General features: G+C 70.3%; 39 protein-coding genes, 1 tRNA gene, 4 pseudogenes and 1 CRISPR repeat array (2 of these 45 running past the window's edge). Of the genes and pseudogenes, 23 read left to right on the top strand and 21 right to left on the bottom strand.

Annotation, left to right across the window (positions count from 1 at the left end):
• The 3 genes from ABD339_RS09900 to ABD339_RS09890 all read right to left on the bottom strand — a co-directional run.
• A protein-coding gene (locus ABD339_RS09900) for a DinB family protein (RefSeq protein WP_344564284.1) crosses the window boundary here: on the bottom strand, nucleotides 1-487 show its 5' portion. 86 nt of this gene lie to the left of the window's left edge; 487 of the gene's 573 nt are visible here — the first part of the coding sequence; its start codon is at nucleotides 485-487; its stop codon lies beyond the left edge, outside the window.
• Between the two features lie 137 nt (nucleotides 488-624).
• Nucleotides 625-2082 (bottom strand): aldehyde dehydrogenase family protein, encoded by a 1458-nt coding sequence (locus ABD339_RS09895; RefSeq protein WP_344564282.1) that lies wholly within the window; start codon nucleotides 2080-2082, stop codon nucleotides 625-627.
• A gap of 56 nt (nucleotides 2083-2138) precedes the next feature.
• Entirely contained in the window at nucleotides 2139-2978 is an 840-nt protein-coding gene (locus ABD339_RS09890) for a helix-turn-helix domain-containing protein (protein ID WP_344564280.1), read from the bottom strand.
• Between the two features lie 344 nt (nucleotides 2979-3322).
• On the opposite strand from ABD339_RS09890, the pseudogene ABD339_RS09885 reads away from it, so the two are divergent.
• Nucleotides 3323-3628: pseudogene (locus ABD339_RS09885) on the top strand (ATP-binding protein); the annotation flags it as partial.
• 357 nt (nucleotides 3629-3985) lie between these two features.
• Nucleotides 3986-4114: pseudogene (locus ABD339_RS09880) on the top strand (ATP-binding protein); the annotation flags it as partial.
• Nucleotides 4115-4567: 453 nt separating this feature from the next.
• On the opposite strand, the gene ABD339_RS09875 reads toward ABD339_RS09880, so the two are convergent.
• The gene (locus ABD339_RS09875; RefSeq protein ID WP_344564278.1) at nucleotides 4568-4807 is read right to left on the bottom strand and encodes a DUF397 domain-containing protein; all 240 of its coding nucleotides are present in this window, start codon (nucleotides 4805-4807) and stop codon (nucleotides 4568-4570) included.
• A gap of 364 nt (nucleotides 4808-5171) precedes the next feature.
• Here ABD339_RS09875 and ABD339_RS09870 point away from each other — a divergent pair, with 364 nt between their 5' ends.
• Together ABD339_RS09870 and ABD339_RS09865 are read left to right on the top strand one after the other, a co-directional pair.
• Nucleotides 5172-7106: an ABC transporter ATP-binding protein gene (locus ABD339_RS09870; protein ID WP_344564276.1), complete on the top strand. Its 1935-nt coding sequence runs from the start codon at nucleotides 5172-5174 to the stop codon at nucleotides 7104-7106.
• 209 nt (nucleotides 7107-7315) lie between these two features.
• Nucleotides 7316-8326, top strand: a pseudogene (locus ABD339_RS09865) (rod shape-determining protein); the annotation flags it as partial.
• 896 nt (nucleotides 8327-9222) lie between these two features.
• Here the strand turns inward: ABD339_RS09865 and ABD339_RS09860 are convergent.
• A complete protein-coding gene (locus ABD339_RS09860; RefSeq protein WP_344564274.1) occupies nucleotides 9223-9693 on the bottom strand; it encodes a Crp/Fnr family transcriptional regulator in 471 nt (156 codons plus the stop codon).
• Between the two features lie 240 nt (nucleotides 9694-9933).
• Between ABD339_RS09860 and ABD339_RS09855 the strand changes: the two genes are divergently transcribed.
• Both ABD339_RS09855 and ABD339_RS09850 read left to right on the top strand, forming a co-directional pair.
• On the top strand, nucleotides 9934-10149 hold the full coding sequence (locus ABD339_RS09855; protein WP_344564272.1) for a DUF2277 domain-containing protein: 216 nt from the start codon (nucleotides 9934-9936) through the stop codon (nucleotides 10147-10149).
• Nucleotides 10150-10232: 83 nt separating this feature from the next.
• Complete coding sequence (locus ABD339_RS09850; protein ID WP_425575942.1) at nucleotides 10233-11444, top strand: cytochrome P450 family protein; 1212 nt, start codon at nucleotides 10233-10235, stop codon at nucleotides 11442-11444.
• A gap of 246 nt (nucleotides 11445-11690) precedes the next feature.
• Here the strand turns inward: ABD339_RS09850 and ABD339_RS09845 are convergent, their stop codons facing one another.
• Nucleotides 11691-12761, bottom strand: coding sequence for an oxidoreductase (locus ABD339_RS09845; protein WP_344564270.1), 1071 nt, complete (start codon nucleotides 12759-12761; stop codon nucleotides 11691-11693).
• A 114-nt stretch (nucleotides 12762-12875) separates the two neighbouring features.
• Between ABD339_RS09845 and ABD339_RS09840 the strand changes: the two genes are divergently transcribed.
• Nucleotides 12876-13199: an ArsR/SmtB family transcription factor gene (locus tag ABD339_RS09840; protein ID WP_344564268.1), complete on the top strand. Its 324-nt coding sequence runs from the start codon at nucleotides 12876-12878 to the stop codon at nucleotides 13197-13199.
• A gap of 257 nt (nucleotides 13200-13456) precedes the next feature.
• On the opposite strand, the gene ABD339_RS09835 is transcribed toward ABD339_RS09840, so the two are convergent.
• Both ABD339_RS09835 and ABD339_RS09830 read right to left on the bottom strand, forming a co-directional pair.
• Complete coding sequence (locus ABD339_RS09835) at nucleotides 13457-13804, bottom strand: winged helix-turn-helix domain-containing protein (RefSeq protein ID WP_344564266.1); 348 nt, start codon at nucleotides 13802-13804, stop codon at nucleotides 13457-13459.
• Nucleotides 13791-14312, bottom strand: coding sequence for a hypothetical protein (locus ABD339_RS09830; protein WP_344564265.1), 522 nt, complete (start codon nucleotides 14310-14312; stop codon nucleotides 13791-13793). Before ABD339_RS09830 ends, ABD339_RS09835 begins: the two co-directional genes overlap by 14 nt.
• A gap of 523 nt (nucleotides 14313-14835) precedes the next feature.
• Here ABD339_RS09830 and ABD339_RS09825 point away from each other — a divergent pair.
• The 10 genes from ABD339_RS09825 to qcrB all read left to right on the top strand — a co-directional run bounded on the left by ABD339_RS09825 (nucleotide 14836) and on the right by qcrB (nucleotide 35866).
• Nucleotides 14836-15345 carry a pyridoxamine 5'-phosphate oxidase family protein gene (locus tag ABD339_RS09825; protein WP_344564264.1) on the top strand — a complete coding sequence of 170 codons (510 nt, stop codon included), beginning with the start codon at nucleotides 14836-14838 and terminating at the stop codon, nucleotides 15343-15345.
• 141 nt (nucleotides 15346-15486) lie between these two features.
• A complete protein-coding gene (locus tag ABD339_RS09820) occupies nucleotides 15487-18921 on the top strand; it encodes an amino acid adenylation domain-containing protein (protein ID WP_344564262.1) in 3435 nt (1144 codons plus the stop codon).
• Entirely contained in the window at nucleotides 18918-20231 is a 1314-nt protein-coding gene (locus ABD339_RS09815; RefSeq protein ID WP_344564260.1) for a cytochrome P450, read from the top strand. The genes ABD339_RS09820 and ABD339_RS09815 overlap by 4 nt, the downstream gene beginning before the upstream one ends.
• Nucleotides 20232-20301: 70 nt before the next feature.
• Nucleotides 20302-21654: a cytochrome P450 gene (locus ABD339_RS09810; RefSeq protein ID WP_344564258.1), complete on the top strand. Its 1353-nt coding sequence runs from the start codon at nucleotides 20302-20304 to the stop codon at nucleotides 21652-21654.
• 186 nt (nucleotides 21655-21840) lie between these two features.
• Complete coding sequence (locus ABD339_RS09805) at nucleotides 21841-22620, top strand: FG-GAP repeat domain-containing protein (RefSeq protein WP_344564256.1); 780 nt, start codon at nucleotides 21841-21843, stop codon at nucleotides 22618-22620.
• Nucleotides 22621-22842: 222 nt separating this feature from the next.
• Nucleotides 22843-23475: a TetR/AcrR family transcriptional regulator gene (locus ABD339_RS09800; RefSeq protein ID WP_344564254.1), complete on the top strand. Its 633-nt coding sequence runs from the start codon at nucleotides 22843-22845 to the stop codon at nucleotides 23473-23475.
• 303 nt (nucleotides 23476-23778) lie between these two features.
• Nucleotides 23779-24672, top strand: a complete 894-nt coding sequence (locus ABD339_RS09795; RefSeq protein ID WP_344564252.1) for an alpha/beta fold hydrolase — start codon at nucleotides 23779-23781, stop codon at nucleotides 24670-24672.
• 287 nt (nucleotides 24673-24959) lie between these two features.
• Complete coding sequence (locus ABD339_RS09790; protein WP_344564250.1) at nucleotides 24960-32276, top strand: SDR family NAD(P)-dependent oxidoreductase; 7317 nt, start codon at nucleotides 24960-24962, stop codon at nucleotides 32274-32276.
• Nucleotides 32273-33829, top strand: a complete 1557-nt coding sequence (locus ABD339_RS09785) for a flavin-containing monooxygenase (protein WP_344564248.1) — start codon at nucleotides 32273-32275, stop codon at nucleotides 33827-33829. The genes ABD339_RS09790 and ABD339_RS09785 overlap by 4 nt, the downstream gene beginning before the upstream one ends.
• A gap of 198 nt (nucleotides 33830-34027) precedes the next feature.
• On the top strand, nucleotides 34028-35866 hold the full coding sequence (qcrB, locus tag ABD339_RS09780; protein WP_344564246.1) for a cytochrome bc1 complex cytochrome b subunit: 1839 nt from the start codon (nucleotides 34028-34030) through the stop codon (nucleotides 35864-35866).
• Here qcrB and ctaF read toward each other — a convergent pair.
• The 4 genes from ctaF to ABD339_RS09760 form a co-directional block, all read right to left on the bottom strand.
• Nucleotides 35811-36200, bottom strand: a complete 390-nt coding sequence (ctaF, locus tag ABD339_RS09775) for an aa3-type cytochrome oxidase subunit IV (RefSeq protein WP_344564244.1) — start codon at nucleotides 36198-36200, stop codon at nucleotides 35811-35813. The two genes, qcrB and ctaF, sit on opposite strands and share 56 nt — an antisense overlap.
• The gene (ctaD, locus tag ABD339_RS09770) at nucleotides 36197-38125 is read right to left on the bottom strand and encodes an aa3-type cytochrome oxidase subunit I (RefSeq protein ID WP_344564242.1); all 1929 of its coding nucleotides are present in this window, start codon (nucleotides 38123-38125) and stop codon (nucleotides 36197-36199) included. Before ctaD ends, ctaF begins: the two co-directional genes overlap by 4 nt.
• A 163-nt stretch (nucleotides 38126-38288) precedes the next feature.
• The gene (locus ABD339_RS09765; RefSeq protein ID WP_344564454.1) at nucleotides 38289-39077 is read right to left on the bottom strand and encodes a Mut7-C RNAse domain-containing protein; all 789 of its coding nucleotides are present in this window, start codon (nucleotides 39075-39077) and stop codon (nucleotides 38289-38291) included.
• Between the two features lie 256 nt (nucleotides 39078-39333).
• On the bottom strand, nucleotides 39334-39639 hold the full coding sequence (locus tag ABD339_RS09760) for an acylphosphatase (protein ID WP_344564452.1): 306 nt from the start codon (nucleotides 39637-39639) through the stop codon (nucleotides 39334-39336).
• 2208 nt (nucleotides 39640-41847) lie between these two features.
• On the opposite strand from ABD339_RS09760, the gene ABD339_RS09755 reads away from it, so the two are divergent.
• Together ABD339_RS09755 and ABD339_RS09750 are read left to right on the top strand one after the other, a co-directional pair.
• Nucleotides 41848-43497, top strand: a complete 1650-nt coding sequence (locus ABD339_RS09755) for an Eco57I restriction-modification methylase domain-containing protein (RefSeq protein WP_344564240.1) — start codon at nucleotides 41848-41850, stop codon at nucleotides 43495-43497.
• Entirely contained in the window at nucleotides 43454-44377 is a 924-nt protein-coding gene (locus ABD339_RS09750; protein WP_344564238.1) for a XamI family restriction endonuclease, read from the top strand. The genes ABD339_RS09755 and ABD339_RS09750 overlap by 44 nt, the downstream gene beginning before the upstream one ends.
• Before the next feature lie 208 nt (nucleotides 44378-44585).
• Here the strand turns inward: ABD339_RS09750 and ABD339_RS09745 are convergent, their stop codons facing one another.
• The 3 genes from ABD339_RS09745 to ABD339_RS09735 all read right to left on the bottom strand — a co-directional run bounded on the left by ABD339_RS09745 (nucleotide 44586) and on the right by ABD339_RS09735 (nucleotide 47793).
• Nucleotides 44586-44807 carry an NUDIX hydrolase gene (locus ABD339_RS09745; RefSeq protein WP_344564235.1) on the bottom strand — a complete coding sequence of 74 codons (222 nt, stop codon included), beginning with the start codon at nucleotides 44805-44807 and terminating at the stop codon, nucleotides 44586-44588.
• Between the two features lie 595 nt (nucleotides 44808-45402).
• Complete coding sequence (locus ABD339_RS09740) at nucleotides 45403-46650, bottom strand: GDSL-type esterase/lipase family protein (RefSeq protein ID WP_344564231.1); 1248 nt, start codon at nucleotides 46648-46650, stop codon at nucleotides 45403-45405.
• A 468-nt stretch (nucleotides 46651-47118) separates the two neighbouring features.
• The gene (locus ABD339_RS09735) at nucleotides 47119-47793 is read right to left on the bottom strand and encodes a TetR/AcrR family transcriptional regulator (RefSeq protein ID WP_344564229.1); all 675 of its coding nucleotides are present in this window, start codon (nucleotides 47791-47793) and stop codon (nucleotides 47119-47121) included.
• Between the two features lie 285 nt (nucleotides 47794-48078).
• Between ABD339_RS09735 and ABD339_RS09730 the strand changes: the two genes are divergently transcribed.
• The 3 genes from ABD339_RS09730 to ABD339_RS09720 are packed head-to-tail and all read left to right on the top strand — an operon-like array spanning nucleotide 48079 to nucleotide 49519.
• Nucleotides 48079-48216: a hypothetical protein gene (locus tag ABD339_RS09730; protein ID WP_344564227.1), complete on the top strand. Its 138-nt coding sequence runs from the start codon at nucleotides 48079-48081 to the stop codon at nucleotides 48214-48216.
• A gap of 5 nt (nucleotides 48217-48221) precedes the next feature.
• Nucleotides 48222-49148: an oxidoreductase gene (locus tag ABD339_RS09725; protein ID WP_344564225.1), complete on the top strand. Its 927-nt coding sequence runs from the start codon at nucleotides 48222-48224 to the stop codon at nucleotides 49146-49148.
• A gap of 5 nt (nucleotides 49149-49153) precedes the next feature.
• Complete coding sequence (locus tag ABD339_RS09720) at nucleotides 49154-49519, top strand: transposase (RefSeq protein WP_344564223.1); 366 nt, start codon at nucleotides 49154-49156, stop codon at nucleotides 49517-49519.
• A gap of 1003 nt (nucleotides 49520-50522) precedes the next feature.
• A CRISPR array of direct repeats spans nucleotides 50523-50795; the repeat unit is 29 nt; unit sequence GTGGTCCCCGCGCATGCGGGGCTGTTCCC.
• A 98-nt stretch (nucleotides 50796-50893) separates the two neighbouring features.
• Here the strand turns inward: ABD339_RS09720 and ABD339_RS09715 are convergent.
• Both ABD339_RS09715 and ABD339_RS09710 read right to left on the bottom strand, forming a co-directional pair.
• The gene (locus tag ABD339_RS09715; RefSeq protein ID WP_344564221.1) at nucleotides 50894-51895 is read right to left on the bottom strand and encodes a DMT family transporter; all 1002 of its coding nucleotides are present in this window, start codon (nucleotides 51893-51895) and stop codon (nucleotides 50894-50896) included.
• Nucleotides 51892-52488 carry a TetR/AcrR family transcriptional regulator gene (locus tag ABD339_RS09710; RefSeq protein ID WP_344564219.1) on the bottom strand — a complete coding sequence of 199 codons (597 nt, stop codon included), beginning with the start codon at nucleotides 52486-52488 and terminating at the stop codon, nucleotides 51892-51894. The genes ABD339_RS09715 and ABD339_RS09710 overlap by 4 nt, the downstream gene beginning before the upstream one ends.
• Nucleotides 52489-52711: 223 nt before the next feature.
• Here ABD339_RS09710 and ABD339_RS09705 point away from each other — a divergent pair.
• Nucleotides 52712-54327 (top strand): annotated as a pseudogene (locus ABD339_RS09705) (tyrosine-type recombinase/integrase); the annotation flags it as partial.
• 106 nt (nucleotides 54328-54433) lie between these two features.
• On the opposite strand, the gene ABD339_RS09700 reads toward ABD339_RS09705, so the two are convergent.
• The 4 genes from ABD339_RS09700 to ABD339_RS09685 all read right to left on the bottom strand — a co-directional run.
• Nucleotides 54434-55267 (bottom strand): hypothetical protein, encoded by an 834-nt coding sequence (locus tag ABD339_RS09700; protein ID WP_344564218.1) that lies wholly within the window; start codon nucleotides 55265-55267, stop codon nucleotides 54434-54436.
• A 66-nt stretch (nucleotides 55268-55333) separates the two neighbouring features.
• Complete coding sequence (locus ABD339_RS09695) at nucleotides 55334-55984, bottom strand: hypothetical protein (RefSeq protein ID WP_344564217.1); 651 nt, start codon at nucleotides 55982-55984, stop codon at nucleotides 55334-55336.
• Nucleotides 55985-56238: 254 nt separating this feature from the next.
• Nucleotides 56239-56312: transfer RNA gene (locus ABD339_RS09690), tRNA-Thr, on the bottom strand.
• 98 nt (nucleotides 56313-56410) lie between these two features.
• Nucleotides 56411-57671, bottom strand: the 3' portion of a protein-coding gene (locus ABD339_RS09685; RefSeq protein WP_344564215.1) for an alpha/beta hydrolase. 422 nt of this gene lie beyond the right edge of the window; the window shows 1261 of its 1683 coding nt (coding positions 423-1683); its start codon lies off the right edge, out of view — the gene reads right to left on this strand; it ends in the stop codon at nucleotides 56411-56413.

Below are 57671 nucleotides of genomic sequence, written 5' to 3'. Positions count from 1 at the left end.
TCGTCTCGCGGATGACATCGGCGTGGCCGGCGTGCCGCGCCAACTCCTCGATCAGGTGCAGCAGGCCCCAGCGCAAGGAGAAGTCGCCGCCCTTGTCCCAGGGCGCCGGCGGGACGTTGAACGTCTCGTCCAACGAGGCCACGGCGCGCACGGCCCGCTCGGTCTCGGCCGCGACCCGCTCGGAGAAGGCGATCAGCTCCTCGATGGTCTCCTCCGGTGTGGGCTTGAAGCTGTTCTCCCACTCGTCCTTCTTCTCCGCGTCACCGACCTCGACGCCCTGGAAGGTGCGCAGCCATCCGCGTTCGACGACCGTCACATGCTTGAGCAGTCCGGCTACCGACAACTCGCTGGCCGCGGGCGCGCTGCGCGCCTGCTCCTCGGTGAGGTTGTGCAGGGCACGGCGGAGGCCGCCCCGCTGCGCCTCCAGATACGCCAGGAGCGCGCCGCGCTCGTCCCCGTGTGCCTCGGCCTGAACGACTACCGGCATCGCTGTGTGCCACCTCTCGGTAGGGGGCCCGTGCGGACCCCGGTGAGACGTACGTTAGACAGCCTTGCGGCCAGTTTCCGTCCTCGACTGACGGGCGCCCGCGGCCTGCCCCCACCCCGCACGGCGGCGGCCACCGCTCAGAAGGGGAACTCGGTGCGCTCCCGCTGGATGGAGACCCACTTGGTGGTGGTGAACGCCTCGACCACCTGCGGGCCGTTGAGCCTGCCCAGGCCCGAGTGCTTCTCGCCGCCGTAGGGCACTATCGGCTCGTCCGCGACCGTCGAGTCGTTCACATGCACCATGCCGGCCTCGATGCGGCGGGCCACCGCGATGCCCCGTTCGATGTCGCCGCTGTGCACGGCGCCGGCCAGGCCGTAGGGGGTGTCGTTGGCGACGCGGACGGCTTCCTCCGCTCCGTCCACGGGGATGACCAGAGCGACCGGGCCGAAGATCTCCTCGCGCAGCAGCGGGGAGTCCACCGGGATGTCGGTGAGCACGCTGGGCGAGACGACGTTGCCTTCGACCGCGCCGTGCAGCAGCGCCGTCGCCCCGCCGGCGAGGGCCTGTTCGACGATGGCGGTGAGCCGTTCGGCCTGGCGTGAGTTGATCAGCGGGCCGATATGGGTGGCCGGATCCTGCGGGTCGCCGACGACCAGTTCCCGGACGCGGGCCACGAATTTGGCGGTGAATTCCGGCTCTACGGAACGGTCCACGATAATGCGGTTGGCCGCCATGCACAGCTGGCCCTGATTGACGAAACGGCTGAATACCGCGGCGTCCACCGCGTAGTCGATATCGGCGTCGTCCAGCACCAGCAGCGCGCTGTTGGAGCCGAGTTGAAGAATGACGTGCTTGAAATTGCGGGCCGCGACGGTGGCCACATGGCGGCCGACCCGGTCGGACCCGGTGAAGGAGATCACCTTGGGCACCGGGTGCTCGATGAGGGTGTCGCCGATCTCCGCGCTGTCGGTGATCACGACATTCACCAGCCCAGGCGGGAGACCCGCCTCTTCCAGCACCTTCGCGACCAGGGTGCCCCCGCACACCGGGGTGGACTGGTGGGGCTTGAGAACAACGGCGTTGCCCAGCGCCAGCGCGGGCGCCACCGACTTGACGGCCAGCAGGAAAGGGTAATTGAAGGGGGAGATGACACCGACGACGCCGACCGGATCGCGGTAGACACGGTTTTCCTTGCCCTCGACCGACGAGGGCAGAATCTCGCCCTGGGTGTGCATCGAGAGCCGGACCGCTTCGAGGAAGAATTCCCGCACCATATGGATCTCGAAGGCCGCCTTGGCCCGGGTGCCGCCCAGTTCGGCGACGATGGCCTCGGTGATCTGGGGCTCGCTGTCCTCGATGACGCGGACCGCCCGCTCGAAAACGCGCCTTCTGGTGTACGGATTGGTGGCGGCCCACTCCCGCTGCGCGCGCTCAGCCGCACGATATGCCTGATCGACCTCGTCCAGGGTGGCGACGGTGATCGAGGCCAGTTTCTCGCCGTTGTACGGGTTGAAGTCGATGATGTCCCAGGAGCCTGTCCCGGGGCGCCATTCGCCGTCTATGCACTGGAGCGCCAGATCCGTGAAGTAGGACATGCCATTCCTTCGGGGGGTGGAAGGAGATCCTGTTGGCGGCTCATCTTACCGGCGCGTCACCTGAGTTGGCGGATTTTGTGAAGGTGATCGCGGGTGTGTGCGGGAGAAAGGCTGATATCCACCAGGCGGTCCAGGACCTGCTCGTACTGCGCCACCTCGTCGCGCTTGTCGAGGTAGAGGGCGCTGGTGAGCTGCTCCAGGTAGACCACGTCGCTGAGGTCGGACTCGGGAAAGCGCAGCAGGGTGAAGGCGCCGCTCTCCGCCGCGTGTCCACCGGATTCGAACGGGATGACCTGCAAGGTCACATTGGGGCGCTCGGAGATCTCGGCCAGGTGGGCGAGTTGCCCGTCCATGACGTCCTCGCCTCCGAAGGGGCGGCGCAGCGCCGCCTCGTCCAGGACGCAGATCAGCTCAGGAGCGTTCTCCCCGAGAAGGAGCTTCTGGCGCTCCAGGCGCAGGGCGACCCGGCGCTCGATCTCCTCCTCGGCTATGGGATTGCGGTGGCCGGCGGTGACCACCGCGCGGGCGTAGCCGTCGGTCTGGAGCAGTCCGTGGACGAACTGGACCTCGTACGTACTTATCTGTGATGCCGTGCCTTCGAGCCCCACGTACGTCTGGAACCAGCCAGGCAGTACATCGCTGTAGTTGTGCCACCAGCCGGCGATGCTGGAGTCCCGGGCGAGGGCGAGCAGGGGCTCGCGCTCCACTTCGTCGGTCACTCCGTAGAGCGTGAGGAGATCCTCGACGTCCCGGGCCTTGAAACTCACGCGGCCCAGTTCCATCCGGCTGATCTTGGACTCGGAGGCGCGGATCGAGTAACCGGCCGCTTCGCGGGTGACCCCGCGCGCCTCGCGGAGCCGCCGCAGCTGGGATCCGAGCAGGATCCGCCGGACCATGGACCCACTTGAACTACTCACCCCCTTTGCGCCCCCGCTGACGTGTTGTGCCGGTTCTGTAACCATTCTGATCAGCCCTCCGCCCCTGCTTGAAGGGAAGTGTGCCATCTCTGCGCTTCGTTGCGTGCCCGCCCGATTACACACGATCGAAAGTCGCTCGTGCACGTGCATCTGCCCTTGCATCTGCTGTGGGCATTGGGAACCATGGGGATCGCACAAGTGCACCCGGCGTCAGACGAGTTGGTGACCCCGGGAGCGCTTTGGCGCCCGCACCAGGCGGGGAAGCACAGCCGACAGGATCCGCACAGGATCACCACTGCCGCCAACGCCAGGAGTGGCCCTTCATGGGGACCGAAGGATCAACGGTGCTGGAGCCCTTATGGCAAGGGCTCGCCACCCGGGATGCCACCTCGGTCTCGGGTGCCGCCTCGTGTGCGCTGCCGTCGCACTACGAATCGGTCAAAAGCGCACGTGAGTTCACCCGCCAGACCCTCCAACGCTGGGGGCTCGCCGAAGAATTCGATGACGTGGCGCTGGTCGTCTCCGAACTGGTGACCAACGCCATGCGGCACGGCCTCGCCCCCGGCGCCGATCACGGGGCGGCGTCGGGGGACGAGGCCGATCCGCCGGTACGGCTGCATCTGATGCGCTGGTCCGCCCGGTTGGTCTGTGCCGTGCGAGACCCCAGCAACGAGCCGCCGGACACCTCGGGCGTGAGCCTGGCGAGACCGGCGCTGCCGGGGGGACCAAGAGCGGGCGCCACCGCCCACGCGATCCAGGACCAGAGGGGCCACGGGGGCCACAGGCCCCACGGAGACCCAGAGGTTCGCGACGGCAGCGGGGGCGCCGGCCGGTGTGAGGATGCCGGCGATCTCGGAGCCCACGGAGATCACGGAGACCGTCGGGGAAGAGAGACCAACGGGGGATACGGGGGATACGGGGGGACAGCCGAGGCCCCCGTCCGCGGGGAAGCGGGGGATTTCGCGGACGGGGCCGAGGCGCTGGCGTTCGCCGCCGAGTCGGGAAGAGGGCTCTGCCTCGTCGATTCCTTCAGCGACAACTGGGGATGGCACCCGCTGTCCGGATCACCGGCGGGGAAGATCGTCTGGGCACTCTTCCGGCTCGGTTCCGCCTGAGCGGCGGGCTCCGAAGCGGAGCGGGCCGCCCCCGCGGGGGTGAGCCTCGCGGCTCACTCGGTCACGTGGAATGCGGTCACGTGGAACGCGGGGCGGGAAGTCCCGCGTGCGGCCCCGGGAACAGTCCGGGTGAGGGGGAGAGTTGAGCGGGAGGGTCGGGAGAAGCCCCGTGTGAAGCCCCCGCGTGAAGTCCCGCACGAGTAGCACGAGCAGCCCGCACGAGTAGCACGAACAGTCCGCTGGTCCGCGCGGAGCGTTGCGCGCGGAGTATCACGCGCGAAGCACTGGGCCGTGCGCGGGAGTCCGGACGCGTACGTGTCGGTCCCGTACGCGTCGGCCCCCTCTATGCCGGCCCCGTACATCAACCCCGGATGCGGGTCCCGGGTAGAGGCCCCGGGTAGAGGCCCCGGGTGGACCGGCCTCGAATGCGCCGGCCCGTGGGAAATGGTCGGACTAGTCCCGTATGAGGTAGTCGAATTCGCCGTCCTTGATGCCGAGCAGCATCGCCTCCATTTCGGCGGGCGTGTAGACGAGCGCGGGTCCGTCGGGGAAGCGCGAATTGCGCACCGCGACGTCACCGTCGGGCAGCTTGGCGAACTCGACGCAGGTTCCCTGCGAGTTGCTGAAGCGGCTCTTTCGCCACACGACCCCCTGGAGGTCCCTGGCGGCCATGCCGTTGTACGCGTGAGGCACTTGGATCTCCCGGACTCATCAGGTGGGGGGTGCAGGTTGAGCAGTACGAAACTGCTCAACTGCCCGGGATCATAACCGCGTTCACTTGCGCATGCATGTGCCGATGCACGTGCACGACCCCCTGTCGTGAGACCATCACAGCCGGTCAAAGCGGGTAGCGCACTGCTTTGCCGTCGTCACGCGGGGTCCTGGATACGGGGTGGGTGCGCCGTTCCACCGCCTGGCACTCCTTCAGACGCGGAACGGCCGTTCTCTGCCTGTCTTTACTCGCCTTTACCTCTCTCGCTGTCCGCCTGCCCCCGCGCGGCCCCCTCACTCCCCGCTCCCTTGACGTGAACTTCGCTTTAAGTTCTAGGTTTCTCCCATGAGCATGGAGATGACCGCCTGGCAGGCCCTGTACAACTCGCGCCACGCGCACCAGGACCAGCACCCCTTCTCGGCGGCCACGGTCCGCCGCATCGTCCGCTTCGCCCACCGCCACCACCGAAGGCTGCTGGCCTTCTTGCTGCTCAGCAGCGTCCTGGCCGTCCTCACGGTGGCCACCCCGCTGCTCGCCGGGCAGGTCGTGGACGCGATCGTGCACCGCGACCCGGCAGCCACCGTGCTCACCCTCGCCGGGGTGATCGCCCTCATCGCCCTCGCAGAGGCCGCGGTCGGCATCCTCACCCGGTGGCTCTCCGCCCACATCGGTGAGGGCCTCATCCTCGATCTGCGTACCGCCGTCTACGACCACGTACAGCGCATGCCGGTCGCCTTCTTCACCCGCACCCGCACCGGCGCACTGGTCAGCCGCCTCAACAACGACGTCATCGGCGCCCAACGCGCCTTCAGCAGCACCCTGTCGGAGGTCTTCAGCAACCTGGTCACGCTGCTGCTCACCCTCGGCGTGATGCTCAACCTCTCCTGGCAGATCACCCTGCTCGCCCTCGCCCTGCTGCCGGTGTTCGTCCTCCCGGCACGCAGGATGGGCGCCCGGCTCGCGAAACTGGAGCGCGAACGCGCCGACCACAACGCGGCGATGAGCACGCAGATGACCGAGCGCTTCTCGGCTCCCGGCGCCACCCTCGTCAAGCTCTTCGGCAGGCCCCGCGAGGAGTCCGCCGAGTTCGCCGCGCGGGCCGGGCGCGTACGGGACATCGGGGTGCGCACCGCCATGGTGCAGGAGGTCTTCTTCACCGCCCTGACGCTCGTCGCGGCGCTCGCGCTCGCCCTCGTCTACGGGCTCGGCGGCTACTACGCGCTGCGCGGCAGCCTCGACCCTGGTGCCGTCGTCTCCCTCGCGCTGCTGCTCACCCGGCTCTACGCCCCGCTCACCGCGCTGGCCTCGGCCCGGGTGGAGGTCATGAGCGCGCTGGTCAGCTTCCAGCGGGTGTTCGAAGTGCTGGACCTCAAGCCACTGATCGAGGAGAAGGAGAACGCCCTGCCGGTGCCCGAGGGGCCGGTCTCCGTCGAGTTCGAGGACGTGCGCTTCAGCTATCCCGCCGCCGAGAAGGTCTCCCTCGCCTCCCTGGAGGAGGTCGCCACGCTCGACACCCGGGGCGGCGAGGAGGTGCTGCACGGCATCTCCTTCCGCGCCGAGCCAGGCCAGATGGTGGCGCTGGTCGGCTCCTCCGGCGCGGGCAAGTCCACCCTCGCCTCGCTCGCGCCCCGGCTCTACGACGTGGACAGCGGCGCCGTACGTCTCGGCGGCGTCGATGTGCGCGACCTGAGCGCCGCGGCCCTGCGGCAGACCCTCGGCATGGTCACCCAGGACGGCCACCTCTTCCACGACACCATCCGCGCCAACCTGCTCCTCCCCCGCCCCGGGGCCACCGACGACGAACTGTGGGCCGCGCTGCGCCGGGCGCGCCTGGACGGGCTGGTCGCCGCCCTGCCGGACGGGCTGGACACGCTGGTCGGCGAGCGCGGCTACCGGCTCTCGGGCGGCGAGCGGCAGCGGCTCACCATCGCCCGGCTGCTGCTGGCCCGGCCCCGCGTCGTCCTGCTGGACGAGGCGACCGCGCACCTGGACTCCACGTCCGAGGCGGCGGTGCAGGAGGCGCTGACCGAGGCGCTGGCGGGCCGCACATCCGTGGTGATCGCCCACCGGCTGTCCACGGTGCGGGCGGCGGATCTGATCCTGGTGCTGGAGGACGGCCGGATCGTGGAGCGGGGCACCCACACCGAACTCCTCGCGGCCGGGGGGCGCTATGAGGAGTTGCACCGTACGCAGTTCAGCGAGGGGAGCAGCGACGGTGAGGGTGCCGGCCGCAGCGGTGGCGGGGGCGGGACGGGGGACGCGGCTCCCGCCATCGCCTGACGGGGCCTCAGTACGCACCCGCGGCCGGGCTGCCTGACGGGGCCGGTCGTCCGGCGGGGGCCGGATGCCTGACGGGTCCTCAGCGGGCGGGCTCACCCGACCGGTGCAGCCCGGCGCGCGCCCGGGTGCCGTGCGCCGCACGCTGAGCAGTGGACCGTCCCGCGGACGGTCCACGCTCCGCACGCACTCTCGGGAAGGACACGAGCGCAATGGGCTGCTCCAGTCTTGAGGACCTGAACCGCTGCTCCGTCGCCGTCGATCTGGGAGCCGCCAGGACCCGCGTCCATGTGAAGGGGACCGGCCTCATCGTCGATCAGCCCTCCGTGGTCGCCGTCAACACCCACTCCGGCGCGCTGATCGCCGTCGGCGAGGCCGCCGCGCTGATGGACGGCCGCACCCCGCGCCACATCCGCGTCGACCGGCCCGTCTCCGGCGGCACCGTGACCGATATCGACATGGCCCGGCGGATGCTGCGGGCCCTGGTCGGCGAGCGGCTGCACGGGCTGCGCCGCCGCCGGGTGCTGCTGCGGGCCGCGGCGACCATCCCGCACAACGCCGACCCGCTCGCGCGCCGGGCCACCGTGGAGACGCTCACCGGGGTGGGCGCGCGGCGGGTCGAACTGGTGGACACCCCGACGGCCGCCGCGCTCGGCTGCGGGCTGCCGGTCGAGCGGCCCGAGGCGACGATGATCCTCGTCTGCGGCGCGGCCACCACCCAGGTCGCGGTGCTCTCGCTCGGCTCGATCGTGGCCGCCGGAACGGTGAGCCTGGGCGGGGAGATCATCCACCGGGCCGTGGTCCAGTACCTGCGCGACCGGCACGAACTGCTGCTGCCCAGCCAGGCGGTGCGCCCGCTGCACCTGGCGCTGAACGGCGGGGAGGGCGCCGAGCAGGTCGCCGAGGTGCAGGGCAGGGACGTGGTGACGGGCCTCGCGCGCAGCGTCATCATCGACCCGGAGGACGTGCGCCGCGCCATCCAGACGCCGCTGACCGGGCTGACCGACACCATCCGCGCCGTCCTGCACCGCTGCCCGCCCGACCTGGTCGCCGACCTGGCCGAGCGCGGCATGGTGCTCACCGGCGGCAGCGCGCTGCTGCCCGGCCTCGCCGAGCGGCTGCGCGCCGCGACGGGCATGGCCGTACGCCTGTCCGAACAGCCCGAACTGAGCGCGGTGAGCGGCCTCGCGGCGATGCTGGAGGGGCGCGTACAGCCCTTCGTCGGCGAGATCGCGGCCGGGACGGCGGGCCGCGAGACAGAGGTGAAGGCCGAGGTGGGAATCGCTCCGGAGCCGACGGTCGAGCCTGTGACCGCCTCCGTGATGGGGGCAGCCGCAGGAGCGGTGGTGGGGGTGGGCGCGGTGCCGTCGCCCGGGTCGGGGGCGGGGCCGGTGTCAGAACCGGAGGAGCCGTCGGCCGAGGCGTCGCGGTCGGTGACCGGTCCGGCGGGCGCGGCGACGGGTGCGGGGCCGGCACCGGAATCGAGGCCGGAGCCGACGCGGGAAACGACACGGGGAATGACGCCGGACCTGATGCCGGAACCCGCTGCTCCGGCTCCTGCGGAGCGGGGCGGTCCGGCCCCGGACCCAGCACCGGACACCACCCCGGACGCGGCACCCGGCTCGGCTGCGGGGACGGCTGCGGCGGCTGGCTGAGGCAGCCGGTTGAGACAGCCGGTTGAGGCAGCCGGTTCAGGAGCGTACGGCGCTGAAAGGCGCGGCAGCGGCGCGGCGAGGCCGGGCAGGGCGCGTAAGGTGGCGCCCCCGCCTGGCCCGCCGGGGGACCGGTGCGCCGGGAGCGGTTCGACAGGAACGTCACCCCCTAGACCGGTGACGATTCCGCCGGGGCGAGGCGCAGGGTCCCGCCGGGGGACCGGTGCGCCGGGAGCGGTTCGACAGGAACGTCACCCCCTGGACCGGTGACGATTCCGCGGGGGGCGAGGCGCAGGGTCCCGCCGGGGGACCGGTGCGCCGGGAGCGGTTCGACAGGAACGTCACCCCCTAGACCGGTGACGATTCCGCGGGGGGCGAGGCGCAGGGCCCACACTGCGCTGGTGCCGGACCGCGCGAAGGCACTCCGACACCGACCGGCGGTGGGGGACCCGCGCCGAGACGGCCCCTCAGAGCAGCCCGGCGGCGATGTCCTTCGGCGCGTAGGGGCCGAACATGTCGATCAGCCGGGCACGAGAGCGCTGCAACCGCTCGGCGATCACCGCGGCGACCGCGTGATTGAGCGCCAGGCCAAGCTCCGTGTCCTCCTCGCACAGCACCCGCACCGACAGCGCGTCGAACTGGAGGGCGCGCACGGGGCTGTCCGCCTGGGAGCCCAGCGTCCACGTGTACGGCTTGAACAGCCAGGACCAGCCCAGCAATTCCCCGTGGCGCACGTGGTCGAAGACGACATTCCGGTGGCCGGGCACGTGCATGTCGAGCGTCGCGGAGCCGGTGTGCAGGATCCAGAAGCGGTCGGCTCTGTCGCCCTCTTCGAAGATCCGCTCCCCGGCGTCGAAATATGCCTCGCTGCCCAAGGAGCGCAAGCGCTCCCGTTGCTCCGGCATCAGCTCGCCGAGCAGTCCCGTCATGGTCTGCATGGCCCGCCCTCCCTCCAAGGGGGGTGCGTACGCCCAGGTCACCTGGGTTCGCCGGGCGTACACGACATACACCGCTCATGCGGCGCATGCCCACGACACGGCACTTTCACCGTACCTCTCGTCACCCGAACAGGCGAACGGGCGAAGGGGCCGCGCGCTCGCCGAGGGTCTCCCCGCGGGACTACCGCAGGGCTTCCGCAGGGCTCCCGGGGCGGCGGTGCGCGACGTACCGTCGGCAGTATGTGCAGAAGCATCAAGACCCTGCGTCCGCCCTACGCCGAGGCCGTCACCGAGGACGACATGCGCGCGGCAGCGCTCCAGTACGTCCGCAAGGTGTCCGGTTTCCGCGCCCCCGCGGCGCACAACCAGGCGGCCTTCGACGAGGCCGTCGCCCGGATCACGGCGGCGACGGAGGACCTGCTGGACGCGCTGGAGGTCCGGGGCGCCAAGAGCTGACCCGCGCCCACGCCCAGCGGGAGGCCGGGCGGCGAGGCGACGCGGAGGTGACACGTGTGCGGCGCGGAGTGCAGCCTGAGCGGGTGAAGGAATCGTCCCCGCGCGACCAGCGGCACACCGGCCGTACCCCCCAGGCCCCGCAGGCCCCCCAGCAGCCCGCGGACCCCGTGCGGCTCGTACGGAGCGGGTCGGCCGGCCGGGCGGGCTACCTCGTGACCGGTTACGCGGAGGCGCGGCAGGCGCTCGGTGATCCACGGCTGTCGAAGGACACCGCCGCGTTCTTCGCCGACAAGGACTCCGCCCGCCGACTGCACCCCGCCGTGACCCGGAACATGCTGGCCGGCGACCCGCCCCAGCACACCCGGCTGCGCAAGCTGGTGACCAGGGCTTTCACCACGGGCGCCGTCGCCGCGCTGCGCCCCTTCATCGCGCGGGTGACGGACGACCTGCTGGACCGGTGGCCCGCGCCGGGACGGGTGGACGCGGTCGCCGGGCTGGCCATGCCCCTTCCGGTGACCGTGATCTGCGAGCTGCTCGGCGTGCCCCTCGCGGACCGGGCGGATATCCGGCGCTGGTCCGCCGACCTGTTCGCGGCAGGAGAGCCCGAACGGACCGACGCGGCCTCGCACGCGATGGCGGCGTACCTGACGGACCTCATCGCCGCCAAGCGGAGCCGACCGGGCGAGGCGCTGCTGGACCGGCTGATCGCGGTCCGCGACGACGGGGACCGGCTGAGCGAGGACGAGCTGGTCGCGATGGCCGTACTGCTGCTCGTCGCGGGGCACGAGACCACCACCAACTTCCTCGGCAACGCGCTCCTCGCCCTGCTGCCCCGGCCCTCGGAACGACCGGCAGGAGGAGCCACAGCCGTGGAACGGCTGCGCCGGGATCCCGAAACGCTCCTACCGCGCGCGCTGGACGAACTGCTGCGGCACGGCTCCCCGGTGAGCACGGCCACCTTCCGGTACGCGACAGAGCCGCTCACACTCGGCGGCACCCGGATCCCCGCGGGCGCCCAGGTACTGGTGGGAATCGGCGCCGCCAACCGCGATCCGGCGCGGTTCACCGCACCCGACCGGCTCGACCTCGCACGGGATGCCACCGGCCATCTCAGCTTCGGCCACGGCATCCACCGGTGCGTGGGCGCCCCGCTGGCCAGGGCGGAGGCGGAAATCGCTCTCCGGAAGGTGCTGACCCGCTTCCCCCGCCTCCGACTCGCGCTCCCCCCGGCCGACTTGACGCCGCGCCCCACACGCCTGGTCCACGGCCTGACGGCACTCCCTCTGCTCACCTAGTGCTGTGACCAGGAGCGTTCGCCGCATGGGGCGGCCAGGCCGCGGCCGGTAGCGGTGCGCCGCCCCAGCGGACGCCTCGTTGGCCGCGGATGCGTGCTCGTTCGCGTCGTTGGGCGGGAGGACGTCGGGGGGCGGGTTTTCTGGTTTCGCCGGCGGAGGCAGGCGTGGGCGGCCCGGGTCCGGACGATGTGGTTCGCGTGGTTCGAGTTGGCCAGGGGCGCCTCGACGCCGTGTGCCGGATCGGGGTCAGAACGCGCGGTGGTACTGCTTGGGCCACGACTCGCGCGGTTCCGCGTCCCGCGCGCGCAGCGCCCAGTACGGGTCGCGCAGCATGGCCCGGCCGACGAACGCGGCGTCCACCAGCGCGGGGACGGCCTCATCGAGCTGTTCCGCCGCGCGGATCCCGCCGGAGGCCGCGGCGAGCGTGCCCGCGTCGCGGAAAAGCGGGCCGTAGCGGGCGTTGTGCAGAGGCTGGTCGATCCGCCGGGCGTCCGGGCGCAGCGCGCCGGAGCCGGCGTCGATCATATCGACGCCCGCCTCGCCGAGCCGGGCCGCACAACGTGCCGCCTCCCGCGTCGTGAGGCCGCCCTCGATCAGATCCTCGGCGGGCAGGCGGACCAGGAGCGGCTTGTGCTGCGGCCATCCGGCGCGGAGCGCCGCGATCATGGCGAGCGGGAAGCGCATCCGCCCCTCCAGGTCGCCGCCCCAGGCGTCGGTGCGGTGGTTGGTCAGCGGCGAGAGGAACTGGTGGAGCAAGTAGCCGTTCGCGCCGTGCAGTTCGAGTGCCACGTAGCCGGCATGGTCGGCGTTGCGCGCCGCGCGTTCGAGGTCCCCCAGCACCCGGTCGCCGTCCGCGACGCTCATCGCGGACGGGACGGCCAGGCCGGCGAAGGGGAGCGGGGACGGCGCGAGCGGCTGCCATCCACCCTGGTCCGGGCCGATGGCGTGCCGGGTTCCGGCATTGTCCCAGGGCACGCCGTGGGAGCTTTTGCGGCCGGCGGCGCCGAGTTGGATTGCCGGGAGGGACCCGAGGCAGGCTATGGCTGCCGCCAGCCGACGGTGTCCGTCGATCTGGCGCTTCGACCACAGTCCGAGGTCGCCTGTCGTGGTGCGCATGTCGGGGGCGACGGCCGTGCACTCGACCATCACCAGGCCCGCGCCGCCGACCGCCCTGGCGCCGTAGTGGGCGAGATGCCAGTTGGTCGGTGCGCCGTGTGCGTCGGCGGAGTACTGGCACATCGGTGAGAGCCAGACCCGGTTGGGCACGGTCAGCTCTCGCAGGCGGATCTCGGTGAACGCCCTGGACTGCCTGGTCATCGGCGGCGACTTCCTTCCTTTCTCGGAGCACAGGCCGCACGCTGTCCGCGCGCCCGCCCAACGTACATCGAATATCGAATATCGTCGAAGTTCGTAATCTGCTAGGCTGCAAGCATGCCCCGACAGCCCGAGCACCCCGATCTCGACGATGTGCGGCTCGACCGCCTCTTCTTCGCGCTGGGTGACCGGGCCCGGCTGCGCATCCTCTCCGTGCTTTGCGATCGCGCCGAGCACTCCCGCGAGGAATTCGACGTGGCCGTGGGACCCTCCACGCTCAGCCACCACATGAAGATCCTGCGCGAGGCGGGACTGACCCGGCACCGGTACGAGGGCACGCACTGCCGCATCTCCCTGCGCACCGACACCCTCGCCCGCTTCCCCGCCGCACTGAACGGTGCGCTGGAGGCCCTCGCGGCCGAGCAGTACGACGAAGCCTGACACCGCGGCCCCCCGGCCCCCCGGCCCCCGGGCCAGCGGACCCCCACCCCGGGCCGTGGGCGCACCGCCGGGTGGGAGCGGCCGGCCTGGGGGTACCTCCCCGCTCGAAGAGCTTGGGGAGAACCCGCACTCCGCACAGAACGGACAGGGGCAGCCCCTACTCGGCACCACAAATACTCGGCACCACAAAAGAGGCCACCCCGAAAGAGGGCACCACAAAGCACCGCCGGGCAGTCCTCAGCGCCGGCCATGCGCGGTCACGCCCGGTCACGCGGTGGTCCGCCTCCTTGCGGATCGCGACTCCCGGCCACCCGCTGGGACTCCTCGACGACCCGGCGCATCGCCGCCATATGCCCCTCCAGGGCGCTCCGTCCGGCGCCGGTGAGGTTGACCCACGTGCGGGGCCGCTTGCCCACGTAGCCCTTTTCCACCTCGACATAGCCCCGTGACTCCAGCGTGCTGAACTGCTTGGAGAGGGCGGAGGCGGAAATGCCCGCCGCGTCCTGCACCCACCGGAACTCGGCCCACTCGACGCCGGAGAGCAGCGCCACGATCGACAGCCGTGTCGGGTCGAGCAGGGCGGTGTCGAAGTCAGCGGGATCCACGGAGGGTCCCGCCACTGTCCTGCCGGTCGCGCGTGGCCAGGGAGTTGAGGCTCTTCTGCCAGGCGGGCCCGAAGGCGATCAGGCCGCCGCAGAGCACCACGCCCAGCACCGTTCCGGCGTACGGGAACAGCAGATTGCCCCCGTACAGCGCGACGAAGAAGCCGGCCACCATGACGAGGAGGATCGTCAGCCGGGCGAACTTCGCGAACTGCGGGGAGATTTCGCTCTTCCGCAGCCGGGCGGGCCGGCCCAGCAGGTCGGATCCGCGACGGGTGCGCAGCATCACCATGTACACCGCGAGCAGGACGAAGACGGCCCACGACAGCCAGGGCCGCACCTCCTCCCCGAAGAAGTCGGGGGCCGCGAGCTGCGCGAACAAGGCGATGGCGAACACCACACTGACCCAGCGCGACTCCCGCGCCGACTCCCGGGCGCCCTGGTCCCGGCGCTGATCGACATCGTGGAGCAGCCGGGCGGCCTCGTCGGCGCGCGGCAGGTGGTCGGACATGGGGTTCTCCTCAAACTTGCCCACTCAGATCTACTTTCCTACGAGGAAAGTAGTTCCCGGCGAAGCCGTAGTCAACCGCAGGACAGCGCCAAGGAGACGGGCGGAAGCGGCCGCCGCAGCCGGGCGGCCACCGCAGCCCGGCATGAGCACGCCACGACGGCCGGAGCACGTGCCGGGAACTCTTCGAATGGCGTCCGGAAAATACGCCGGCGGTCGTCCGGAACGCGGGGGACGGGAAGGTGAACAGTGCGGCGCACAGCCCTCGTTGCACCGCGCGGAGCAGCCTCCACCCATGGTGAGCAGAGCCCAAAAGGGTGGTTTACAAGGACTTACAAAGGACAGTACGGCAGGCATTTTGCCATCCTGGCGAGGGGGAAGGCACCGCTGATGAGAGTTCGATGAGCGTTCTCCGTGACGCTATGGGGAACGCTTCGCGAACGCGTCTGCGAATTCCCCGAATCCAGGAGACATATCCGCGTCCAGGAAGTCTCCAAATCCAGGAGAGGGAAGCATGCTGCCTGTTATGCCGCGCCGCGAACGCGAACAGTTTCTCGCCGGGCTTCATGTCGGCGTACTGAGCGTTGCGGATATCAGGAGCGCCGATCGCGCACCGCTGGTCGTGCCTGTCTGGTACGGCTACACCCCCGGCGGCGAGGTCCTCGTCGAGACGGGCCGGGAATCGGTGAAGGCCGAACTGCTCCGGGCAGCGGGGCGATTCAGCCTCTGCGTACAGGACGAGCGGGCGCCGTATCGCTATGTCAGCGTGGAGGGGCCCGTCACCGCGGTCACCGACCCGGTGGCGCCGGATCTCCGCGCGGCCCTGGCCCAGCGGTATTTGGGTCCGGACGAGGCCGGGGCCTATCTCGATGCGACCTCGGACCAGCTCAAGGACGACGTGAGCTTCCATATGCGCCCGCAGCGCTGGCGCACCGCCGACTTCTCGGCTTTCGCCGCCGACTTCAACGGGACCGGCGCCGGAAACGGAACCGCGACCGGAAGCGGAACCGAGACCGGAAGCGGAACCGGCCTCTGACCGGCAGGGCCACGTAAGTCCGCCCCGCTCCACGATTATCCGCCCCTCCCCGTACCGCTGCCGCTGCCGCTGCCGCCGCACCGCGTCGAGGCACACCGCCCCGGGCCCGAGCCCGGGAGCCGCACGACCGAGAAGGACCTGATGGCCGACACCGACGTTTCGACACACCCGTTCCCCCACCCCGTGTGCCGCACCGCGGCCTCTCCCCCGCCCGGCTACCCACGTGACCGCACCATCCCGGAACTGGTCGGGGAACAGGTCGCCGCGAGACCGGACATGCCGGCCGCCCGGCAGGGCGAACGCTCCTTGACCTACGCCCAGTTGGATGAGCGCGCCGAAGCCCTGGCCACGCGGCTGCTCGCGGCGGGGACCGAGCCGGGCGAGTTGGTCGGCGTGTGCGGCTCGCGTTCGCTGGAGGCCCTGGTCGCCCTGCTGGGCATCCTCAAGGCCGGGTGCGCGTACGTTCCCCTCGATGAGGACCTGCCGCCGGCCCGGCTGCGGGCGATGGCGGAGGACGCCGGACTGCGTGCCGCCGTCACGCTGCCCGGCAGCACGCGCCGGGTGCGCGGACTGCGGGTGAACCTCGGTCTCGACGACGCCGGACACGCCGCCGCCCGCACAGCCGCGCGACCCGTACCCGCGGCCCGTACGCCCCATGCGGCGCCCACCACCCCTCCAACCCGTGCGGCGCGTGCGGTCTCGGCGGCCGACTGCGCCTATGTGGCGTTCACTTCCGGGACGTCCGGCCGCCCCAAGCCGGTGGCGCTTCCGCACCGCGGGGTGGCCCGGCTCGTGCTGTCCGACCCGCTGTTGCCTCCGCCGGGGCCCGGGGACCGGGTGCTGCACGCCTACGGTCTGTCCTCGGATGCCTCGACCATCGAGATCTGGGGTGCGCTGCTGACGGGCGCGTGCCTGGTCCTCGCCGACCGGGCCGAGCTGCTCGCGCCCGCCGCGCTGGAGGAGTTGCTGCGCGGCCGGCGCGTGACCGTGGCCTACCTGACGACCAGCGTCTTCCACCTCATGGCCCGCAACCGCCCCCAGGCGCTGGCCGGGCTGCGGTTCGTCTCGGCGGGCGGCGAGGCGATGGACCCCCGCCTGGCCAACGCCGTCCTCGCGGCCTGCCCCGGCACGACCGTGGTCAACTTCTACGGCCCCACCGAGAATTCGGTGGTCTCCACCGCACACGTCCTGAGCCCGCTGCCCGCCGAGGCCACCCACGTCCCCCTCGGCCGCCCCTTCGGTGCCTCCGTCTGCCACGTGCTGCTGGAGGACGGCAGCCCGGCGCCGCGGGGCGAGGAGGGAGAGCTGTACGTCGGCGGGGACGGGCTGGCCCTCGGATACCTGGGCGATCCGGAACTGACCGCCCAGCGGTTCGTCTCGCTGCCCGCGATCGAGCCCGGCGGGCCGCTGTACCGCACCGGTGACCGGGCGGTACGGACGGCCGACGGCCTGCTGGAATACCGGGGACGGCTGGACCGGCAGGTCAAGCTGCGGGGCGTCCGCGTCGAACTCGACGAGGTGGAGGCCCGGTTGCGCGCCCACCCGGCGGTCGGGGAGGCCGTCGTCGAGGCGGCGGTCGGGTCCGGTTCGGCGGCCTCGGCTGCGTCGGCTGCGTCGGCTGCATTGACTGCGTATGTCACGCCGGTCGCCGCCCCCGGCGGCCCCCTGCCCCTGGGCCAACTGCGCGCGTACTGCGCCCAATGGCTGCCGCCGCAGGCCGTTCCCGCGCTCGTGCGGGTGGACCGCTTCCCGGTGACCAGCGGCGGCAAGGTCGATCGCGCCCGGCTGGCCGCCACGGCCCGGGCCGAGAGCTCGGCGCCCGACGGCCCGGCGCCCGACAGGCGGGCGGCGCGCGGGGAGGAGCGCGACACCGGCGGGTGCTCCGAGGAGCCCTCCGAAAAGCGCTCCGGAGGGTGTGCCGAAGACGGCACCGGGGAAGCGGCGCGATCACCCGACGCCGATGGGGTGCTCGCCGCTCTGGCCGGGGTGTGGCAGCAGGTACTGCGGGTGCGCCCCGTGCCGGAGGACGACTTCTTCCTGCTGGGCGGCGACTCCCTGCTGGCCTCCGAGGCCGTCACCCGCACGCTGACGGTCTTCGGCCTGGACGCCGCGCTGGGATCCACCCTGATCAGAGCCCTGTTGGTCGCGCCCACCCTGGAGAAGTTCGCCGAGGCCGTGCGCGCGGCCCATGACAGCTCCCACTCGGACGCCTCCCGCCAGGACCGCCCCCATCAGAACGGATCCGGTCAGAACGGATCTGGTCAGAACGGTTCTGATCAGAACGGCTCCCGCCGGGGCGCCCCCCTGCGGAGGGCTGCGGCGGGCCCGACCCTCGATTTCGTCCGCGAGACCGAACTGGGCTTCGACCTCCCGCCCGAAGAGGGGCCGCCCCCTTCGCCGTTCGCGCCCGAGCAGGTGCTGCTCACCGGCGCCACCGGCTTCGTCGGCGCCTACCTGCTGGACCAACTGCTGCGCGGCACGGCCGCGCGCGTGCACTGCCCCGTACGGGCCTCGGGCCGTGCGAACGCGGGACAGCGGGTGCGTACGGCGCTAGCGCGCTACGGGCTGCGCCCCGACGAGGCCGCCTGGAGGCGGGTGACCTGCTTCCCCGCCGACCTCGCCGAGCCGGGGCTGGGCCTGCCGGACGAGCAGCGCGCCGCGCTCTCCCGCCAGCTGGACCTGATCGTGCACAACGGGGCCCAGGTCAACTTCCTCTACCCGTACGAGGCCCTGCGGGCACCGAACGTCGGCGGCACCCGGGAGATCGTCCGCATCGCGGCTCCGCGCCGCGTACCGGTGCACTTCGTCTCGACGGTCGCCGTCGCCGCCGGCTTCGGGACGGCCGGGGTCCGCGAGGTGGACGAGGACGAGCCGCTCGCCCACGCCGACAGCCTCACGATGGGCTACGCCGAGAGCAAATGGGTCGCCGAGGGGCTGCTGCGGCGAGCGGCGGAACAGGGCCTTCCGCTGGCGGTCCACCGCCCGTACGAGGTGACCGGCGACCGGGTGCGCGGGGTGTGCAACACGGAGACGGCCATCTGCTCGCTGTTCAAGATGATCGCCGACACCGGGCTGGCCCCCGACATCGAGCTGCCGATGGACTTCGTGCCCGTCGATCACCTGGCCGAGTCCCTGCTGCACATCGCCACCCACCAGCCCGCCGACGGGCGGGTCTACCACCTGACCAACCCGCGCCCCGCGATGCTCTCCGACGTGCTCGACCGGATGCGCGCGGCGGGCTTCACACTGCGGACCCTCCCCTACCAGGACTGGGTGCGGGAGCTGGTGCGGCACGTGGCGGAACACCCCACGAGCGCCACGGCGCCGTTCGTGTCCCTGTGCGTGGACCGCAATCGTGTCGCGGACATGTCCGTCAAGGAGATGTACCTCAAGGGCACCTTCCCGGTGCTCGGACGCCGCAACACCGAGGCGGCCCTGGCGGGGAGCGGGCTGCACTGCCCGCCCGTCGATGCCGCCCTGCTGGACCGCTACCTGGAGCACTTCTTCGCCTCCGGCTACCTCACGCGCCCCACCCGCGCCACGGATGCCGGACCCGCACGGGAGACCATCGCATGAGCGAGCTGGAGACCGAGACCGTCATCCCCGTCCCGGCCGTGGAGCCGGGCACGGCGGGCCCGCCGTGCGGATACGCCCGGTTGCGGGGCGAGCAGCCGGTGGCCAAATCGCGGCTGCCCAACGGCGAGACCGCCTGGCTCCTCAGCCGTTACGCGGACGTCCGCGCCGCGTTCGCCGACCCCCGGCTCATCCGCCCGCTGCTGTCGGCCTGGCCGCCGCGCGAGGCGGATGCCCCGCCGCCCTGCCTTCCGACCTTCCTGGAGATGACGGGCGAACACCACGAGCGCGTACGCCGCGCCGTGCTCCCGCTGTTCGGCCGCCGCCGCCTGGAGTTCATGGCACCCCGGATCCGCGCCATGGCCGAGGAACTGATCGACACGATGGTGGCGGGCGCCGAGGACCGTACGGCGGACCTCGTGGCCGCGTACGTCGAGCCGCTGCCGCTGCGGGTGCTGTGCGAGACGGTCGGACTGCCGTACGAGGACCGCGATCTCTACCTGCCCCACACGCTCACCCTGCTCAGCGCCGCAGGGCTGTCGATGGAGGAGGTCCTCGCGGCCCTGTACGCGCTGCAGGACTACGCGTCCGGGCTCGTCTCGCGCAGGGAGCGCGAGGCAGAGGCCGCCGAAAAGGCAGAGGCCGCCGAAGGGGCAGAGGCCACCGAAGGGGCAGAGGCCACCGAAGGGGCGGAGGCCACCGAAAGGGCGGGGGAGCGCGGGGACGGGGACTACATCGGGCTGCTGCTGACGGAGAGCAGGCGGCCGGGGAGCGGGGTGGCCCGGGACGATGTCATCAGCTTCATCGTCACCATGCTCATGGCGGGCTACAAGACGAACATCCAGCACACCGGCAATGCCCTGCTCTCACTCCTCACCCACCCCGAACAGCTGCGCGCGCTCCGCGACGAACCGGAGGGGATCGCTCCGGCGGTCGAGGAGCTGCTGCGGTACGTCCCGCTCATGAACGCCATCAACATCCTCGTCGCACGCGAGGACTTCACCCTCCACGGCCGGCACATCCGAGCCGGCGACGCGGTCGTTCCCGTACCGGCGTCCGCCAATCGCGACCCCGACGCGTTCCGCGACCCGGACCGGCTGGATCTGACCCGTACGCCGAACCCCCATGTCGCCTTCGGACACGGCCCGCACGCCTGTACGGGCGGACATCTCTCGCGCCTCCAACTGGCCACCGTGATCCAGGTGCTGCTGGAACGCCTGCCCGCCGTCCAGCTCGCGGCCCCGGCCGCCTCCCTCCCCTGGGACGAGTCGACTCCGCTGCGCGCGCCCGCACGCCTGCCCGTGCGCTGGTGACCGCCGCACGTCGAACAGCCCGCCCAACAGCCCTCCCCCGCCGCCCCGAAGCCGCAAAGGAACCGACCCCATGACCGCGTCGCACTCGCCGCTGACCGACGATGCCGCACCCGCAACACCGGAAGCACCCGCGCTCCACTACCCGTTCAGCACCAAGGGGGACCGCCTCGCCCCCGAGCTGACCGAACTGCGCACCAGCTGCCCGGTGGCCCGGGTCACCACCAACTCCGGCGGCCCGGCCTGGCTGGTCACCGACTACGAACTGGCACGGCACGTACTGCGGGACCGGACCTTCGCCCGCTCGGTGCTCGGCGAAAGCGACAGCCCCCAGCAGGACGCTCCCATCCTGGCGCCGGAGCTGCTGGACGCCATGAACCACCTCCAGGCCGCCGGGCTGCGCGACGAGGTGCTCCGGACCCTCGGCCGCAACCAGCCCGAGCTGCCCGCCCATTGGGTCGAACAGGCCACCAGGGAGGGCCTGGAGGCGATGACCGGCCAGGGCGGCCCCGGGGACCTGCAACACCACTTCGCGGAGTGGGTCGCCGCCAAGTGCCTGTGCCGGACGCTCGGCCTGCCCTTCGAGGACCGCGCGTGGCTGGCCGAGCGGGCCGACAAGGACCTGACCATGGCCACGTACTCCGACCAGGAACTCGCCCGCAACTGGGAGGAGATCAGGGCCTACATGGCCGCACACATGGCCGCCCGCCGCCCCGGCCGCCCACGCGGCCTCGCGGACCGCCTGGCCGACCTCAACGCCGAGCCCGGAGTCCGCGATTCCGGCCCGGTCACGTGCCCTCTCGGGGACCTCGGCCCGGGATCGGAAACGGGAGCGAGCACGGGTCCGGACTCGGGTCCGGACTCCGGCGAGGGGTCCGGCCGCCGGAGCCTCACGGAGCGGCAGCTTTCGAACATCGTCGCCGTCCTCTTCGTCAGCGGGTACGAGGACTTCGCCGGTTTTCTGGGCGTCGCCGCGCTGAACCTCCTCCGCCATCCGGAGGCGATCGACGCGGTGCGCTCCCGGCCGGAGTCGCTGCCCCAGTGCGTGGAAGAGCTGCTGCGGTACAGCGTCGTCCTGGGCAACGCCATTCCACGGTTCGTCACCCGGGACACCGGGCTCGCCGACGCCTCCGTCGAAGCGGGTGACCTGATCCTGCTGTCCCTCGACGCGGCCAACTTCGACCCCGCCGCGTTCCCGGACCCCGACACCTTCGACCCGGCCCGCACCCCCAATCCGCACCTGCGCTTCGGCTACGGCCGCCACCACTGCCCCGGTGCCCACCTGGTCCGCCGCCAGTCCGAGACCGCCTTCCGCGTACTCCTCGACGCCCTTCCCGGCATCCGCCTCGCCGTCCCGGTGACGGAGGTCCGCTGGCACCCCGACCGCATGGCGATCATGCCCGCGGCGCTTCCCGTCACCTGGTGAGGGGCGGCGCGTGCAGGAGGGGCGCGCGCAGGCGGGGTACGCGCAGGCGGGGCGCGGAGGGGGCCTGGGGCTGGGGCTCCCTCTCCCTCGAATGTAACGGTTCTGTCATGCGGCGAACCCCGCGTGAACTCACGGAGTGCCTCCGTCATCTCACCTCGCAGTAACGACGGAAAGGAACCCCCACACATGCTCCGCACACGCCGCTCACGTCTGATCGCCTCCTCCCTCACGGCGGTCACCCTGGGGCTGACCGTTGCCGGTTACCAGGCAGGGGCCGCCGTGACGTCCCCCTCGGACGGCGCCGTCAAGTCCGTTGCGAGCACAGCCCACACCGCTCAGGCCGCCAATGCCGCAAAGGCCGGGGGCACTTGCCTGACCGACGCGACCACCCTGGTCGGCGATCTGGACGGCGACGGCAACATGGACCTGATCGGCAACCCCGGTCACAACGGCACCAAGATGACCATCCAGTGGGGCGCCAAGGACGGCTCCTTCGGCAAGAAGCACACGGTCAAGGACCTGGTCGGCGCGGGGAAGGGCGAGGTCGCCACCGCCGCCGTCGCCGACTTCCAGAACGACGGCACCCTGGACATGGTCGTCAGCATCGTCGAGCCCTCCGGAGGCGATGACCCCAACACCTCAAGCCTCTCCGAGTTCCGCCCCGGTCCGCTCGACCGTACGGACCTGACCTCCCCCGACGCCGTCCACTCCGATGTCGGCGACAAGGGCGAGGTCCAGCAGCTGTCGATCGCCAAGTACAACGACGACGAGTTCCCCGACCTGGCGGTCCGCAACAACAACGGCGACGGTATGACAAACCGCGACGTGCGCCTGTCGCAGCCGGACGGCACCCTCGGCGAGTACGACGGCAAGGCGAACGGCCAGTACGGCGACTCCGGGACCTGGGGCGAGCCGCCGGCCATGCCCAAGGACGGCTGGAAGCAGTTCTACAAGCCCTGCGCGTAACCCCTCGCGGGGTGCCACGCACCCCCGCCACCGCACCACACGTGCACCGCGCCACTCGCGCCACCGGGCGCCGCCGATTCCCCTCCTACGGCGGCGCCCGGTCCCGTTGGGCGCACCGGCCCGCCTCCGCGCCGGAACCACGCCGGCAGCACCGGCACACCGTCGGCGGTGAGGCCGGAAGAAATACTTGACCGGTCAGTCTCGAAAGCCTACGGTTGTGCCATGGCGCGAACCAAGGAATTCGACCCGGACACCGCCCTGGAGGCGGCGATGCGCTTGTTCTGGCGCAAGGGCTACGAGGGGACATCCACCAGCGATCTGACGGTCGAGCTGGGGATCGCGAGAGCGAGCCTGTACAGCACCTTCGGCTCCAAGCACGACTTGTACCTCGCCGCCCTCGACCGCTTCCTCGCCGGCGCCGCCGGGCCGACTCCCGCCGACATTCTGACCTCACGCGAATCCGCGCTCGAATCGGTCCGCGACCTGCTGGAGACCAGCGTGGTGGCGCCGCGAGAGAGCACGCCTCCGGGGTGCTTCGCGGTCAACGCCACCGTGGAACACGGGGACAACGACCCCGAGATCTCCCAGCGCACCACGGGTAACGCCAGCCGCCTGGAGACCGCGCTCTACGGCGCCCTGCTCCGGGCACGCGCGGAGGGCGAGCTGGCATCCGGCGTCGATCCGAAGTCCGCCGCGACCATGCTGACCGCGCTCAATCACGGCCTGAAGGTGCTCGCACGTGCGGGCACGGGCCAGAACGACCGCATAAGCACGGCCATCGCGTCAGCGATGTCACTGCTCGGCGCCCCGTCGCACAGCGACGCCGACACCGACGCCACCGCCGGCGCTCACTGACGACCCACCGACACCACCGCCCCGCACCACCCCGAGCAACCGCACCACCCCAATCCCGCTGACGCGATGGCGCGCACACAGTTCGCGGCCCGCTATCCGCGTTCCGCAGCCCCTGCCCGCGTTCCACGCGAGAAGCAGGGAGCGGCACAACCTCTTTCGAGACTCACCAGTCTCGAAAGCGCCCAGTAATCGCCCTCACCCCACTCAGCCCCTCCCCCACCCAACGCGCCCCCGCACCCACCTCGCGACGGAGCCGGCATAAACCGCGCGCCGAAAACGCGCCCCGAAAAAGGAAACAGACGCATGATCTCCGACCACCGTGGCCAGCCCCTCCGCACCGGCCGGGCCGACGTCAACGGCACGAGCCTGCACTACCGGACGGGCGGCACCGGCCGCACTGGCCAGACGCTGGTGCTGCTGCACGGCGTACCCAAGACGAGCTACCACTGGCGGCACCTGATCCCGAAGCTCACCCCGCACCACACGGTCGTCGCGCCGGACCTGCGCGGTCTGGGCGACTCGGCCCGGCCTTCGGGCGGCTACGACTGCGCGACGATGAGCGACGACATCGCGGCGCTCATGGCCCATCTCGGGCACCGGACCTACACGGTGCTGGGCGAGGACTGGGGCGCCGTGGTCGGCTACCAGCTCGCCGCCCGGCACCGCGACCACGTCCGGGCGCTGGTGTTCGCCGAGGCGCTGCTGCCCGGGTACGGCTTCGAGGAACACACGGCGCTCACCGACGAGAACGTCTCCAGCGGGATGCACCTGTGGCACCTGGGCTTCTACTTCCAGCCGGACGTACCTGAAATGCTGATCGCGGGGCACGAGCGCGAGCTGATCAGCTACATGATCAAAAACGAGCGCGCCCACCCGGACACCGCGACTCCCGACGCCATCGAGGAGTACGTGCGCTGCTACTCCATGCCCGGCGGTATCCGGGCGATGCTCGCGGTCTACCGCGCGATGCTCGTGGACGCGGAACAGAACCGCCAGGCAGCCCGGAAGGAGCTGGACATCCCGGTGCTGGCGCTCGGCGGCTCCGCCTTCATCGGCGAGCGGAACGCGGAAATGATGCGGCTGGTGGCCCACGACGTGACCGGGCACGTCTTCGAGGCGGGACACGACCTGGCCGAGGAAGTCCCCGACGAAATGGCCGACGCGGTGCTGCCGTTCCTGGCTGAGCGACTGTCATAACCGTCCCGGGCCCGGGGCTCCGGTGCGGGCTTGGAGTCGGGCCGGAGGGCGTCCGGGAGCGGACGGTCCGGCTTCACCTGATGACGGCGCGGTGGACAGTCGTGCGCCGGGGGCTCGGCGAAGGTGTTCGTCCGGCCATATGCAACTGTGGGGTTTGCGTAGATGCTTTGGGCAATACCCGAGGAGGGCGATTCGTGAGTTCGTCGGTCGACCATGAGCCGGGTACTGCCCGCGTGACCGCCGGGCGGCAATCGGCCGCCCCGGCCACGGCGCCAAAGCTGGAGCCGGTGGCTATCATCGGCATCGGCTGCCGCTTCCCCGGCGGCGTCGCCGACCCGGGCGGCTTCTGGGACCTGCTCATGTCCAGGACCGACGCCATCGGTGACGTGCCACCGGACCGCTGGGACGCGAACGCCTTCTACGACGCCGACCCGGCGACCCCCGGTCGGATGACCGTGCGTCAAGGCGGCTTCCTGCGCTCGCGCGTGGACCGGTTCGACGCCGGCTTCTTCGGCATGACACCGAGGGAGGCCGCCGCGCTGGACCCGCAGCAGCGGCTGCTGCTCGAAGTCGCCTGGGAGGCGTTCGAGGACGCGGGGCTGCCGCCGGAGCGGACGGCGGGAACGGGCGTCGGCAGCTACGTCGGAGGCTTCACCTTCGACGCCGCGACGGCCCAACTGGGCGCCAGTGAACGCGATTTGATCAGCACCTCCACCCCGACAGGCGTCAGCATGACCATGCTGGCCGCCAGGCTCTCCTACGCCTTCGACTGGCACGGGCCGTCCCTGACGATGGACACCGCCTGCTCCTCCTCGCTGGTGGCGCTCCACCACGCCTGCGTCGCCGTGTCCCGGGGAGAGTGCGAACTGGCCGTGGCCGGAGGGGTCAACGTGATGACCAATCCGGTCACCACGATCCTCATGTCGAAGGGCCAGTTCCTCTCCCCCGACGCCCGCTGCAAGTCCTTCGACCACCGTGCCAACGGCTACGCGCGCGGGGAAGGCGCGGGCATTCTGGTCCTCAAGCCGCTGGCCGCCGCCGAGCGCGACGGGGACCACATCTACGCCGTGGTGCGCGGCACCGCCGTGAACCAGGACGGCCGGACGCCGGGTATCACCGTGCCCAGCGCCGACGCCCAACGGGCCGTGATCGGCCGGGCATGCGCCGCCGGAGACATCGACCCCGCCTCGATCGGGTACTACGAGGCGCACGGCACGGGGACCGCCGTGGGCGACCCCATCGAGGCGAACGCCATCGGGAGCGTGCTCGGTGACTCCGGCCGGACACACTGGATGGGCTCGGTGAAGTCCAACTTCGGGCACACCGAAGCAGCGGCCGGAGTGGCCGGCGTGATCAAGGCGGCGCTCTGCCTCGAACGCGGCCTCATCCCGGCCAACTTGCACTTCGAGAAGCCGAACCCGAAGATCCCGTTCGACTCCCTGCCGCTGCGCGTGCCCACGGAGGTGACCGACTTCCCCGCGTGGAGCGGGCCGCGCCGGGCCGGGGTGAACTCCTTCGGTTTCGGCGGCACCAACGCACACGCCATCTTGGAGCAGGCCCCCGTGGGCGGTGAAACCACTGGTGGTGCACTCGTTGACGGTGAAACCGCCGGCAGTCCACCGGTTGATGGCGAAACAGCCAGTAGCGAACCCGCCGACGCCGAGACCGAGGGCGGCACTCCCCGGCTGCTCGCGCTGTCCGCCCGCAGCCCCAAGGCGCTGCGGGCACTCGCCGACCAGTACGCGGAGTTGCTGGAGCGGCCCGGCGCGCCGCCCCTGCGGCGGGTCGCCCGGGCCGCCGCGCGACAGCGCCAGCACCACGCGCTGCGCACCTTCGTCGTCGCCGGCGCCCCGGCCCGCGCGGCCGAGCTGCTGCGGCAGCGGGAGGCCGGCTCCCGGCCCTCCTCCCGGCCCGAGGTCTCCTTCGTCTACACCGGGATGGGCCCGCAGTGGTGGGGCATGGGCGCCGAGTTGCTGCGCACCTCCGACCGCTTCGCCGAGACCGTCGCCGCGTGCGATGCCGTACTGGCCCGCCACGGCCTCTCGATCCGCGACGAACTGCTGCGGCCCGAGGCCGACTCCCGGCTGACCGAAACGCTGTACGCGCAGGTCGCCAACTTCGCCGTACAGGCGGGGCTCACCGCGATGTGGCGGGAGTGGGGCATCGAGCCCGCCGCGATAGTGGGCCACAGCGTCGGTGAGGTGGCCGCCGCCTACGCGGCGGGCGTCTATTCGCTGGAGGACGCGCTGACGATCTCCTACCACCGCGCGAACCTCCAGGCGCGGCTGGCAGGCCGCGGCGTCATGGCGGCCGTGGACATGCCGGAGGAGGCGCTGCGCCCGTACCTGCTCGACGGGGTGGACGTGGCGGCGGTCAACAGCGCGACCGCGACCACCCTCGCCGGGGACGCCGACGTCATGGCCGAGGTCACGACCCGGCTGGAGGCCGCCGGGGCTTCCGTGAAGCGGCTGCGGGTCGAAGTGGCTTACCACAGCCATCAGATGGAGGAGATCCGCGAACCGCTGCTCGCCGCACTGCGCGGGATCACACCCCGCCCGGCCGAGGTTCCGCTGGTCTCGACCGTGACAGGCGACCGGGTGGAGGGGCCCGAGCTGGACGCGGAGTACTGGTGGCGGAACGTCCGCCGGCCGGTGCGCTTCGCCGAGGCCGTGGGCCGCCTCGCGCAGCTCGCGTCCGGCGCGTTCGTGGAGGTCGGCCCCCACCCCGTGCTGGCCACGGCCATCGACGAGGCGCTGGCCGGGCGCGGCGGCGAGCTGGTACGGGTGGCCTCGCTGCGGCGCGACCAGCCACAGCGCAGCCACATGCTGGAGGCCCTGGGCACCCTGTACGCGGCCGGTGCCGAGCCCGACTGGGAGCGAGTGCACCCGGGCCGCCGCGAGCACCTCGATCTGCCCCGCTATCCCTGGCAGCGGGAGCACCATTGGAGCGAGTCGGCGGCCGGCCGGGAGGCGCGGCTGGGCGGGGACGGGCCACGGCTGGCGGGCCGCAGCGTCCAGGCGACCACTCCGACCCGCGAGGTGCGGCTGTCCACGGCCGAGTTCCCGTACCTTCCCGACCACCGGATCGGGCAGACCGTCGTCTTCCCGGGCTCGGGATACCTCGAAGCGGCGCTGGCCATGTTCCCCGAGGACGCGCCCGTCTCCTTCGAGGACGTCGTCTTCCAGCGCCCGCTGATCCTTCCGCCCCACACCATCACCACGCTGCGCACCGTCCACGACCCGGAAAGCGGCCTCGTCACACTCCACTCCCGGGAGCGGGACGACGAGGCGTGGACGCTCCACGCGCGGCTGCGCCGCCCCGAACTCACCCGCCCGCGAACGCCGCGGGCCCGCGCCGAGAGCCTGGCCGAACTGACCGCCGGTCTCGAACGCTGGGGCCGCGACGACATCTACGCCCGGCTGGACGAGACCGGCCTGGAGTACGGTCCGGCGTTCCGGGCCGTCAAGGGGGTGTGGCACCGGGAGTCCACCGGAGAGGTCTTCGCCGACCTCAGCACCGGAACCGTGGACCCCGACGGCTACCGCCTGCACCCGGCGCTCCTCGACGCCGCCCTCCAGGCCATGATCGCCGGGGCCCTGCGCTCGGCTTCCGACGTCACGGGCGCCACATATGTCCCGGCCCGCATAGCCGAACTCCGCTTCCACCGGCCGCCGGGCGAGCGGCTGTGGGTGCACGGACGGGATCTCGGCAGCACGGTCGAGGGGCGCATCGAGTGCGACCTGACCCTGGTCACCGACGACGGCGAGGTGGTCGCGGAGGTCTTCGGCCTGCGCGCCCAGCGCATGGCCGACAGCCGCGCGGAGGAGCGGACGAGCCCGCCGGAGCCGTACTACGAGCACACCTGGCACCCCCGCCCGCTTGAGGGCGCGGGGGACGCCCGGGGCACCTGGATCGTCGTCGGCCCCTCCCCGGCGGACACCGGCCTCGCCCACGCACTGGAGGAGCGCGGCGGCACGGTCGTGCGCATCTCCCCGGACGAAGCCGCGGGCGACGTCGAGGGCGACTGGCCCGAGCGGGTGGCCGCGCTCGTCGCGGGCGCACCGGACTGCCGCGGCGTGGTCTACGTCAACGCCCCGGCTTCGCGCGGCGCGGCGGACGATCTGCCGGGCGAGGCGACGGAGGAGGCGGCGGACGGCAGCGCGGCGTGCTCGCCCGTCGCCGACCCGCTGCGGCTGGTGCGTGCCCTCACCGCTTCGGCCTCCGCCACGCGGCTGTTCCTGGTGACCTCCGGCGCCCAGAGCGTGAGCGGGGACGATGCCACGAGCGACCCGTTCGCCGCGTCCCTGTGGGGCTTCGGCCGGGTGGTCGCGGCGGAACGGCCGGAGCTGCGGTGCCGCCTGATCGACCTCGGCTCCGACGCGTCCGGTGCCACCGGCCGCCACCCCCTGGGCGCGCTCGCCGACGAGCTGACCCACGAGGGCCTGGACGAGGTGGCGCTGCGCGGCACCGACCGCTACGTACGCGCCCTGGAGCACGCCGGAGACCGCTCCGCGCTGCACCACCTGACCGTCCGCACCGACCGCACCCCGGTGCGCCTGCACACCGACGGCGTCAGCGCGGACGGCCTGCGCTTCCACGCGGCGTCCCGCCGCGCGCCCGGCCCGGCCGAGGTCGAGGTCGAGGTCTCCCACGTGGGCCTCAACTTCAAGGACCTGCTGAAGGCCACCGGTCTGCTGGCCCCCGCCGCGCGGGAGGGCAGCTACTCGCAGGACACCCTCGGCCTGGAGTGCTCGGGCACGGTGGTCCGGGTCGGCGACGCGCTCCGCGAGGCGGGCGGCGCCGCCGAACTGCGCGTGGGCGACGAGGTGTTCGTACACGCCCGGGACCTCTTCTCCTCCCACGTGACGGTCGATGCCGTCCGCGTGGTCAAGAAGCCGGCGACGCTCTCGCTCGCCCAGGCGGCCTCCCTGCTTCCCGTGATCACCGCGCACCAGTCCCTGGTGCGGCTGGCCGGGGTCCGTGCCGGGGAGCGGGTGCTGATCCACTCGGCTACCGGCGGCGTGGGCCTGGCCGCGGTACGCATCGCGCGCCGACTCGGCGCCGAGGTCTATGCGACCGCCGGCAGTGAGGAGCGCCGGGAGTTCCTGCGCGGTGAGGGGGTCGCGGGCGTCGCGGACTCGCGTTCGACGTCCTTCGCCGACGACATCCTGCGGATGACCGACGGGGCGGGCGTGGACGTGGTCGTCAACTCGCTGGCCGGCGAGATGCTGCACAAGAGCCTGGGGCTGCTGCGCTCGTTCGGCAGGTTCGTCGAGCTGGGCAAGGCCGACATGGCCGCCGACCACGCGCTGCGGCTCGCGCACTTCCACCGGGCGCTCTCGTTCCACGCGTTCGACTACGACCGGATGATGCTGCTGGACCCCGAGGCCGTACGCGCCTGCATGCGGGAGATGGCCGAGCTGTGCGAGCGCGGCGAGTTCGAGCTGCCGCCGGTCACCGAGGTCGCGGCCGGGCAGGTGGACGAGGCGTTCCGGTCGATGGCCGGTCGCGACCGCGTCGGCAAGACCGTCGTCAGGATCGCCCGCGAGCCGGTCACCGTCCCGGCGTCCTCCATGATCCCCGCCACCTCTTCCCTGAGCCCCGACGGGATCTCCGCGCCCCCCACCGCGGCCACCGCGAATTCCACCGCGCCCCCCGCACTCACCACCCCGGCCGACGCGACCGGCGGCCCGAGGGGCACCATCGCCGCTGCCGACCCGACCGCGTCGCCCGTCCGGCCCGATGGCACCTACCTGATCACCGGGGGCCTGGGCGGCCTCGGCCTCGTGGTGGCCGAATGGCTCGCCGGGCAGGGCGCAACCCACCTGGTCCTGCTGGGCCGCAACGGCATCGCCACCGACGAGGCCGAACGGGTGGTCGGCGAACTGCGGGCATGCGGCGTCGAGGTGCGCGTCGAGAAGGCCGATATCGCCGACCGGGCCGCCGTCCGGGCCCTGCTGGCCCGGATACGCGCCCAACTCCCGCCACTGCGCGGCATCGTGCACGCCGCAGCCGACTTCGACGACGTGGTGCTCGCGGACACGAACCCGGAACGGCTCCTGACCGCGACCCGTCCGAAAGCCGACGGCGCCTGGAATCTGCACCTGCACACGCGGGAGGACGAACTCGACTTCTTCCTGCTCTTCTCCTCCATCGCCGCGCAGCTCGGCGCCGCCGCCGCGGGCGCCTACGCGACCGCCAACGAGTTCCTCAACGCTCTCGCCCGCCACCGCCACGCCCAGGGGCTGCCCGCGACCAGCGTGGGCTGGGGAATGATCGACACGGTCGGCGTGGCCGTCAGCCGGAACGGCACTGTCGGCACCATCCTGCGCCGCAACGGCCACATCGGCATGGTGCCCGCACAGTTGGTGGCCGAGCTGGAGGTCCTGCTGCGCACCCGGCCCGTCGAGGCGTCGGTGGCCCACGTGGACTGGCGGCGCTGGGCCCAGGCCAACCCCCAGCTGGCGCCGCTGCCGGCCTTCCGCTCGCTGGCGCCCGAAAGCGGACCGGTCGGCGACGGCGGCGAGACCTCGCCCTCGCGCCGCCTGCGCGAGGTCACCGGCGAGGAGCGCCTCCAGCTGCTGTCCGAGCTGCTCGTACCCCTGCTGCACCGGGTGACGGGCCTGTCCGAGGAGCAGCTTCGCGACCAGCAGTCGGTGGACATCGACTCGCTGATCGGCGTCGAGCTGCGGGTGCTGCTCCAAAACGCCCTCGGGGTGTCGGTCCCGGCCGTGCGACTCCTGCGCGACCTGTCCGTCGAGCGGCTGGCGGCCCTGCTCGCGGACGAACTGGACCGGGAGCCGGCGGATACCTTCCGCCCCCAGGAGCACCTCTCCGCGCACACCTTCCCCTCCGCCGACGGGCTGGAAATCCACGGCCACCTCAGCGTGCCCGCCGGTCCCGGCCCCCACCCGGCGGTCGTCGTCTGCACCTCGGACCGGGGCGGAGCGCTGGACGACAAGGGCCGCTACGCGCGCGTCAGCGAACACGCGCCGCTGCACGCCGCCGGATTCGCCGTCTTCACTGTCGACCAGCGCGGCGCCCCAGGGCACGGTGAGGAGTACACCGCTCGGGCCGAGATGGGCGGCGCGGACATCGACGATGTGGTGGCTGCGGCCCAGTACCTCGCGGACCTGCCGCAGATCGACGCCGCCCGGCTGAGCGTCCTGGGCACCAGCCGGGGCGCGTACTCCGCGCTGCTGGGGCTCGCGCGCGAGCCCTCGCTGTGGCAGCGCGCCGTCCTCCTCATGGGCCTGTACGACCCGACCCGGCTGGTCGAGGCCGAGTCGTCCGATCCCGGTTCGCTGCTCCCCTCCCACCCCGACGTCGGACCGGACACGATCCGCGCCTACTTCGACGACCCGCGGCGGCAGCCCCTGCACGCCCTCAAGGAGGTCAGGACGCCGCTGTTCGTCGTCCACGGCGAGGCCGACGAGGTCGTTCCCGTGGGACAGGCGCACGATCTGGCCGCCCGGGCGGAACAACTCGGGCTCCCCGCACACCTGGTGACGGTTCCCGGGCTGGGGCACGACAACGAGCACGCCGGAGCGGAATGGCCCGGACTGTGGCCCCGCATCATCGAGTTCCTGGGCGGGTCGGCATGACGGACGACGCGAGCGGCGGCATGAGCGAGAACCCCGTGACGCACGAGAACGGCGAGAACGGCGAGAACGGCGAGAACGGCGAGAACGGCGAGAACACTGTGCGCACGGACGCGGTGATCGTCGGGGCCGGCATCTCGGGCCTGTGCCAGGCCGTGGAGTTCAGCAGGGCCGGGGTGGACTACGTCCTGCTGGAAAAGGCGGACGACCTCGGCGGCACCTGGCGCGATAACACCTACCCAGGGGCCTCGTGCGACATCGAGCCGCACCTGTACTCCTACTCGTTCGAGCGCAACCCCGACTGGAGTTCCACCTACGCCCGCCAGCCCGAACTCCTTGCCTACCTGCACCGCGTCGCCCGGCGGCGCGGAATCCTGCCGCACCTCCGCCCCGGCACCGATGTGACCGGAGCCCGCTGGGAGGAGGCGAGGGGCGAGTGGACGGTGACCACCGCCGGAGGGACCACGTACGTCGCCCGCTTCCTCATCCTCGGCGTCGGCGGCCTCCACACACCGCAAGTTCCCGCGCTGCCCGGGGCCGAGCGCTTCAACGGAGCCGTCTGGCACTCCTCCGGCTGGAACCACGACATCGACCTGACCGGCAAGCATGTGGCCGTCGTGGGAGTAGGTGCCTCCGGGGTCCAGCTCATTCCCGAGCTGGCCCGGCAGGCCGGTCGGCTGACGGTCTTCCAGCGCTCACCCGCCTGGGTGCTGCCGAAGTCCGATGTCCCCCACCCCGCCTGGCGCAAGCGGCTGTTCCGCGCGCTGCCGTGGGCCCAGTCGCTCTACCGGCTGCGGATATACGCACGCCGTGAGATGCGGGGCCTGGGCTTCCACCACAAGCCCGAGGCGCTGCGAGCGGCGGAGGATGTGGTGCTGCGCCAGATCACCCGCTCCATCGAGGACCCCGCGCTGCGCGAGACGCTCACCCCGGCCTACCGCATGGGGTGCAAGCGGATCCTGTTCTCCAACGACTACTACCCGGCGCTCAACGAGCCCCACGTCCACGTCGTCCCCGGCGCCCCCGCCGCGCTGCGCCCCTCAGCCGTCGTCGACGAGGCCGGTACCGAGCACAAGGCCGACGCGATCGTCTACGCCACCGGCTTCGATCTCACCGGTTCCTTCGATCGCATACGCATCGAGGGCACCGGCGGACGCCTGCTCGAAGACACCTGGCGCGAGGGCGGCATGCACGCCTACAACGGTGTCGCCGTCTCCGGCTTCCCCAACATGTTCCTCCTGCTGGGCCCCAACGGTTTCGTCTCCTACACCAGCGTCGTGACGAACATCGAGGCCCAGGCGCGGTACGTCGTACGAGCCCTCCGGGCGGTCCGGGCGACCCGGGCCCGCGCCCTTACCGTCCGCCCGGAGGCCGAGAAGCGCTTCAAGGCCGGGGTGCGCGAGCAGTACAACCGCACCGTGTGGGCCGTGGGCGGCTGCCACAGCTGGTACCAGTCGGACTCGGCAACGGGCACGGTGCTCTGGCCGGACTCCACGGTCCGGTACCGCTGGCGCCTGCGCACGCTGCGGCGGAAGGACTTCGACTTCCACCGGTAGCACCCTGCCCCTCCCTCCCGGAGGCAGCACCCCGCCGCTGAACCGGAGCGCTGAGCCGGGGCACCGGACCGGGGCATCGGGCCGGGGCGCTGAACGGCGTACCGCGCGCAGCATCCGGGCGACCCCGGCCGCGGACCCGGTTGGCCGGGTCGGCGGCCGGGGACTGACGAGTGCGGTCTTCAAGGAGGGGTGACCCACATGAAGCACGCACGCCCCGCGCGGGAACCGCAGGCCGGGTGGCGGGAGATCGCCGAGCGCGGCTTCCACGCGCTCGACGACCGGCTCCCGGTCGCCGCGGGCGGTAAGGCCCTCCTGCGGAAGGCTTTCCCCGAGCACTGGTCCTTCCTGCTGGGAGAGCTGGCGCTCTACAGCCTTCTGGTGCTCCTGCTGACCGGGACCTTCCTTACCTTCTTCTTCAACCCGGCCATGACCGAGGCCCCCTACGCAGGCCCGTACGAACCCCTCCGCGGCGAGCTGGTGTCACAGGCGTACGCCTCCACACTCAAGATCAGCTTCGAGGTCCGCGGCGGGCTGCTGGTCCGTCAGGTCCACCACTGGGCGGCGCTGGTGTTCCTCAGCGCCATCGGGGTGCACATGCTGCGGGTCTTCTTCACCGGCGCGTTCCGCAAGCCCCGCGAAATCAACTGGCTGATCGGGGTGACCCTCTTCGTCCTCGCGCTGGCCGAGGGCTTCACGGGCTACTCGCTGCCCGACGACCTCCTCTCGGGCACGGGCCTGCGCATCGCGCAGGGCATCATGCTCTCGATGCCGCTGGTCGGCACCTACGTGAGCATGTTCGTCTTCGGCGGCCAGTTCCCCGGGCACGACATCATTCCCCGGCTGTATCCGGTACATATCCTGCTGGTCCCGGGGCTGCTGCTGGGGCTGGTCGTCGTGCATCTGCTCCTGGTCGTCGTGCTGAAGCACACCCACTGGGCCGGGCCGGGCCGCACGAACAAGAACGTGGTCGGGCACCCCATGTTCCCGCAGTTCGCGGCGCGATCGACCGGCCTGTTCCTCCTGGTGGCCGGGACGCTCTTCCTGCTGGGCGGGGTCGCACAGATCAACCCCGTATGGGACTACGGCCCCTACTCACCGTCCCAGGTGTCCACGGCCGCGCAGCCGGACTGGTACGTCGGCTTCCTCGAAGGTGCGCTGCGCCTGGTGCCGCCCTTCGAGACGGCGCTGTTCGGGCACACCCTGATGTGGAACGTGCTGCTGCCCGCTCTCGTCCTGCCCGCACTGCTGTTCCTCGCGCTGTACGCCTACCCCTTCTTCGAACGGTGGGTGACGGGCGAGGACGAGACACCGCACCTGGCCGACCGGCCGAGAAACCGCCCGGTGCGTACGGGGCTGGGCGCGGCGGGGGTCACGTTCTTCGGCGTGCTGCTCGCCGCGGGGGGCAACGATGTACTCGCCGACACCTTCGGCGTCTCGTTGAACGGGCTGACCTGGACCTTCCGCGTTTCGCTGGTGCTGGCCCCTCCTGTGGCCTTCCTGCTGACCAAGCACCTGTGCCTGTCGCTGCAGCGGAACGATGTCCGCCGGGTCATCGAGGGCAGGGAGACCGGCCGGGTCAGCCAGTCCGTCGAGGGCACCTTCCACGCCGAGCACCGCCCCCTGCCCCCCGGCGAGCGCTACACCCGCGCGGCCCAGCACTTCCCCCGCCCCCTCCCCCCGCAGATCACACACGACACGGCGGGTGCGGCGGACAAGGCAGGCGCGGCAAGCAAGGCAGGCGCGGCAAGCAAGGCAGGTGCGGCAAGCAGGCCAGGCAAGGCAGGCGCGGCAGGTACAGCGGGTGCGGGAGGCAGGCCAGGCAGTACGGGTACAGCGGGTGCGGCGGCCAAGACGCTGCAGGACCGGGCTGAGCGGCTCCGCTGGGCCCTGAGCCGCTGGTACTACCAGGACTCCCCGCCGCCGGAGTGGAAGGCGATCGGCCACCAGCGGCGAGAGCGGGGACCCCGTGGGGAGAGCGCGCTCAGTCGTCCATCCGCGCGTACTGGAAAGCGAATCCGCCTACGCCGCCGGCGGTGAGCCCCAGCCCGATCAGGAACAGCCACAGCCCGAGCACGACTCCGGCCGCCGCCAGCGTCACCCCGAGCGCCGTCACCGGCGGCCACGGGCTGCCGGGCGGGAAGAAGTCCAGCGGCCCTCCCCGCTCGCTGATCTCCCCGCTCCGGCGGTCCTCGGGCCTGCGGCCCCCGCGCAGGTACTGCACGGCGAGGAAGAACGCGATCAAAAGCGCCATGAGGCACGCGATCACCAGCGCGGCGGTGCCCGCGGGGTCCGCCGAGTAGACGGCGTAGGGCACGGTCACCCCGCCGAAGAAGAGCGCGACCCCGGAGAAGATGACGGCTTCGGTCTTCACAGCTGCCGCCGCCCTTCCGCCGCACCCGCCGCGCCCGCCGCGCCCTCACTCTTGCCCGCGCCCTCACTCTTGCCCTGGCCCTTGTCCTGGCCCAGGCCCTTGTCCTGGCCCAGGCCCTTGTCCTCACCCGTGCCCGCGCGTTCGGCGGCGGCTGCGCCGGGAGGAGTTCCTGGAGCAACGACGCCACCTAGGACGTCCGGGACACCTGGGACACCTGGTGTACCTGGGCCTGGGACACCCGGGGTGTCCGGGAGCGACGGCGCCCCGGAACCGCCCGGCCGAGAGGCGGCCCCGACGGGTCGTACCCCGGTGCTTTCCGGGGCGCCCGGCGCCACGATCGCCAGCCGCTCCTCGGCCTCGGGGTGGTTGAGCCAGAAGGCGGGCGAGTCGGAGCGGATGCGCGGCAGCGCCACGAAGTTGTGCCGGGGCGGCGGGCAGGACGTCGCCCACTCCAGCGAACGCCCGTACCCCCAGGGGTCGTCAGTGACGACCTTGTGCGCGTGCGTGGTCGTCCACCACACGTTGTAGATGAAGACGAGCGTGGAGATCCCCAGGATCAAAGCCCCTACGGAGGAGACGCTGTTGAGGAGCGTGAACCCGTCGGCGGGCAGATAGTCGGCGACGCGCCGCGGCATACCGGACGAGCCCAGCCAGTGCTGCACCAGAAAGGTCGTCTGGAATCCCACGAAGGTGAGCCAGAAGTGGGCTTTACCCAGCCGCTCGTTCAGCATGCGACCGGTCAGCTTCGGCCACCAGAAGTAGAAGCCGCCGAACATGGCGAAGACGACGGTGCCGAAGAGTACGTAATGCAGGTGGGCCACGATGAAATAGCTGTCGGTGGCGTGGAAATCCAGCGGGGGCGAGGCGATCAGCACCCCGCTGAGCCCGCCGAGGAGAAACGTGACGAGAAATCCTACGGCCCACAGCATCGGCGTCTCGAAGCTCAACGAGCCCTTCCACATCGTCCCGATCCAGTTGAAGAACTTCACCCCGGTGGGAACCGCGATGAGAAAGGACATCACCGAGAAGAACGGCAGCAGCACCGCGCCCGTGGCGAACATGTGGTGCGCCCACACCACGGCCGAGAGCATCGTGATGACGGACGTCGCACCGACCAGGCCGATATAGCCGAAGAGAGGTTTCCGGCTGAATACCGGAAAAATCTCGCTGACGACGCCGAAGAACGGCAGCGCCACGATGTAGACCTCCGGATGCCCGAAGAACCAGAAGAGGTGCTGCCACAGAACCGCCCCGCCGTTGGCCGGATCGAAGACATGCGCGCCGAACTTGCGGTCCGCCTCCAGGGCGAGCAGCGACGCCGTCAGCACGGGGAAGGCCAGGAGCGCCAGGATCGAGGTGAACAGCACGTTCCAGGTGAAAAGCGGCATCCGGAACATCGTCATGCCCGGGGCCCGCAGGCAGATGATCGTGCTGATGAAATTGACCGCCCCGAGAATCGTGCTCATTCCGGCGACGACCAGCCCCATCGTCCACAGGTCGCCCCCGACGCCGGGAGAGTATTGCGGCCCGTTGAGCGGCGCGTACGCGAACCAGCCGAAGTCCGCGGCGCCGCCCGGGGTGAGGAAACCGCTGACCACCATCAGGCCGCCCAGCAGATAGACCCAGTAGGTGAACGCGTTCAGCCGGGGAAAGGCCACATCGGGAGCCCCGATCTGAAGCGGCATCACGGCATTGGCGAAACCGGCGAACAGCGGGGTGGCGAACAACAGCATCATGATGGTGCCGTGCACCGTGAAGAGCTGGTTGTACTGCGCCTCGGACACCAACTGGAGGTGGGGCCGCGCCAACTCGGCGCGCATCAGCAGAGCCAGTCCTCCCGCTCCGAGGAAAAAGCAGAAGGCGGTGACGAGATACAGGTTGCCGATCACCTTGTGGTCGGTCGTCGTCAGCCAGCGCAGCACCATCCGCGGTCTCCGTTCGGGAATGCCTCACTCCTGTGGCCGTGACCCATCCAGCCACAGCAACGGCCCCGATTCCCGTACCCGAATCCGGTGCGCCCCCAGGTGAACCCCCTTGCGCCGCCACGGCCCGGCGATCCGCACCGCGGCCCACAGGACCGGTCCTTCGTCAGGCCCGACGGGGCTCACGGGCAAGAGACGCGTCATCCACCCGGGCTGTGCCCGCCCGGACTGTGTCCGCCCGGGCGGCATCCACCCGGGCGGCCAGCGTGGGGTGGTGGGCCCCCGCCCAGTAGAGCCGCCCGCAGGCGGTGCAGCGGCTGAACGTGTCGTACATGCGCCGGGTGCCGGGCGGCAGTTGACCGGCGATCTCTTCCTTGGCGACGGACGCCAGGATCCCGTTGCACGCCGGACAGCGCGTCCAGGGCGCCAGCGGCACCTCGAACCGGCCCAGCACATCGCCGATCTGATCCTCCGGGCGGCTGCCCCGCACATAGGCACCCAGCCACAGGGCCCGCCTGCGCAGCAGGCCCCGGTCCTGGGTCAGCAGGATGCGCCGTTCTTCGTCGGCCTGCCGCACCAACTCGGGGTCGGTCGCGTCGTTGCGGTAGGCGGTGTCCACGCCGAGCAGCCGCATCCGGCGGGCCAGCGCCCCCAGATGCACATCGAGGACGAACCGGGCCGGCGAGGGCGCCCCCGGAGGCATCGGCTGCGGGCGCGCCACGGGAACCGGCACGATGTGCGACCCGTCCGGGGGCCGGTAGGAGTCGGGGACGGCCACCCCGTCCGCCCACAGCCCCGCCACCTCCGTCAGCGGTACGCCGAGCGACTGCACGACGTGGCCGAGCGAGGAGGTCCCGTCGTACGGCCAGGACACGCCCTCCGCCGCGTCGGCCGCCCGACGGCGCAGCCGCGCGGGGAGAAAGAGCCGCAACTCCTCGGGAACATGCACGCGCAACTCCGGCCCGGCCGCGGCCCCCGGGCCCCGCGAAGCCGTCACCGGCGGACACCCCGCTCCGCCCCACGGCGGACGCCCCGGCCGCCCGGCCGCCTTCGGGCGCCCCGATCCGACGACGGGAAGACGCCGCGCTGCGGCGACCGGCGGGCGCTGCACTCCGGCAACTCGCAGACGCCCCGGCCCCGCGACCGGGGAACTCCCCGATCCGGCATCCGGCGGACGCCCCGGCCCGGCCGCCGTCGGGCGCCCAGCTCCGTCACCGTCCGCCCCCACCCGGCGGCTCGCCGGTGGCCCGCACCTCGAAGGCGGAGTGGCCCCGCGGCTCCTGCCCGGTCACCTCGACCTCGTCCACGAACGCCGCCGGCGGCCCCTCGTGCGCCCACTCCACCAGCGCGTCCACCGCTTCCGGCGCCCCCTCGAACACGGCCTCGACACTGCCGTCCGGCAGGTTGCGCACCCACCCGTGCACGCCGCGCGCCGCGGCTTCCTGGCGGCAGGTGTCCCGGAAGAACACCCCCTGCACCTGCCCGGTCACGATCACCCGCTTGGCCGTCCCCGTCATCACTCACCTCACCTCAATCGCCAGACCGCCAGAGCGCCAGAGCGCCAGAGCGCCAGAGCGCCAGAGCGCACGGTCGCCCCGTCCGTTCAACCACCCGATCACACACACGCTCGCTCAGCCCTCCGCAGCTGTCGTCCATGGTCGCGCGAACCCGGCCACAGGGCACCCGCGCGCCCGGGGCCCACGCCCTCACTGCGCCCGCGACGACTCCGGGGCCTCCGCGCCCCGAAAAGCTCGCCGAGGTGAGCCCGGAGGATGTCCAAGGCCGCCTCGGGGGTGCGACGGCCCACAAGGACGCTGATACCCCGGCCGTGACCGAGGGCGAGAAGGCGCACTGCCTCGGTCGGCGCATCCCGCTCCGGCGCGAGCACCCCATCGGCTCCCGCGTGGTGAAGGGCCCCGGACAGCTGCCCCTCCAGCCGGTCGGGCCCCGCGACGAAGGACCGGGCCGCCAGACGGGCCGACCACCGCTGATGACTCTGCGGGCGTCGCCGCGCTCGCGGGGACACCGCCCGCGCGGCCGTGACCGAGGGCGAGAAGGCGCACTGCCTCGGTCGGCGCATCCCGCTCCGGCGCGAGCACCCCATCGGCTCCCGCGTGGTGAAGGGCCCCGGACAGCTGCCCCTCCAGCCGGTCGGGCCCCGCGACGAAGGACCGGGCCGCCAGACGGGCCGACCAGCGCTGATGACTCTGCGGGCGTCGCCGCGCTCGCGGGGACACCGCCCGCGCCCCGAAGCGGGGAAGGAGGCGCGGAAGATGGTCAGGCAGACACGAGGGCCAGGCCCTGAAAGCGCACATCCGCCGGTGGCCGACTCCGCCATGCGCCCCGCCCCGCGGGTGCTTTCGCTCAACTCCGGCGCGGACTTGCCGAACGTTCCGATGACGATCCCGTGCCGAAAGAACGCTGACGGAAGGACCGTTCACGCGGCGGCTGGGACTGCTGACCTGCGGCACCGGCCGAGCGACCGCCATCGCGTCGACCGGCGCCCTGGACGCGAGCCTCCCGAGCCGCCTGGGCGAGGGAACGCCCAGACGAGGGGGGTGCGGGGTAGGAGGCGAAGCCGCCGTTACGCCGGAGCGTTTGAGAAGCCTGTTCGACCAACGCCGACCCCCGCCGCCCCTCGACAGTGATGACGACACCACCGACCAGCCGGTCGGGCTCGGTCGGGACAGGGAGCGGCAGCCACCCCTCGGGCAGCTCCCGACGGCGCTGCGCCGCCTTTACGTGCTCCTCAAAGGCGCCGTGCGCCATCCAGAACCGCGCGCCGCTGTTCCTCAGTCCCAGCATCGCGGAACGCAACCGGTCATACCGGGCATCCCGCTCGGTGGAGTCCCCCGAGTCCCCCCTGCCTGCCGCATGGACGAAGTCCTCCCAGGCCCCGAGGACTTCCACCTCCGCAGGACTCGCCTCATCCTCGGACCCCGAGAATTCCAGCTCTTCACCCGTCGCATGAGGCATCGCCCGACTCCTTTCCCGTTTCACCGACCCCGACCGGCAAAACGGCCCCCCACCACGGAAGGTTCAAGAGACGGACCGGTCCCTCCGGATGAACGGGCTCACACCACAGCTCCGCCTCAGAACGCACCGAGATGTGCCCGGCCTCCTGCGCGCCACTGGACACACAATGTCGACACTACTATGGTCGACATGTGCTCGAAGCCCCCGCCAACTACTTGCTCGTCGTGTCCGATCGCGAGGCGCTCGGCTGGATCCTCGGCTCGCAACGGGCGGCCTTTCCTCCGAGTCGCCGCAAGACGCCGTCGGCCTTGAACATCAACGACCGGCTCCTCGTCTACACAACCCGAGGGTGCTTCCGAAATCCGACCCGCGACCGAGGCCGACTCGTCGCCAGGGCCCTGGTCCGATCACACGAAGCCGTCCTCCATTCCCCGGTTCAGTTCGGAGAGCGCTCCTTCGCCCGCGGCTGCGACCTAGAGATCACCTCGCTCGCTCCGCTGGACGCTGGCCCTGTGCTCGCGAACCTCGTCCCACGGCTAAGGACCTTCCCGGCTTCCTGGGCGACTCACATCAGGCGGACCCTAGTGCCGCTGGACGACCACGATTTCGGCGAGTTGACCAGCGCCCTTGAAGCGGTTGCAGTTCCTCGAAAAACAGCTCTCCAGCCGTACCTGGACCGCGCTCGGCTCTCCATCGCCAGGCCGAAGTAGAAGTTATCCACAGATCACTGGATTGGACGGCCCGTCGGCATGCAGGACGAGAAGATGAGCCCCACGACCCACATCGCCGATGAGTCCTCACTCGTGAGAGTTGCTCTCGACTTGGGTGCCGAGCAGGTTCCGGGATGGTCCGAAGAGGAAAAGGAGCTGGCCAACAAGGCGGCCACCGGAGGGGGCGATGTGGCGGCCATCGCGGATCTCATCCAGGCGGGCCTTGATCCACTGGGTGATGCGTTCAGCTCCATCCGGGGCGCTGAGAGTCGCCGCCCTCTGGGGCAGACCTATACCCCTGCGCCCATTGTCAGCAGCATGATCAAGTGGACAGCTCAGAAGGGCATCCCGACGCGGGTCATCGATCCTGGAGTCGGCTCGGGTCGCTACCTTATGGCCGCAGGGCGCGAGTGGCCTGACGCTTTCCTCCTCGGTGCGGACGTCGACCCAGTGGCAACACTGATGGCACGCGCGAATCTAGCCGTCGGCAACATGGCATCGCGAGCCCGAATCGAACTCGTTGACTATCGGAAGCTGGAACTTGAGCCGCACGACGGAATGACCGCTTTTATTGGCAACCCGCCGTATGTCAGACATCATCAGATCGACACCGAATGGAAGGATTGGCTTACTCGCCAGGCGTCTGAATTCAAGCTGCTGGCAAGCCAACTGGCCGGTCTCCACGTCCACTTCTTCCTAGCTACCGCCAAGTATGCACAGCCGGGCGACACCGGCGCCTTCATCACTTCTGCCGAATGGCTGGATGTGAACTATGGGCGCCTCGTGCGAGACCTCCTACTGAACCACCTCGGCGGAGAGTCGGTCCACGTCATTGATCCGTCTGTCTCACCCTTCGCCGACGCAACGACGACAGGCGCCGTCTCATGCTTCAGCGTGGGCTCCTCGGTTCAGTCGATGCGTCTTCGCCCCGTGAAGTCCGTGAAGGATCTCGGTGACCTTAAAGGGGGACGTGTAGTCAGCCGTGAGCGCCTCCAGGAAGCCGCTCGTTGGAGTCCCCTCGTTCGCGTCAGCCCCAAACTCGAAGAGGGGCTCGTCGAGCTCGGCGAGCTCTGCCGAGTTCATCGGGGTCAGGTCACTGGCGCTAACGCGGTGTGGGTGGCCGACCCCGCCGCAGTGAAGCTGCCCGACGAGGTGCTTTATCCGTCGATCACCAAGGCCAAAGAACTCTTCGCTGCCGGTGAGTCCCTGAATGACCTGTCCTCGCTGCGAGTCGTGATCGACCTGCCCAGCGACCTCGACGTACTGGACACGGCATCGCGCCGCAAAGTGGAGCGATTCCTCCGAGTTGCCAAGAACCAAGGTGCCGACGAGACGTACATCGCGAAGGCCCGTAAGGCGTGGTGGAGTGTGGGGCTCCGCGCCCCCGCACCGATCCTCGCCACCTACATGGCACGTCGGCCGCCAGCTTTCGTACGCAACAGTGCGGAGGCGCGGCACATCAACATTGCGCATGGTCTCTACCCTAGGTATGCACTGGCGCCAGCGGCCCTCGATAGTCTGGCTCACTACCTTCGGACGTCGGTGACGCTCGGCCAGGGCCGGACTTATGCTGGCGGCTTGACCAAGTTCGAGCCGCGAGAGATGGAGCGGCTCCCCGTACCGCACCCGGAGGTCCTGCTCCACCATGCCGCAGCAGATGCCACGAGTCTGGAGACCGGACGAGCTTGAGCAGCAGCGCAAGGCTTCGACCGAGTTCTTCAGGGCCGAGCGAACCAGCGAGCCGCTGGAGCAATACCTGGCACAGTTCGAAGTCTCCAAGGCTGCGATCGACACCATTTTGGAGATGACGGTTGACCTCGCAACAGTTGAGGACTCGGCCGCGGATGTTCTCGGAGATGCTGGCCTGGCTGATGTCGCTCGGTATCTGGCGTCTCCGCCGATCAGCGATGACGATCTTCGCACCCTTGCAGATTCGACAACCGCTCCATCCATAGTGAGAGCCGACCCAGAAGTCGCCCGGCGACTGATGGAGGCAATTCTCTTGGGCCTGGATCGCGAGCGGTTCCCTTGGTTCAGCGAGGGACGCCAAGCGAGTGAGGCAGAGAGGAATACGGCGGCAGTTTCTACCGCCGCCATGCACGCAATGCGGCGGATGGAGACCTGGCGCAGGAACAATGGGAGGCAGCTACAGGAATCGACTGTGAAATCCTTCCTTGCCAACCAGTGTGAATTCACAGAAGTACCGGCAAAGAATATCCCCAACCTTGGTCAGGCACCAAACCCTGGTGAGTTTTGTGGCGAAACGTCGGTGGGGTCACGAAAGGCAGACGTTGCCGTTCGCCTCCTTGACGGGCGACTGATGCCCATTGAATGCAAGGTTTCAAACAGCGAATCAAACAGCTATAAGCGCATCAACAACGATGCCGCCGCAAAAGCGACCGCCTGGACGAGTGAATTCGGGTCAGCCAACATTGTCCCTGCCGCAATGATGTCCGGCGTCTTCGCCTTGAACAACCTGAAATACGCTCAAGAAAAAGGATTGTACCTATTCTGGGCCCATGACATGAACCCGCTCAAAACTTTTCTGAATCCTTCCCGGAATACGTAGCACTATGATTGCTACGCGTCGAGTTACTCGGCGGACTGTTGCGTCGGACGCGGAAAATCAGGAACCTTTCCTCTGTCCCAGGTCGGTAGTTTTGTCCGTTGCCGTTCCGCGCTCCAGGTAAGCAGTCCCACCGTCGCCGCGGGCCTCGATGCCAGCGGTGGCACGACGTGCCAGCCGGGGGATGGTCAGCTCCGGCAGCTCTCCAGCGTCATGGAAGCGTAGCCACGAAGCCCGTCGGCCTGCAGCACAATGCGTCGGCACTCGTCCGCACAATGCGTCGGCACTCGTCCGCGCCGAGACGACCCCCGTCGAAGAGAAAGAGGACCTTGTCCCCTTCTTCCCGGTTCGGCGCCCAGGTCACGACGAGCAGGCGCCCGATGACCGGCCTGATGTCCAGCTCCTCATGAATCTCGCGCTTGCAGGCTTGCAAGGGCGACTCCCCAGTCTCTGCGGACCCGCCGGGGATATCCCGGTAGTCCTAATACATGGGCTCGAAGAGCAGGACCCGGTCAGCGTCATCGAAGAAAGGCGTCTCCGCCGCTATGCGGGGGTGGGCCATCTTCACTTCGTGCTCGTTCTCACTCACGCGACGAACTCTGACCGCCGAGAATGCCAACCCTGCGGGCCAATCTGCTACGGGCTGGCAGGGACAGCCTCGGGGCCGCGGACCCAACATGAAAAAGCCCAGGTCACACGGTGTGTGACCTGGGCTTCATCCGAGCCACCTGGGGCAATCGACCCCCGGCCTACGCATGACGAGCGCACGGGCATTCAGGCCGGCTCGTGACCGCTGGTGCCGCAGAGCGAGCCGATCCAGCCCGGTCTTCGCTGTGCGGAGGTCTCTCCTGATCCACTGCCGCACAGTCTCACGGGGTTTTCGGGAGACGGGCTGCCGCAGCGGCACGTCGAAGACCGGGCCCCGAAACCCCACCGAATCCGCTTCAGGCGGGCGCGGTTTCGAATGAAGAGGAAGTCCTCGAACCCGGGCTTCCTCTTCAGTTCGGGCAGGACGCGTAGCGGATGTGTCAATCGTTGATACGGTCCACCTGCATACTGTTGTGCCCTTGTCCAGGCGTGTTCAGGCACCTGAATTCGTTTCGCTGGGAGGGGAGAGCGAGGTACCAGTACTTTTGCAGGCAATCTCCCAGCGCCTTCTGGCCGTAGGCGTTGGGGTGCAGTGACTCTTCCTTCTCCCCCTGGGTGCCGCCACCGCCAGGGATGCCTTTCGAGATGAAACGCATCCACTCGGCATCTTTGCTCGGGATAGGGTTTTCCCTGTTCTCTCCCTTGTTGGCTTGGCGGACGCCTTTGGCGCACACTTCGTGGCCGTTGAAAGCGTTTTGCAGGTCGAGGAAATTCACGCCTGTTTCTGCTGCTGCGCTCCTGATCATCCGGGCGATTTCCGGCACCACGGTGGTGCGCGCCCAACTGGCATCCTGGTCATAGAACGGACACCCTCCAGGATTCCAGCGCGAAGAGGCGAAGCTGCCGGCCCCGACGTGGTACCGGAGTGCGCCACCCAACGGGAGCGGGGACGGATAGGACTGGAGGGTGATCACCTGTTCCGGGCGGGTGTTCCCCGCTTCGCGGAGCGTCGCTTTGACGGATTCTACTGCTCCGACAACTTTTTCCTTGACGCGGGGCAAGTTTTTGATGAGTTCGGGCTGCCAGCTCTTGTAGCAGTAGTCGGTGACCTTCTTGATGAATGTCATCGCGCATGCTGTGATGATGTTCGAGAATGCGAGATCATTTCCGCCGATAGAGATCTGCACCCTCGCGACGTCGGACTCATGTGCAATGGCAGACAGTAGATCGGCCTGGGGCGGCTCTCCCTTGAACTTCCTGCCGCTGGGGGACCTCAAGATGTGCTGCGTCTCTGCGCCGGAGCATGCGATGTTGATCGGCTTTACGTGGCCTGACCGCGCGCTGATGATCTCCGCGACGTCCGACCGGTGACACCCGGCTTTCCGCTCCTCTGTCCCTGGCGCCGCGTCAGGATTCTCGTACGACTGGCCGTAGATCTTCTTCGGGTCCGACACGCACACTTGGCCTTCGCATTCCGTTGCCCGATCGGTCCCGTTCATTTCGTTGTTTGAACTCGCTGACGTCGCCGCGTTTCCCTGCCAGCGACCTCCCTCCCCGGAGATGAAGCTGTCACCGATCGACACCACCGTCGTCGGCTTCTGCTGACGGGTGGTGTGGCCGGAGGACGCCTCCACCGGCGTCACGCCATGGGCCGTCACCAGTGCGCAAGCCGTCAGCACTCCACCCACCGCGGTCACTGTGCGACGCGATCGGGCAATGGCGTGAAGGCGAATTCGGCTGTCTCGCATATCCCTCCTAGAGGCCAGTGCACCGGATACCGGCGACCCGCGATTGTGTTGACTAACTGCTCGGATGAAGTGAAACCATTCGCCCGTACTCGTTTGTTCACTCTTATGGGGCGCCCTGCGTGGAACCCGAAACGCCTGTTTCTTTTGCCGTGCTCTCTCTTCGGTCCGTGCCCGGGAGCGCGACAGGTTTTGTCCCAGCGGTCCGCCGGTATGCGTACCGAGATCTGCTCGCTGCGCACCGGCCCGCGGTACAACGCCGCCGGGGCGACGGGGCACTTCGCGCGGCATACGTCGCACTCGGGCGGCTGCCAGAAGGGAGAGGAGGTGGCGGTCTTGTCGTACCTGGTCGCGACGCGCCACCGCGCGCCGGCCGCCGCGGTCCGACCCACGGCTACTGCCTGGCCGGGCTCAGGCGGAGGCGCGGGCGAGGGTGCCTGCGGTGAGCGTGGTCAGCATCTCCTGCAGGGCGGTCACGAAGTCCAGCTTGAATGCGGTGAGTGAGGGGTCGGCGTCGTAGGCGGCGAGCATCGCCGGAGAGGGCCGTGCGTGTGTCCACACGGCGCCGACGGCCATGATCATGGCTGCGGTCAACTGCGGTGCGCTGTTGCCCAGTTCAGGAAGGTGCTGGTGGGCCAACGCCGCGATGTCGGCGACGTTGGCCACGGCCGCACGCTTGTAGCGGGCGGCCACCTGCGGGGAAACGTTGTGTTCCAGTACGCCCGCCTGCGCGCTCAGCAGGTCGCACAGGACCCGGCGTTGAGCGAGGGAGCCCGCGATGACGGCGGCGAACTGGTCTGCACGCCGGCCCGCCGGAGCGTCCTGGTCGATGCCGGAGTGCGCAAGGGCAGGCAAGTCGGCCACCCACTGCCGCCAGGCACGGTCGAGCAGCTCCAGCAGGATCGCCTCACGCGATTCGAAGTAGCGCAGCACATTGGACTTGGCCAGCCCGACGCGGCGGCTCAGCTCGTTCAGGCTGATCTCGCCGATGGACATCTCTTCGAGCATGGCGGCAGTGGTGTCGAGGATGGCCTGGCGCCGTACCTCACGCTGCTCCTCACTGCGCGCGCGCTGGAAGTTCGTCATGCCCCCAGGTTACAGACTGGCGGTCCTTTGACATCAGACCGGCGGTCTTCTACGTTGGGGCCGCAGGAAAACAGACCACCGGTCCGACAAGGGGGCGGTCTTGGGCTGCGCACCAGGACCGACGCCCTTCCTCGACGACGTCGTCCACGGGGGGGCTGTCTCGACATTGCCGACCGGCTCTGGGCGGACGACAGGCTCTGGCGCGACGGCAGCCCAGGAGAACACCACGGCACCGACGCCGCCAGGAAGTTCTGGCGGCCCAGTGCCGCCGGGGCCTTCAGCGGCATGCCCCCGCACAGCATCCAGGTCCTGCCCGAAGCCGCCTTCGCCGAGGACACCCTCGGCATGCTCTTCCAACTCGGCATCACGGCCCTGCCGAGCGCCGCATGGCCGGGCACACATCAACGAATCCGAGGAGCGTGACAACGGTGAACCACTGGACTCCCGACGACATCCCCGACCAGACCGGCCGCACAGCGCTGATCACCGGCGGGAACAGCGGGATCGGACTGGAAACCGCCCGCGCGCTCGCCCGGCACGGGGCCCGCGTCATCCTGGCCGGCCGCAGCCGGACCAAGCTGGACCAGGCCGCGGAGGCTGTGCGCGCCGCGACCCTCGACGCCCGCACGGACACCCTCGTCCTCGACCTCTCCGACCTCTCCTCCGTCCGCGACGCGGCCACCCGAATCGCCGAGACCGAGACACTCGACCTGCTCTTCAACAACGCCGGCGTGATGAACCTGCCCGAGCGGCGGACCACCCACGACGGCTTCGAGATGACGGTCGGCACCAATCACCTCGGCCACTTCGCCTTCAACGCCCAAGTCTGGCCCGCCGTGCGCCGATCGTCCGCACCGCGAGTGGTCACCGTCAGCGCCCTCGCGTCACGGTGGCCGATAGGCGGACTGGACGACCTGATGAGCGAAAAGAGCTACCGCGCCATGGGCGCCTACGCCAAGTCCAAGCGCGCCAACATCGTCTACACCCTCGAACTCGCGCGCCGCACCGCAAGCAGCCCCGTCGAGGCGCTCGTCGTCCACCCGGGGACGGCGATGACCGGCCTGCAGCAGCACGGCAACGGCACCCTGAGCCGCATGGTCACCCCGATCGCCGCACGCCTGCTCATGGGCTCGGCCGAGGGTGCCGCCTGGCCCTCCCTGTACGCGGCGACCAGCCCGTACGTCCAGTCGGGCAGGTTCATCGGTCCCGCCGGACGCGACCAGACCTCCGGCGCGCCCAAACCCGCCAAGCTCCCCACAGGCGCCGACGACCCGGCGCAGGGCAGGCGGCTGTGGGCGGCGAGCGAGCAGCTCACAGGTGTCCCCTTCGACCTCGAAGCCGGGGCCGCCATCTAGGGTCCGTGCTCACGGATCGCCAGGCGGTGGACCGCGGCGGCGTGGTACGCCGCCATGAACTCACCGATGAAGAGCGGAAGTTACTCCCTCCGCACATTCCACGGGCCGCGACGGGCCGGCCGCCGCGGGCGGAAGACCGCCGGGTGGTCAACGGCACGGTCCACAAAATACCGACAGGGGTCTCTTGGCGTGACCTGCCGGAACACTTCGGGCCCCGGCAGACGGTCTCCACCCGCTTCCGCCGCTGTGCGCTCGACGGGATCTTCACCCGGGCCCTGCATCAGATCCAGGCCCGGGCGGACGAGGCCGGTGACATCGACTGGCTGGTCCAGGTCCAGCAGGTGGACTGCTGCCGCACCCTTTGGAGTTGAGGCCGACGCTTTTCGCGGCTTGCGATGCCGCCACGACGAGATGGCCGAGCCTCGACGGAGCATGGACAGCGCCGCCCTCGATCCGCACGGGCCGGACCGCGTGCAGCGCTGGCGCCTGCTTCGTCTCCTCGGCCGTGGCCCTTGGCGATCGCGTCTGCGATGGCTTCCGGAGTCACCAGGTGGACTGCTTCCTCCGGGTCCATGCCCGATTGCTGAGCCAGCGTCTCGACAAGGTGCGCGGCGACGCCCTGCACAGCGACAGCCTCCACCTCGACCCCGTGGGTCAGGAGCACGGCGCCGGCCTGTGCGCTCCCCCCGCGCTCCCCTTGGGCGGGGCGTCACGAGAAGACGGGCCCGTCATGCACCCGAGCGCCGCCCAGTACGCGAAAAAGCCCAGGTCACACAGTGCGTGACCTGGGCTTCAGATGAGCCGCCTAGGGGAGTCGAACCCCCGACCTACGCATGACGAGCACGTCAGCGGTCATGCTTCGGCGTGCCGCCGGGTGACCCACGATGCCGTTTTCCCAGATCAGAGCACACATCACGGTCCGACGGTTCGTGTCCCGTGTTGCACCGTCCATAGGCGTCCGCGCTCCCCTTGCGCTCCCCCATGAGCAAAGAGTGACCCACGAAAGTCAGCCTGCGATCCGCAGCCTTCCAACCCGCATACCTGTAGAGAGGACACAAGGTCGGGCTTTGGAGGCGGCGCTCATCTTCTTCGCATACTCATCACCGTGACCTTCGATTGTCGTCCCGACTGTTCGTGGCCTGTCGTTGCCGGGGCCCGCGGACCCCTGGGGCTGGCGGGGGCGGAACGGGAACCACCCCGCATGCACGGGGACCACTACGGCGGGTCGGTGATGACGGAGTCGACGCAGGGACCCACCCCGCATGCGCGGGGACCGCCACGTCCTGCGCCATACCTTCGCTTCGGTCCAGGGACCAACCCCCACACATGCGGGGCTGTTCCCTCGCCGCCGTCGCCGCCGTCGAGGTCGAGGTGGTGGTCCCCGCGCATGCGGGGCTGTTCCCAGCGGCTGCTGAAGAAAGGCCGCAAGGCCGCCGTGGTCCCCGCGCATGCGGGGCTGTTCCCGGCCTCAGAGAAGTCGCGACCACCCGTGTCAAGTGGTCCCCGCGCATGCGGGGCTGTTCCCCCTCCCGCCTCACGGGATCGCGCTTTTTCGCAGTGGTCCCCGCGCATGCGGGGCTGTTCCCCGGTGTGGAAGGTGCGCCGCCCCCAGTGCTGGGTGGTCCCCGCGCATGCGGGGCTGTTCCGTGGGAGGGCCGGTGGCTCATCGGGTGGTTTTGTTCACGAGATTGGACAGCGTCTGTTCACGACTTCGGGAGGCGCTTCAACCGTGTCGTGTTCGATTGTCACCGCCTGTGGGCGGCGTCTGCGACCTTTACAGGCTGGTTGCTGTTGTGGTCCGCAGAGTTCCGTAGCCAGTCGCGTGAGCGGCGAGTGGGTGTGGGGGTGGTGAGGATGGCGAGGCAGGTGATGACAAGGGCGATGCCTGCCCAGCCGGTTGCGGGGAGGCGTTCGCCGACGACCAGGACTGCGAGGACAGCGGCGACGGCCGGTTCGAGCAGGGACAGGGTGGTGGCGGTGCTCGCGGGCACGTGGGCGAGGCCCCAGCCGAAGAGGACGTAGCCGGCGAACATCGGGACAAGCGCCATGTACGCGCCAACGGCGGCGTTGGGCCAGGAGGCGATCAGCGGCGCGCCCGTGATCACCAGGACGGGCAGGAGGAGGAGTCCGCCGATCCCGAAGACGGCGCCCATCGCCGCGCGGGAGGGGATCTGGCGGCTGATGAGCCGGTGCGCGGCCCAGGAGTAGAGGGCATACGTGGCGGCGGCGATGAGCCCGAGGCCGATACCGAACAGGGTGCCGGTCGTGGAGGTGCGGCCGGTGCTGTCGGTGGCGTGAGCGGCTTCGGCGACGCAGAGCAGGACGGTGCCGAGGAGGCCCGGGGTGGCCGCGAGCAGCCAGCGGCGGGTGAGCCGGCGGCCGTCCACAATGCGTTCGATCAGGGCGGAGGCAAGCGGGGCGGTGCCGATCGAGACGACGGTGCCGACGGCGACTCCGGCAAGGTGCATGGAGCTGTAGAACGCCAGGGGGTAGACCGCCACCGAGGCAGCGCCCAGCAGGACCGTGCCGCGCTGCTCACGCAGGCTGGCGATGTTGTCGGCGATCTGTGGAGCGGCGATGAGGGCCTGGAGAAGCCCGCCCAGGCCCATGGCCGCAGCGCCGATGGCCACTGGGCCCACGTCCGGGGCGAAAGTGGCGGCCGTACCGGTGGTGCCCCAGAGCACGGAGGCGGCCAGCACGCACAGAGCCCCGATTCCCGCGGACCGGCCGCGGCCGAGGCCGGTCACAGCCGGTCCAGCAGAGCCGCGGCGATCGAGCGGGCGTGCTGGACGCGCTCACCGTCGCCCTCCAGGCCGGCGCGGGCCACCGCGCCCTCCAGGAGGAAGGACAGATGCTCGGCCGCGACGCGGGCTTCTTCGGGCCAGCCGGGCAGCAGCAGCTCCAGGTGGCCGGCGATCAGGTGCTCGACCTGCTCCTTGTGGGCGCGCACCACGGCCCGGCCCTCGTCGTCGGCCGGGAGTTCGGCGGCGGCGTTCAGCAGCCCGCACCCGCGAAAGCCGTGCTCGTACGCGAACGCCGCGTGGTCCGCGTAGGCGTCGAAGACGGCCAGCACACCTTCACGGGGGCCGTCGGCGTGCTCCAGCCGGGCCCGGTAGAGGCCGAGCCACTCCTCGTGCCGGGCGTCAAGGTAGGCCCGGACCAGGTCGGCTTTGGAGGCGAAGTTGTTGTACAGGCTCATCTTCGCCACGCCGGCCTCGGCCGTGATCGTGTCGATGCCGGTCGCCGCCACGCCGTCGGCATAGAAGCGCCGGGCCGCCGCCTCCAGAAGCCGTTCCCGGGCTGGCCGCCGTCGTTCCGTTCTCGCGTCGGTCTCGCGCATCACAATCCAAACTAGGTAGGTAGGTCTACCTAGAGTAGAGGGTGGACCGGAACTGTGGAAAGTCGCGTAGGCACCCCTCGCTCAGACCGTAGAGGCAGAGGGCGCCGAACAGGCCGTCCTGCGCCCACACCCTTCGATTCCGGGCGAGGCAGCGGTGCCTCCCAAAGTCATGAACAAGTGCTGTCGTAATTCGTGAACAAAGCCACCTAGCAGTAACTCCGGCGGAACTGTCACACGTCGTTGCTCATGCCGGAACCCTGAGACCGGAAAGAACTACGGCAAGACGTGCCCGAAGCTCAAGAACCGCCGTCACGGGACCTGGTCCATCCGCCACGAGCTGACCAACCGCCCAGATGGTACGCGTCGCGAATTCCGACGCAGCGGATTCGAGACCTCCAACGATGCAAAGGAGGAGATCAACAAGGTTCGCGCACTTCTCGCCATACCGGACGAGGACGACCCGGCGGGTCATGTGGCAATCAGCGACATGCTGGAGGACTGCGCGCGGAAGAAAGAGCCGCTTCCCGATTACGAGGAAACGCGTCGGCGCCTCGCAGCAGGACAAGCACTCAACCCGAAGATGACGGTAGCCGAATGGCTCGACATCTGGCTCGCGGGGAAGAAACGGCTCCGCAAGGGGGGCCACAGCCGCTACGACACCGACATCCGGGTCCATCTCAAGCCTCACCTGGGCGAGGTGCGTCTCGACAAGCTCAATGTGCCCCACCTGGACCGCATGTTCGATGCGATCAACGAAAAGAACATCGAGATCCAGGAACAGAACGATCAGCGACGCGCAGCCATGAAAGAGCTGAAGGAAATCCCGTGGAAGGGCGCAGAGAACCGGGCACGAAGGAAATGGATGAAGGTGGCTATCGAAGAGATGCCGCCCTATCGTCGCATTACGAGTGTCAGTACCCAGCAGCACATCAGGGCCACGATTCGGGCAGCCCTGAAAACGGCGATTGCCCAGCGCGTCATCCCGAACTACAACCCGGCTGAACATGTCGAGCTGCAGCCCGGCACCAAGCCCAAGGCGCTCATCTGGACTGACGAACGCATCGCCCGGTGGAAGGAGACCGGGGAGAAGCCTTCGCCGGTCATGGTCTGGACTCCCGAGCAGACGGGGCAGTTTCTCGACCACATCACTAGCACCCGCCTGGAGATGATGTGGCGGCTCGTTGCCTTCCGCGGCCTCCGGCGAGGGGAAGCCTGCGGTCCGCGTTGGGTGGATCACGACTACAACAACGCAGCCCTCGATGTCGCGACCCAGCTCGTCCAGGACGGCTGGGAGGTCCTCGAAGGCGTGCCGAAGACCAACAGCGGCATCCGCACAGTGGCGCTCGACGCCGAGACCAACGAAGGTCTAAAGCTCCACAAGGAGCACCAGGACGCGGCGCGCCGCGAATGGGGTCCTGCCTGGCAGGAGACCGGCCGGATCTTCACCGAGGAGGACGGCTCCCAGCTCCATCCGGGCAAGGTGTCGGACCTCTTCGACCGTCTGGTGGCCGAGGCGGGCCTGCCTCCGATCCGGCTCCACGATCTGCGCCATGGTGCCGCGCCCCTGATGCTGCCGCTGGCGTCGATATCAAGGTCGTGTCCGAGACGCTCGGGCACAGCGATTCCCGGATCACCCGCGATGTCTATCAGTCCGTACTCGACGACCTCGCCCGTGCCGCCGCAGAAGCGGTCGTTAAGCTCGTCCCCCGGGCTCCTGGAGTCGTGCTGTCGGCGATCGAGCAGCGGGGGCAGCAGGTCGCTGCCGCCATCGGCACATCGCCTGAGTGCAGCTGCACGTGTACCTGCGGCGCCGGGGCTCCCACACCGCTCACCGCATAACCTCCGCCAACACGCTGATGGGCCCGGACGATTCGCTGTCCGGGCCCATCAGCACTTGGTCGGGTTGCACGCACCCACCGTGCCCGCCATGCGAGTCTTCAGGACCTCAGCGACGGGCCCGACGGCCGGTCTGAAGCGGGCTGGAAGTGGTGCGGATCCTGAGTGGGCGTGGCCTCGGAGGCGTGGTGCGCTCGATCTGCTGCATCAGGCTGCGGGACCGTCCCGACAGTTCGTGCCCCAGCTCGATGAGCGCGCGACGCGTGCGCCACCAGCGGAGCGTATGGGCGGCGACCGCGACCGGAGACAGAGCGAGCAGCCCCGCGTACGCCGGGAGGGAGGAAACGCTGACTCCCTGGCTCGCCGGCCAGATCGCGAGGGCCACAGGGAGCGCAATCGAGGCAACAAGGAGACTTTGTTGGCGGCGCGGCAACGCGAAAAGAGCACCGCGCCAGGTCCGGGCGTTTGCTCTGTCGGCTACACGGGTTCCCAGCTTCCCAAGTTCCTCTGCTCGCTCCCGCAGGCTCGCCCGCGCTCGTCCCACGGGCATTGGCTGCTCGGACAGAACGCGGGCGATCTCTGCTGCCCTCCCGCGCCATCGGGCACGGGCCACCGGACGCGGTCGTCGGCCCGTCACTTCTTGGTACTGGTGCCGCACGAGGATCACGATGATGAGAGCCGTGAACATAGCGCCGGTCAACGCCGACCGCCCGCCCTCACCGATCTGCGACACGGTGTAACCCCCGGCCAGGCCGCCGGCCAGGGACCCCAGCAACGGTGTCATGAAGCCCGAGAAATACCGTTCGTCAGGCAACTCGTGCAGGCGGCGTTCGAAGTTCGTCACTCGTCGATGCAGCAACAGCGATATCGACTCGCCCAGCAGTACAGACAGGACGTACGCCGCCTCGGCGCCGACCGCTGCCGCCCATATGTACTTCTCCATGCTCGGCAGCGTAGGCAGCAGGGGCCAGGTTGGGTGGACCTTCCTGGGCCCGGGAGCTGGCAAGGGTCAGTGGTGCCTGTCACCGGGCTCGCCGTTGCGAAGCTGCCGCGCCAGATCCGTGTGGTAGCGCATAACGGGAACGGCGCCGGAGTCCGTTTCAGCCTGACCGTGGTCTTCTCCGCACGGGCAGATACTCCAGTCCCCCGACTCGACCCGGTTCGCCACTTCATCCACCAGGCCAGCCAGCTCGTCGAGTACGCCGACTTCGACCGCTGCCGCTCCCTCTGCGTGGCCCTTCGCCAGGGCAGCGCCGATTTCCGTGGCCAAGTCCAGCAGGTGTGCTGCGGCGGCGCCCCCGGAGTTGAGCCCCGCGTATTTCCCCGCCTGTGACGCCGCCATGACGAGGTGGCCGAGCGACTCGACGGGCACGTTGACAGCGCCGTCGTCGATCCGTACCGGCCGCACCGCGTGGACCGCCGGCGTACGTCGCTGTTCCTCAGCCGTGGCCTTGACGATCGAGTCTGCGATGACCTCCGGCGTCACGAGGTGCACTGCCTCTTCCGGGTCCATGCCGGATTGCTGGGCCATCGCTTCGATAACGTGCGTGGCGACGCCCCGCACCGCTGCCGCCTCCACCTCGACTCCATGGGTCAGGAGCACGGCGCTGGCCTGTGTCACGAGGGAGCGGAAGGGGACGGTGTCTATCGGGTTCGCCACGACCCCAGCCTAGGCCCGGCTCTTGGAGCACTTCTACAAACTCCGAATTCAGCCTCGAAGATCCCGCGTGGAAGCGGGACAGCGTCGCAGGCACTCCCCGCGCGCTCCCCTCTGCACAAGCTCTGCGCTCATGCGCTCCCCTCGCGATCCCCTTGGACCAGGGGGCACGGACGCGGGTGACAGTGGGGCCTCCGGACACTGGCCAGATCATGAGAAAGCCCAGGTCACATCGGGTGTGACCTGGGCTTCAGATGAGCCGCCTGGGGGAGTCGAACCCCCGACCTACGCATTACGAGTGCGTCGCTCTGGCCGACTGAGCTAAGGCGGCAATGTGCGTGCGACCAGCGTGGCAGCCGCTGCGGCGATAAGTCTACAGGGTTTGCGGGGGTGCTCCGGACGGGGTGCTGATGGGGGCGAAGGGGCAGGTCAGTGGCAGGTTGTGCCGTCCTTGGGGGGCTTGCCGGCTACCAGGTAGGCGTCCACCGCCTTGTTCACGCAGTCGCTGCCGCGCTGGTATGCCGTGTGGCCGTCGCCCTCGTAGGTCAGCAGGCGGGCCGAGGAGAGCTGGCCGGCCAGGCCGCGGGCCCAGCGGTAGGGGGTGGCCGGGTCGCGGGTGGTGCCGACCACCACGATCGGGTCGGCGCCCTTGGCGGCGATGCGGTGCGGCGCGCCCGTGGCCTTGTGCGGCCAGTTGCCGCAGTTCAGCGCCGCCCAGGCGAAGCCGCGGCCGAAGACGGGGCTGGCCTTCTCGAAGGAGGGCAGGGCCTCGCGCACCGCGTCCGCGTCGTCGAAGGCCGGCGGGAGGTCGATGCAGTTCACGGCGGGGTTGGCGTACATGATGTTGCTGTAGACGCCGTCGGGGCCGCGTTCGTAGTAGTCGTCGGACAGGGCCAGCAGCTCGGCGCCGTCGCCCTTCTTGCCCGCCGTGAGAGCTTCGCGCAGTATGGGCCAGGAGCCCTCGTCGTACATGGCGCGGATCACGCCTGTGGTCGCCTGCGCCTCGGTGAGCGTGCGCTGGGAACCGGTCTTCAGCGGCTTGCGGTCCACGCGCTCGAAGAACGCGCTCAGGCTGTCGCCCGCCTCCTTGACGCCGCCCTTGCCCAGCGGGCAGCGGGACTTCTTCGCGCAGTCGCGGGCGAACGCCCGGAACGCGGTCTCGAAACCGGCCGTCTGTTCGCGGTTGACGCGGCGGGAGGAGAGGGACGGGTCCATCGCACCGTCGAGTACGAGACGCCCGGAGTTCTGCGGGAACAGTCCCGCGTACGTCGCGCCGAGGTAGGTGCCGTACGAGGCACCGACGTAGTGCAGCTTCTTGTCGCCGAGCGCCGCGCGCAGGACGTCCATGTCGCGGGCCGTCTCGACGGTGGAGACGTGCCCGAGCAGTGTGCCGGTGCGCTTCTCGCAGCCCTTGGCGAACTTCCCGTACGCGGCGGTCAGTTTCTGCGCCTCGCTGTTGTCGTCGGGCGTTTGATCGACCCGGATGTACTGGTCCATCTGCCTATCGCTCAGGCACTCGACGGGCTTGCTGCGGCCGACCCCGCGGGGGTCCATGCCGACGAGGGCGTAGCGCTTGCGCACCTTCGCCGGGTAGGCGAGCCCGGCCGACTGCTGAACGTAATCGACCGCGGAGCCTCCCGGTCCGCCCGGATTGACCTGCAAGGAGCCGCCCTTGCCCGTCCCCTTCTCG

This window comes from Streptomyces axinellae (genome assembly GCF_039532135.1).
In the GTDB taxonomy this organism is placed as follows: domain Bacteria; phylum Actinomycetota; class Actinomycetes; order Streptomycetales; family Streptomycetaceae; genus Streptomyces; species Streptomyces axinellae.
This window is presented reverse-complemented; position numbering and strand designations above follow the sequence as displayed.

Coding starts and splice junctions, on each gene's coding strand:
- ABD339_RS09895 (WP_344564282.1), bottom strand. CDS start 2,082: ATGTCCTACTTCACGGATCTGGCGCTCCAGTGCATAGACGGCGAATGG.
- ABD339_RS09890 (WP_344564280.1), bottom strand. CDS start 2,978: ATGGTCCGGCGGATCCTGCTCGGATCCCAGCTGCGGCGGCTCCGCGAG.
- ABD339_RS09870 (WP_344564276.1), top strand. CDS start 5,172: ATGAGCATGGAGATGACCGCCTGGCAGGCCCTGTACAACTCGCGCCAC.
- ABD339_RS09860 (WP_344564274.1), bottom strand. CDS start 9,693: ATGCAGACCATGACGGGACTGCTCGGCGAGCTGATGCCGGAGCAACGG.
- ABD339_RS09855 (WP_344564272.1), top strand. CDS start 9,934: ATGTGCAGAAGCATCAAGACCCTGCGTCCGCCCTACGCCGAGGCCGTC.
- ABD339_RS09845 (WP_344564270.1), bottom strand. CDS start 12,761: ATGACCAGGCAGTCCAGGGCGTTCACCGAGATCCGCCTGCGAGAGCTG.
- ABD339_RS09840 (WP_344564268.1), top strand. CDS start 12,876: ATGCCCCGACAGCCCGAGCACCCCGATCTCGACGATGTGCGGCTCGAC.
- ABD339_RS09830 (WP_344564265.1), bottom strand. CDS start 14,312: ATGTCCGACCACCTGCCGCGCGCCGACGAGGCCGCCCGGCTGCTCCAC.
- ABD339_RS09825 (WP_344564264.1), top strand. CDS start 14,836: ATGCCGCGCCGCGAACGCGAACAGTTTCTCGCCGGGCTTCATGTCGGC.
- ABD339_RS09820 (WP_344564262.1), top strand. CDS start 15,487: ATGGCCGACACCGACGTTTCGACACACCCGTTCCCCCACCCCGTGTGC.
- ABD339_RS09815 (WP_344564260.1), top strand. CDS start 18,918: ATGAGCGAGCTGGAGACCGAGACCGTCATCCCCGTCCCGGCCGTGGAG.
- ABD339_RS09810 (WP_344564258.1), top strand. CDS start 20,302: ATGACCGCGTCGCACTCGCCGCTGACCGACGATGCCGCACCCGCAACA.
- ABD339_RS09805 (WP_344564256.1), top strand. CDS start 21,841: ATGCTCCGCACACGCCGCTCACGTCTGATCGCCTCCTCCCTCACGGCG.
- ABD339_RS09800 (WP_344564254.1), top strand. CDS start 22,843: ATGGCGCGAACCAAGGAATTCGACCCGGACACCGCCCTGGAGGCGGCG.
- ABD339_RS09795 (WP_344564252.1), top strand. CDS start 23,779: ATGATCTCCGACCACCGTGGCCAGCCCCTCCGCACCGGCCGGGCCGAC.
- ABD339_RS09785 (WP_344564248.1), top strand. CDS start 32,273: ATGACGGACGACGCGAGCGGCGGCATGAGCGAGAACCCCGTGACGCAC.
- qcrB (WP_344564246.1), top strand. CDS start 34,028: ATGAAGCACGCACGCCCCGCGCGGGAACCGCAGGCCGGGTGGCGGGAG.
- ctaD (WP_344564242.1), bottom strand. CDS start 38,125: ATGGTGCTGCGCTGGCTGACGACGACCGACCACAAGGTGATCGGCAAC.
- ABD339_RS09760 (WP_344564452.1), bottom strand. CDS start 39,639: ATGACGGGGACGGCCAAGCGGGTGATCGTGACCGGGCAGGTGCAGGGG.
- ABD339_RS09755 (WP_344564240.1), top strand. CDS start 41,848: ATGCAGGACGAGAAGATGAGCCCCACGACCCACATCGCCGATGAGTCC.
- ABD339_RS09750 (WP_344564238.1), top strand. CDS start 43,454: ATGCCGCAGCAGATGCCACGAGTCTGGAGACCGGACGAGCTTGAGCAG.
- ABD339_RS09735 (WP_344564229.1), bottom strand. CDS start 47,793: ATGACGAACTTCCAGCGCGCGCGCAGTGAGGAGCAGCGTGAGGTACGG.
- ABD339_RS09730 (WP_344564227.1), top strand. CDS start 48,079: ATGCCCCCGCACAGCATCCAGGTCCTGCCCGAAGCCGCCTTCGCCGAG.
- ABD339_RS09710 (WP_344564219.1), bottom strand. CDS start 52,488: ATGCGCGAGACCGACGCGAGAACGGAACGACGGCGGCCAGCCCGGGAA.
- ABD339_RS09700 (WP_344564218.1), bottom strand. CDS start 55,267: ATGGAGAAGTACATATGGGCGGCAGCGGTCGGCGCCGAGGCGGCGTAC.